Source organism: Erwinia phyllosphaerae, assembly GCF_019132875.1.
Classification (GTDB): Bacteria; Pseudomonadota; Gammaproteobacteria; order Enterobacterales; family Enterobacteriaceae; genus Erwinia; species Erwinia phyllosphaerae.
The window spans coordinates 447,794-505,464 of sequence record NZ_JAHSPF010000003.1 but is presented as its reverse complement, the minus strand read 5'-3'; the positions used below and the strand labels follow the sequence as shown (position 1 = coordinate 505,464).

Below are 57,671 nucleotides of genomic sequence, written 5' to 3'. Positions count from 1 at the left end.
TAACCCTTATCGAAAGACACAGCAGGAAAAGTTAATATAACGTTAAAATTTGGAAATAAATTGCTACGGTTTCATTATTAAATTTGGTATCAATTTATTAAATAAATTAACACCATTAGCAATGATTACTTACAATGGACGCCTGGTTTGTCGCTAGCTTGAGCCACAAAGCCAGTAAATACGGCATCCCTGGCGGAAATCGATAAAAAAGCGTACGATAACAGGCCAAAAAGCAGGGCCATTTTTTATCAGGCAAAAGTAAACGAATAGTTAAAATAAAAGCCATTCCAGGCGAAATGCTTAACGATAGCTAATATAATACGCAGCAAATTTTTCAGCGGTAAAATCCTTTTTTTATGCAAGGTTTCAACTATTAATTAGTTCAGTAGCATTAATGAGTTACCGAACGTATCAACGCCGCTCTTTTTATTAAAAAAAGCAGAAAGAAACGCGCATTTGTAATTAAGATATATCTGTTTTTACCGGCTAGATCTTTTGCGTTTTAAATAGGTCTAAAAACAGCCCGAAGGTTAAAAACCCGCTTAATTGAATAAGAAATATCCCATTAAGAAAGCACCTGCAATCAATTCGAACAGGCGCTAAGGCCTTTCGGACAGAGCCAGTTTTCACCAGACGCCGGATCAGAAACTATATGGAAGAAAGTGAAAGGGAGTTAACCGTGCTGCGCGAATTACGCGATTGGCCCTGGGCCGAAAGCTTTGCAAAGGTTTCAAAGCGGTTCGTTACGGTGAAAAGTAGCCCGACAGTAAGTCGGGCCTGAAGCTTATCTGGCTTTTAGTTTTACCGTCAGGGAACGTCAGAAGGTTTCCCAGTTATCCAGCCCAGCCACCGCTGGTGTACGGGCTGGCAATTTCCTGGCAACCTGCGGACGGGCGTTCTCCGGGCTATGCGAACCAACACGGAATACCGCAACAGCGGCATTGAGCCTGGCGGCCTGCTCCTCCAGCGTGGTTGCAGCGGCCGAAGATTGCTGCACCAGCGCGGCATTCTGCTGCGTCACCTGATCCAGTTCCGATACGGCAAGGCCAACCTGATCGATGCCGCGGCTCTGCTCCTCCGAAGCCGAAGAGATCTCATCCATAATATCGCGAACCTGCTGCACCGAGCTGAGAATGCCCTGCATTGATTCTTCAGCCTGCCCGGCCAGTCGCGATCCGTTTTCCACCCGTGAGGAAGATTCGGCAATCAGCGCGTTAATATCTTTTGCGGCAACGGCGCTGCGCTGCGCCAGGCTGCGCACTTCTCCCGCTACCACGGCAAAGCCACGGCCGTTTTCACCGGCTCGCGCAGCCTCAACCGCTGCGTTCAGCGCCAGGATATTGGTCTGAAAAGCGATGCTCTCGATCACGCCGGTAATTTCAGCGATTTTTTTCGAACTCTCCTGCAGGCCGAAAATGCTTTTAATGACGCCATCGACGATAGTACTGCCCTTCTCTGCCGTCTGCGCGGCCGAAAGCGCCAGCCTGGCCGCCTGATGAGAGTTATCCGCGTTCTGCTTCACGGTAGCGGTAATTTGCTCCATGCTGGCCGCCGTCTGCTCCAGCGAAGCGGCCTGCTCTTCAGTACGGGAAGAGAGGTCGTTATTGCCCGTGGCAATTTCACTGACGCCGGAAAGAATAGTATCCGCGCCATGACGTACGTTACCGACGGTTTTTGCCAGCGACTGCTGCATCACAGCCAGGCCAGAGAGCAGGTGGCCCATTTCATTGCGCGCGCTGCTGTCGACAGCAATTCGCTCAGTTAAATCGCCTTTCTCAATGGTATTAATATGCTCCAGCGCACGATTCAGCGGCTGAATAAGGACGCTTTTAATCACCGACCAGCTCACCAGAATACAGGCGATAACAACCAGCATAATGGTGCCGATGAGCCACAGCATGTTGCCAAATACCCGCTGGCTTTCTGCCGAGGTATCTTTTGCCAGCTGGCTTACCGCCGCGCGCCAGCGATCGTAGTCGCCCTGCATAATTTGTTGATTATTGGCAACGTTAATGGTGAACAGGCCCGGCATATCACGGCGAGAAGCGATATCCATCAGCTGCGTCAGCTGTCCGGCATAGACCTGATAGCTTTTGGCCAGCCGCTCGTTAAGCGCCGGATTAAGACCGGGAATGGTCGGCCCGGACTGATATTTTTTAAAGTCGCGATCGGCTAATGCCAGCTGCTCTTTGCCATGCTGCACCATACTGCCGACAACGCCGCTGGTCGGCCCTTCCTTCTGCAGCCAGATAAGTACACGGTTGACGTCTGCGCGCGCGGCATTGAGCTCATACCAGGCATTGGTCAGCGCGGTAACCTGGTCGCTGGCGGTAGAAGCGCTTTCAAAGCTGTCTTTATTATGACCGAGTGCGTTCAGAAAAAGGATGCCAGCAACAAGCTGTAGCGCGCCAAAGGCGATAATAGTGCTGAGCAAAAACGAGGAGGTTTTGATACGAGTAAAGACGGACATAGCCACACCTGATTATTGATTCAGAAGTGTCTTGTATCGGCAGAGTTACCGGTAACATTAGTAGAATTTGATGGCACTGCGCTTTTGAAGGTGCGTTAAGGATGGAAGGGGCCAGCGCCTGGCGTTAACTGCGCTCTATTTTGCGAGCGGCCTCGTCCAGCGCGTCAATAATATCGTAAAGGGTTTGCTGAGGAAGACTGGCCTGAGAAAGCCGCGTATTCAGCGCCGTACGCATATTGTTAACGGCGCGTTCAACCTCCGGAAGGCTGCGGTTATTGACCAGCACCGCCATCGAACCGAGCCGGCCGATAATGGTTTGCAGATTGGGTTGATATTCAGCCAGCTGGCGCTGGCCTTCTGCCGTCAGGCTATAAGCTTTACGTGACGCCTGCGCATCGCGTATTTCAATGCACTCCATCTCTTCCAGCAGCGTCAGGTTGGGATAGATAATGCCGGGACTTGGCGTATATTCGCCTCGGGAAAGCTCTTCAATTGATTTGATCAGCTCATAACCATGCGCGGCACCCTGCGCAATAAAATGCAGCAGCAGCAGACGGACATCGCTGGCATCCAGCATTTTTTCACGGCGTTTTTTACGCATACCGCACGCGGCCCCGCCAGGAAAGTCACGTTGAGAAGAGTGCTGAGGTTTCATTATTCGTCCGGGCCGCTGTTTTTTGGGAAAAGGATAGTAAGGTAGCGTTAGCGAAAATACAACCTGACTACTTATGGTGCCAGTAGGCTACCGCGCGGACATAGTCTGCATCGCGCTCGCGTTGGGTAATAAAGTAGTCGCTCAGCTCTTTTACCGCCGCGCCCTCGCCCGTTAGCCAGATAAAATAGTCTTCATCAGGCAGGGTAATTTCCTGCAGCTGTGCAATCAGACCAGTAACGCTTTCACGCATTTTGCCACTGCCCAGCCAGTGAACCTCTACGCCCTGTAGATCGTCAAGGTAAGCCTGACCAACGCTTTCATCAACGAAAGCAAAAAGCTTGATATGGCGGTCAGAAAGCGTGGACAGACGGCGCTTAAACGCGGGCAGTCCGGTTTCATCGCAAACGTAAAGCTGAAAAGCATACTCTTCCGGCACAATCAGCGAACCGCGTGGACCGCCGATAGCTAACCTGTCACCGGGGTGCGCGGTGGCGGCCCAGTCGCTGGCGACACCAGCTTCATGTACGTAAAAATCCACCGTCAGGCGCTGTTTTTCAGCGTCAAAACAGAGCGGCGTATAGTCACGCGACAGTGGACGAATACCGTCTTTCCACACGATACCCTCTTCGGTCACTTGCGGCAGGTAAAGCTCACCCGTGGCAGGATCGGGGAAAAAGACTTTGATATGGTCGTCAAAACCTGGCGAGTTAAATCCCACCAGCGCTTCGCCGCCAAATTCGATACGGTAAAAACTTTTGGCGATGCAGGTTTTGGCGATCACTTCCAGCGGGCGAAAACGCAGCTCATTTTTGACGCGATACGGCGCGCGAGCTTTTTTCTCGGTCAAAACAATTCTCCTGACGGGGGATACCCGTAATAGACATCGAAAGCACTTTTAACGACATAAAATATATCTATGATATATTTTCACCGCAAGCGGATTTTGCTGTTAGCGCTAAAACGGCACAAATCGTACACGCCAAAGATTAAGGAAACATAAGGACTCGCAGCAGCGATGGCCTGCAAAACCGACAAAAAAAACCGCCTGGCTTCTGCACAGGCGGTAAAGGCAATGAGGAATGGTGCGGCGAACGACGTTATGGCGCATCCGCACGGGTGACGCGCCAGACTACGTTTGCGCCGTCATCAGCAAACATTAGCCCGCCCTGCTTGTCCTCTGTCAGGCCAACAGGTAAACCGCGTACGCTTTCCTTGTCGTCCGTTAAAAAGCCGGTCACCACAGGGAGCGGTTGTCCCTCCGGCTTGCCGTTGCGAAACGCTACCCAGACAACCTGGTAACCGTTCAGCGGTTCGCGGTTCCAGCTACCATGCTCGCTGATAAAAGCGCCGCCGCGATATTTGTCGGGCAGGCCGTTGCCGGTATAGAACCACAAACCCAGCGGCGCAACGTGCGAACTTAACGCATAGTCAGGGCGAATAGCTTTTTTGACCAAATCTGGCCGCTGCGGCTGCGCGCGTTCGTCCACATGCTGACCGTAATAGCTGTATGGCCAGCCGTAAAAAGCGCCCTCCTGCACCGAGGTCAAATAGTCCGGCACCAGATCTGCGCCAATCTCGTCGCGTTCGTTAACAATCGCCCACAGCTTACCGGTTTGCGGCTCCCACTGCAGGCCAGTTGGGTTACGCAGTCCGCTGGCATAAATGCGGCTGGCGCCCGTTGCCGCGTCAACTTCCAGGATATCGGCCCGGCGATATTCGGCGCCGATGCCGTTTTCGGTAATATTACTGTTGGAACCGACGCCGACGTAGAGCTTGCTACCGTCCTTGCTGGCCAGCAGGGATTTTGTCCAGTGGTGATTAATCGGGCCGCCGGGCAGGTCGGCCAGCTCCGTACCGGGATCGGTAATTTTGGTCGCGCCGCTTTCATAGTGGTATTTCATCAGTGAGTCAGCGTTAGCGACGTAGAGCGTATCGCCCACCAGCTGAACGCCAAACGGCGAACGCAAATGACTTAAGAACGGATATTTTTGCCAGCTTTTACCGTCGCTGCTTCTTAACAACGTAATCCGATTGCCGCCGGGGCTGCTCTTACCGGAGGCGTTTTTAATAAGACCGGTAACCAGTTCTTTGGGCTGGCTGGTGGGGGCTTTCGGGCCGCTGGCCTCCACTACCAGGATATCGCCGTTAGGCAGTGTATAAAGCTGACGCGGATGCAGCAGGCCGTCCGCAACTTTCTCAATCTTCAGCCCTTCGGCTACCCTGGGTTTTTCATTTTCTTTCCACGGCGTACCGCCCGGCACCTTCATCGGCGGTATCAGGAAATTTTTAGCGGCTGGCAGTTCAGGATTAGCGCCAGTTTGCTTTGCGGGATCGATCTTTGCGCCGTCATCACAGCCGCTCAGCAGTAAAGATACCGCAACGGCCAACAGCGACAGCGTTGATGAAGTTTTCATAACTCCTCCTTAAGCGGTGCGGTCGCGCACGGCAAGCTGTACATTAGCGAACAGCATCAAAATCACCGCCAGCGTAGATAAAATGACGCCAGCAGGCACCACGGCGTAAGCATCCCGGCTATGGATAAAGGCATTAAAAATCTCCAGAACCATCGCCAGCAGGTATGCCCAAAAATGCACTTTAACCGCCGAACCCTGCGGATAAGAAACGCCAACCCAAACCTGCACCAGATTGATTAGTCGCGGAAGAATGGCGATAACCAGGCCAATGGAGATTAGCCAGCTGGCAGCGCGCGTCCATAAAATTTCAGTGCTGGAAACGTAGATGAGGTCAAAGATCCAACCGGCGACGAAAAAGCCGAGCGGAACGGGATGGAGTAAAGAGTAAACGGCCACCGCAAAAGTTGAATGGCGGGATGTTACCTGGGATGTCATTGAACGGCTCCTTAAACAGGGTAAACGTACGCGGCACCAGAACACCGTCCACGCAGACTGTAAAAGGTTAGTAAATTTAATAACATCTTGTTTGAAAATATGAAGAAAAATAAACAAGGTGGTCAGCGGGCCACCCTGCTGTGGGTCTTATTGTCTTTGCGGTGGCAGGTTTTTTACGCTTACCTTATTAGCGGTCAGCTTCCTGCTGACGTAACACGCTCAGCGACTGGCGCTGCGTCCCGTGCTCATCAAAGTTACTTTCAGCCAGCCAGCGCACGAAAGCCTGACGCAAAGTAGGCCATTCGCTATCGATAATGGAAAACCATGCCGTGTCGCGAGTGCGGCCTTTATACACAATTGCCTGGCGAAAAAGCCCTTCATAGCTGAACCCCAGACGTTCTGCCGCCCGGCGCGACAGAACATGCAGGCTGTCGCACTTCCATTCGTAACGGCGGTAGCCAAGCTGCTCAAACACATAGCGCATCAGCAAAAAGTGGCTTTCCGTCGCGGCGGCCGTACGTTTTAATGCGGGAGAAAAAGTAACGTGACCCACTTCCAGCACGCCGTGGGCAGGCTCAATACGCATCAGCGCCAGCGTTCCCACCGCCTGGCCGCTTTGCCTGTCGATAACGGCGAAATGTAGCGGATCGCGGCTGGCTTCGGCCTGAGCAAGATAAGCCCGGAACCCCTCGTCTGTAAAAGGCCCGGAAAACAGATAGGTCCAGTCCCGGCCATCTTCCGCTTTACGCCATGCGGTCAGCAGCTCGTCACCGTGCCGCAGGCTCTCCAGCGGTTCCAGTCGACAAAAACGTCCCTGCAATGTAACGCGTTCAGGGTAAGAGCGCGGCGTCCAGTCCGGCAACGGCTCGCCAACCGGCTGTTGATACTCATTCAGTCTGACGGACACAGTTCATCTCCTTTACCAACGTGAACTGACATCCTGAATGAAAAGAGGAGATGAAACCAGCGCTTACTCTCTGTCAATAAACCGTCCCGGATAATCCGCCTGCGGCTTCTGGCAGGCATCAAAGCGGCCGAACAGCCTGTAGCGGTTTTTAGCAATCAGGTTATAACAGCGGTCGCTGATAAATTTTGGGAAAAAACGCAGCACGGAGAACGCCCGCCACGGCCACGGCATCTCTTTCATTACCCTGAAAATCGCTTCGGCGCGCAGGTAAACCTGTCCGCGATCGAGCAGCACAATTGTGTTGATTTCATCCGGCGACATCCCGGCGGCTTCAAGCAGCGCTTTACCTTTGCTGGTCTGCACTGCGGCCAGACGTACGCTGCGGGTTTTGTCGTAGCGGAGAAGAAAATTGACCCAGCCGTTGCAAAGTTTGCAAACGCCATCGTAAAGCACGATACGCTGGTCAGAGGGAATGTTATCAGCCATCGGTCTACCCATATTTGCCACAAGCACCTGCGTCGGTAAAAGGTACGCAGGAAGAGTTAACAGCTTAGCCTGGTTGCACAAAAGCGAGGCCTGCTCCATTCCCGCGCGGTTTACAGGCTGGTCATGGAGATGGATAAAGTGGTGGTCACGCCTGCTCCGTGCACGCACGGTTTATAGCCGATCAGGATAGTCAAATAGCTGCGGGCGCTGGCCTGCTCCGTGCGCGCACGGTTTATAGCTGGCTCATTAACCGGTCATCATCTTTAGCTGGCTGATATATCCGATCGTCGCCCGGTATTATCCTTTTCCCCAGCCCGCAACGATAATCAACATGCCGCAAAAAGCGACGGCCGCACCGATCCAGTCGTAGTGGCTTAACTTCACGCCATCAACAAAACGCAGCCACAGCAGCGCCGTCACCACATACACGCCGCCATAGGCCGCATAGACGCGGCCGCTGGCTGCCGGATGCAACGTCAGCAGCCAGACAAACAGTGCCAGACTGACTGCTGCGGGCAGCAACAGCAGAACCGACGCCCCTTTCTTCAGCCACAGCCAGGGAAGAAAACAGCCGATAATTTCAGCCAGCGCCGTCAGAAAAAAGAGCATCACGGTCTTGAGCAGCATATTTCCTCTCTGCTGGTTAAACGACGCCATAAGTCAGGTAGTTAGCCCACCGGCGCAGATGATATACTAGTTGCTGCGTTCGACGCAGCCATGCGGCTGTAAATGGTTATTTGAGGAGCAAAAGATGAAGAACACCTGGCAACAACAGTTGAGCAAGGCCGCTCTGCCGCTGGTCCTTTTTGGCGCGCTTTTTTCCTTTCAGCATCATGCTCAGGCAAAAACGGACAGGCTGATTATCCAGGATGGCGACAGCGCCCTGACCAACGAGCAGGCGCGTCAGCAAAAAGAGCAGTGGGATGAGAACAGACGTTTGCGCCTTAAAATGAACCAGCGCGACGAGAAAAACTTCGACAAAGGCGATCGTGCAATCGATACGCGCGATGCCTGTGACCAGAGCCTGAACATTAACGCTTACTGGGAACCTAATACGCTGCGCTGCCTTGACCGCCGTACCGGTCGCCCCGTTATGCCGTGATAAAAAATCGCTGCTATAATCAGGATAATTTTCAGGACAAAAGGAAAGGATGATGAAAGCGATGAAGTGGATATTACCTGCACTGATTATTGCCGCGCCTCTGGCGGCACAAGCTTCCTGTGAAACGGTAAAAGCGGATATTAACCAGAAAATTATCAATAACGGCGTGCCTGCTTCCGGCTTTACGCTGGATATCGTGCCTAACGATCAGGCCGATAAGGCTGGCGGTCAGGTTGTTGGACACTGTGACAACGACACGCAGAAGATCGTTTACAAGCGCGGTCAGGCTGACGACAGTGAAACGGTGCCCGCCAGCGCGGGAACGTCACAGGATGCGCCTTCATCCTGATAAAAAAGGGCCGCTTTTGCGGCCCTTTTTGTTATTCCAGCCGGTTATTCCGGCCTTTTCTTTGGCATCATCCAGGCAACCGCCAGGCTGGTAAAAGCCACCCCTACCGAAACGGCAAATACCCAGTGCAGCGAGGCAGCCACTTCATTCAACAGCTGATGTAAGCCTTGTCCGCTTAATGCTTCCCGCTGGTCCTGTGACATAAGCTGCTGTACCGGGTCGCTATGCCCAGGCAGCCGTACCATCAGGTTATAGTTCAGGACGGCACCCATGATGGCGGTTCCCAGAGCGGAACCCAGCAGCCGACTGAACATGACCGAGGCGGTACAAATTCCCCGAACCGAGAATTCCGCGCTGTTTTGCACCGCTATCAAAAAAGTGGTGCTGGTCATTCCCATTCCGCAACCAATGATGAAAGCCGCGCCGCCTGCCTGCCAGATGGGGCTGTCGGTTTGCAGCGTTAACAGCAGCGCGGTCCCTGCCACCAGCAGCAGTGAACCCAGCTGTGCGGTAAAACGGTAAGAAGTGCGCAGCATCAGCCTGCCGCTTAATGTACTGGCCAACGGCCAGCCGATAGACATCATCGCCAGCGCGCTGCCCGCCTGCAGCGGCGTTCCGCCGCTTACCCCCTGGATCCACGTTGGCAGAAACGCGCTGATCCCCATCATTGCCGCGCCAATAATCAGATTGCCCGCGTTACCCGCACTGATTGTCCGGTTCTGCCACAGCACCAGCGGAAACAGCGGCTCTGACGATCGTTTTTCATGTCTTACCAGCGCATAGCCGCTCAGCAGAGCAATAAAGGGCAACACGATAGCCCAGTAACCCAGCGCCTGGGCCTGTAGAAGCGCCGTGAGCAGCGCGCCGAGCGTTAACATCAGCAGGCCGCTGCTGGCAAGATTGAGCTGCTGCCGCTTTTCGCTACGCGATTCCGGGAACCAGCGCGCCAGCAACAACATTGAGATCAGCCCAATGGGTACGTTAACCCAGAAAACCAGCGCCCAGTTAAAATGCGCGACCAGCCAGGCACCGGTTAATGGCCCAACGATGGCCGCCACGCCCCAGACGCTGGAAAGCCAGCCCTGAATAGCGGCGCGCTCTTTTGGCGAATAGACATCGGCAATGATAGTAGAGGTCAGCGGCATAATCGCGCCAGCGCCCAGCCCCTGCAGCGCGCGAAACAGGATCAGCCAGCTCATCTGCCGGGCGAAACCGCAAAGCACGGAGCCAATCAGGAAAAGCAAAGTGCCAATAAAGAATACCCGTTTACGGCCCCATAAGTCCGCCAGCCTGCCGTACAGCGGTACGCTCACCGCCTGGGTCAGCAAATAGACGGAAAAGACCCAGCCAAACTGGGAAAAGCCGCCCAGCTCGGCAATGATGGTTGGCATAGCCGTAGCGACAATTGTTACTTCAATGGCGGCCATAAACATCGCCAGCATTACGGCGATAAGGATCCAGTGGCGATGACTCGCTCCGGTTTGCGCTGTCTCTGTCATAGTGCTCCCTGTTGCAATTCTTCTTATTCTGGCCTGGATTGCGGGCGGAAGTTTCCTGATTGTGCGCTGAAGAGTCAAAAAGTTTCAGAACAGGCTGGCGTAACGAGGAGAATGAGGGAAAAACGAGCGGCAGCATGGGCTTGCCGCCGACAGAAGAATTAGCGCAGCGTACTCAAATCAAGGTAGTGCGCCAGCTCTCTTTGTTCGGGCCTGGGCAGATAGGGAAATTCGCCTAACAGCGGAGCAGGAATTTTCTGGCTCAGCACGTCGATAATTTCCGCATAGTGGGCCAGCCCCGGATTAATACGGTTTGCCACCCATCCCAACAGCGGCAGTCCGTCATTGATGATGGCCTGCGCCGTCAATAGCGCATGGCTGACGCACCCCAGCTTAATGCCCACCACCAGCACTACCGGCAGCTGTTCATCCACGGCCCAGGCCGACAGCGGGCGCAGATCGTTCATCAGGCTCTGCCAGCCGCCGGTTCCCTCTACCACTACGGCATCAACCTGTTCGGAAAGCGTCCGCAGGTGAGCGCTCAATACCGGATAGTCGATCACCACATCACGACTGGTGCTGATCTCGTCATCCACCAGGGTGAGAGGATTGATCGCGGAATAAGGAAGAGTCACCGATGAAGAAGCCTGCAGAACGAGCGCGTCTTTGTTGCGCAGCCCCTCCTCCGTTTGCTGGCTCCCCTTCGCGACAGGCTTAAAGCCGGCAACGCGTTTGCCGCCTTCGGACAGCTTTTGCAAAAGCGCGCGGCTGACCACTGTTTTGCCTACTTCCGTATCGGTACCAGTGACGAATAAACGCTGTAACATAGCCTCTCCACGCTCCAGTTGTTGCGATAATTTATAAACAATAATTAACAATTAAGACGCAACATCTTAGAAGAGCGGCCAGGAATGAGGCTTGCGTTAGCGCAAGGTTTTGGCAATAAGGGCCTGTTCAGCCCTGTAACAGTTTGACCAGCAGCGTACCGTTATACAGCGCATCTTTGACCAGCGCCGCGCCCGGCATAGTGCCCTGGTTATAGAAATGCGTGGAGGCAATCGCCACCTGGTGACCATAAACCGGCAGCGACTGGCGACGTACGCAGTCGGCAATCGCAGGATAAAGAATGTCGCTGGCGCGATTGAGCGGCGAGCCAATCACGATTTTTTCCGGATTAAATAAATTAACCATAATGGCCAGAATACGGCCTACATGATGACCCACGCCGGTAATAATATCTTTAGCTAACGGATCGCCCGCCAGCGCCGCATCACAAAGCGACGAAATCGTCAGGGGCTGTTGATGCAAAAGACAATCCGGCGCGGCCTGCATTTTTTGCGCGGCCAGTTCCAGCACGCTTTCCATGCTGGCAACCGTCTCCAGGCAACCATGGTTGCCGCAGTAGCACTGTTTGCCCCAGGGCTCTACCTGCGTGTGGCCAATCTCCACCAGCGTACTGCCGCCGCCGTGCAGCAGCCTGCCGTCCGTAATCACGCCTGCGCCAACGTTATGGTCAATCACTACCTGGATAACATCATTAAGATCGCGCGAAGCGCCAAACAGGGCCTCGGCCATGGTCCAGGCACAAATATCGTGTTGAATAAATACCGGCAGGCCGGTACGCGCTGAAAGCGCCTCGCTTAACGGCATATCGCTGACGGAATAGAACGGCATCCGATGCACAATGCCCCGTTCAGCGTTCAGAATGCCCGGCAACGTAATGGCAATAGCCGTCAGCCGCTCCAGCTTTTGCTGATGGCGGATGAAAAACTGGTCAACTTCGCTAATAAGACGGGGTAAAAGCGGGTCTGGATGGTCTACGGGCAGCGGGCGCACCTCTTCCACCACCAGATGGCTGCTCAGATCGCGCAGCGCCAGCGTTATCTCGCCGTTGCCAATTCGTGCAGAAAGATAGTGCCAGGCCTTGCTGTCGACAATCAGTCCGACCGCCGGTCTGCCCCGGCTTCCGGCTTCCTGAAATTCAGTTTCCTGAACCAGGTGGGCATCCAGCATTTCACGCACTATTTTAGTAATGCTGGCTGGCGCAAGCTGCGCCTTTTTTGACAACGCAATACGTGATATTGGGCCGTATCTGTCAATCAGGCGATAGACAGCGCCCGCATTCGTCTGTTTAATCTGGTCAATATGGCCAGGCTGGCTCTCCGCTATCACCTTTGTACCTTTATTTTCACGCTGCAAAATAAATCTTTAACCATGGTGAAACAGTTCCGCTGATGCGTCAACGCTTTGATTTTTAGTGTGATTAACTGCACATAACAATCTATATTTTCTTGCTTATTTTTCAGAGTTGGTTCTGAGCATCAATGCCAGCATGTGTTGGGTCAGTGCGCTCAGCTCGCCGCCCTTTTTCCAGACCAGCCAGACCTCGGACCAGGCATCCTCCTCCTCCAGCGCCAGCCAGCTAAGCTGTTCCAGACGCGCTCGCCGAAAGGAGGCAGGCAAAATGGAGACGCCCAGGCCGGTCGCCACCAGCCCCAGAATAGTCATCGCCTCGCCCACTTCCTGGGCAATATCAGGCCGCACGGCATAGCGCTCCAGCAGCGCCAGAATTTCGCTGTACAGCGCGGTCCCCACCTGCGGGTCAAAAAAGACGAAAGGTTCCGACGCCAGTTCGCTAACGGAGATGGTGCCGCGCTGCGCAAGACGATGCGCATGATGAACAACGGCATAAAGCGGTTCACGCAGCATAAGCTGGTGGCTTAACGTTTCCGGGAGAGGTGTATTGCGCATCACGCCAAGATCCAGCCGTCCTTCATTTAAAGGAGCCAACTGCTGGCGGGTATTTATTTCCTGCATCTGAATATGTACGTCAGGATAGCGTTGCCGAAAGGTAAAAAGCGCATCGGATACCGTGGTAATAAAAGGCGCTGACGAGGTAAAGCCAATTCTTAGCGCACCCTCTTCTCCCCGATGAAGCCTTGCCGCTCTGGCTGCTGCCGCTGCCACGTCCTGCATAATCTGCCGCGCATCCTGTAGAAACTGCTTACCCGCAGGCGTTAACTGCACGCTACGGTTAGTCCGGGCGAAAAGCCGTGCGCCAATTTGTTGCTCAAGACTTTGAATTTGCTGGCTAAGCGGTGGCTGAGAAATGGCCAGCCGCTGCGCTGCCCGCCCAAAGTGCAGCTCTTCCGCTACGGCAATAAAATAGCGCAAATGGCGAAGCTCGATATTCATATCTTAAAAGTATCATTCAAGATTATTAATAGATTAGACAACATACTCTTGTTTACATAAAGTTAACAACATGTTTTTCATAGCCGAAAGGATAAGCAGTGAATACCTCTTCGCGGGTTGCCGTACCGGATAAAAGTCTTGAAACCCCTCAGTCTGGCAGCAGCCATATCAAACGCGGCACGCCACAGTTTATGCGCGTTACGCTGGCTCTTTTTTCTGCGGGCCTGGCGACTTTCGCGCTGCTTTACTGTGTGCAGCCTGTTTTACCGGTGTTGTCGCAGGAGTTTGGCGTTTCACCCGCGACCAGTAGCCTTTCGCTTTCCGTCGCCACCGGCATGCTGGCCCTGGGGCTACTGGGGACAGGGCCGCTTTCAGATGCGATTGGCCGCAAAAGAGTGATGGTGACGGCGCTGATGCTGGCATCTTTATTCACGCTACTTTCCGCTACGATGACCAGCTGGCACGGTATTCTGCTGATGCGGGCATTAATTGGCCTGTCGCTAAGCGGCGTAGCCGCCGTAGGCATGACCTATCTGAGCGAGGAGATTCATCCCAGCGTGACCGCGTTTTCGATGGGCCTCTATATCAGCGGTAACTCTATCGGCGGTATGAGCGGTCGTCTACTGAGCGGCGTGATCACTGACTATACCAGCTGGCGCATTGCGGTAACGGCTATCGGCTGTTTTGCCCTGGCATCGGCGCTGATGTTCTGGAAAATATTGCCCCCTTCCCGCAACTTTCGCCCCGCCTCATTAAAGCCGCGTAGCCTGGCGATTAACTTTCGCCTGCACTGGCGCGACAGCGGCCTGCCGTTGCTGTTTGCCGAAGGTTTTCTGCTGATGGGCGCTTTTGTCACCCTGTTTAACTATATTGGCTATCGCCTGCTTTCGCCGCCGTGGTCGCTCAGCCAGGCTGTGGTAGGACTACTTTCTGTGGTCTATCTGACCGGGTCGTGGAGTTCGCCCAAGGCAGGGGCGATGACGGCAAAATATGGCCGCTCCGCCGTGCTGCTATTTTCTACGGCGATAATGATAGTGGGCGTAGTCATTACGCTGTTCAGCTCGCTATGGCTGATTTTTCCCGGAATGATGCTGTTTACCGCCGGTTTTTTTGCCGCGCACGCGGTCGCCAGCGGATGGATTGGCCCACGCGCCAGACGCGCCAAGGGCCAGGCTTCTTCGCTCTATTTATTTAGCTACTATCTGGGATCGAGTCTGGCAGGGACGCTGGGCGGCTTTTTCTGGCATAGCTTCGGCTGGCACGGCATCACCGCCTTTATCGTGATGCTGCTGGCACTGGCGCTGATAGCTGGATGGCGGTTACGTAGTAAAAAGCTGTAAAAGTGGGACGGCGACGCAGAAGCCTCACTGCCTTACATTGCTACGACAGCGCCTTTAAAGCCAAAGTTGCAATCGACAGCGGATAAAAAAAAGCGGGCTCCAGGCCCGCTTTTAAAACCCTACTTATTTAGTCTGGCTGGCGTAGCGCTTACGCAGCTTTTGCAGTTTCGGTGGAATAACCGCCATGCAGTAACGGTTCTCCTGCCCTTCGCCTTCCCAGTAGTTCTGGTGATAATCTTCCGCCGGATACCATTCGCTGGCACCTTCAATTGTCGTTACCACCGGCTCGTTCAGCTCTGCCTGAGCGCGTGCGATTGCCGCTTTCGCTTCTACCGCCTGCGCTTCGTTCAGCGGGAAAATTGCCGAACGGTACTGCGTCCCAATATCGTTGCCCTGACGGTTCAACTGCGTCGGATCGTGCGTGGCAAAGCTGATGTCCAGCAGTTCGCCATAGCTGATTTTTTCCGGATCGAAACCCAGGCGAATCGCTTCCGCATGGCCGGTTTCACCCGTGCAAACCTGCTTATAGGTTGGATGGGCAACATGGCCGCCGATATACCCGCTTTCCACGGACTCCACACCATTAATCTGTTTAAAAACCGCTTCGGTGCACCAAAAGCAGCCGCCGGCGATAATTGCATATTCGGTCATCATTATTCCTCATTCTCGATGCGAGATCCGGTAATCATTGCAGCATAAGTTTTTCATTAATGCTACGCGCTTGCCGCTCTCCCAATTAACTTTTCATGCGCAAATAAATAAACCACAGAAACTGTAAGACTTAATTCCGCAACACCGATGCTACAATTATTTTTAATTGAATGCTCAATCAATAAAAACTATGATGCTAAGCTCATTTTTTAACACAAACGCTACGGAGGCGAGAACATCACTTTTTAAAACTGTAAAATCAGTATGATAAATGACTCCCGGTCTTTTCCCCAGTGTAGTTAGCGGATATGCGGCGGACGTTTCCCAGTATGCGCTAAGGCACGCTTTGCGAAAATCGGGTTTATTTCTGAGCTATTTTTCGGAGAATCTATGCCGACCACTGAAATACCAGCAAAGCCGCAAAAAGACACCATTAATCCGGTGGTCTTTTATACCTCTGCCGCCCTGATCCTGGTTTTTACTGTCACCACGATCTTTTTCACCGACCTGTCCGATCGCTGGATAAACAATACGCTTGAATGGGTTTCTAACACCTTCGGCTGGTATTACCTGCTGGCCGCAACCGTGTATATCGTCTTTGTGGTGCTGATTGCCGCCTCGCGCTTTGGCTCAATCAAACTGGGGCCGGAACAATCTAAACCTGAATTCAGCCTGATGAGCTGGGCCGCCATGTTGTTTGCGGCCGGTATCGGTATCGACCTGATGTTTTTCTCGGTTGCTGAACCCGTCACGCAGTATATGATGCCGCCAGAAGGCCACGGGCAGACCATGGAAGCCGCGCGTCAGGCAATGGTCTGGACGCTGTTCCACTACGGGCTGACCGGCTGGGCCATGTACGCCCTGATGGGTATCGCGCTTGGCTACTTCAGCTATCGTTACGGCCTGCCGCTGACTATTCGCTCCGCGCTCTATCCTATCTTTGGCAAACGTATTAATGGCGCAATTGGCCATTCCGTGGATATCGCTGCCGTTGTCGGAACGATTTTTGGTATCGCCACCACGCTCGGTATTGGCGTGGTGCAGCTTAACTATGGGCTAAAAGTCCTGTTCCACGTGCCGGAAGGCTTAACGGCGCAGGCTGCGCTGATTGCGCTTTCGGTGATTATGGCCACAATTTCGGTGACCTCAGGCGTCAATAAAGGCATCCGTATTCTGTCAGAGCTAAACGTCCTGCTGGCGCTGGGCCTGATTCTGTTCGTTCTGTTTATGGGTAATACCAGCTTCCTGCTTAACGCGCTGGTGCTTAACGTCGGCGACTACATCAATCGCTTTATGGGCATGACGCTGAACAGCTTCGCTTTCGATCGTCCGACCGAATGGATGAACAACTGGACGCTGTTCTTCTGGGCCTGGTGGGTTGCCTGGTCACCGTTTGTTGGACTGTTCCTGGCACGTATCTCACGTGGCCGTACCATTCGCCAGTTTGTCGTAGGAACGCTGACAATTCCGTTTATCTTTACGCTGCTGTGGCTGTCGATCTTTGGTAACAGCGCGCTGTATGAAATCATTCACGGCAATACCGCGCTCGCCCAGGAAACGCTGGCGCATCCGGAACGCGGCTTCTATAGCCTGCTGGCGCAGTACCCGGCCTTTACCTTTAGCGCTTCGGTAGCCACCATTACCGGCCTGTTGTTCTATGTGACCTCGGCGGATTCCGGTTCGCTGGTGCTGGGCAACTTTACTTCAAAGCTGAGCGACATCAATAACGATGCGCCTAACTGGCTGCGTATCTTCTGGTCGTTGGCCATTGGCCTGCTGACCCTGGGTATGTTGATGGTCAATGGCGTCACGGCGCTGCAAAAAACCACGGTAATTATGGGCCTGCCCTTTAGCTTCGTGATTTTCTTCGTGATGGCAGGCCTTTATAAGTCGCTGCGCGTTGAAGATCACCGTCGAGCCAGTACTATTGTCAGCACGCCGCCCGCCCCGGTTTCCCGCGAAGATCGCCTGAACTGGAAACAGCGTATTTCGCGCGTAATGAATTATCCGGGCAGCACGCACACTAAAAAGATGCTGGATAACGTTTGCCGACCGGCAATGGAAGAAGTGGCCCTTGAGCTGGAACGCCGTGGCGCGAAAGTACAGGTTAGCGAACGGCCGCCGCTGGAAGATGAGCGTCTGAACCATCTTGAAATGGTGGTTAACCTGGGTGATGAGCAGAGCTTCCTTTATCAGATCTGGCCGCAGCGTTATTCCGTTCCCGCATTTACCTATCGCGCCCGCAGCGGCAAGTCAGACTATTTCCGTCTGGAGACTTTCCTGCTGGAAGGCACCCAGGGGAACGATTTGATGGATTACACCAAAGAGCAGATCATTAATGACATTCTTGACCAGTACGAACGTCATTTAACATTCCTGCATATCCATCGCGAAGCGCCGGGCAGTACGATGCCATTCCCGGAAGTCTGAACCCTCGAAGCCGGATATTAATCCGGCTTTTTCCCCTCTTCTTTTTGCTCCGCTGTATTATGCACCCGTTTAGCCACCCACTTTGCCAATAGCGGTCCGGTTAATAACACCACGATAAAGCGCCCGGTTTGCATTGACATCACAAATGAGAGATCGACATGGCTTGAGGCGGCGATAATGGCCACGGAGTCGGCACCACCTGGGCTGGTTGCCAGATAAGCCGTTAGTGGATCGACACCGGCAAAGCGCACCAGTAAAAAAGCCAGACCGCAGCAAACGGCTACCAGACTAAATATGGACAGCAGAAGCCGGGGTAACGCTTTAGCCGCATAAGCCAGGATAGCGCGATTAAAACGCAGCCCAATACTCCAGCCGATAATGGCATAGGCGACCATTAACAATGCCTGCGGCAATTCCAGCTTCAGCCAATGCATATTTTGCGCAATAAGTCCGCCAGCCAGCGTTAATAATAGCGCGCCAGCAGGCAGACGCAGTAGCCGGCTTATTCCAACACAGCAAAGAATAAGGGCCAGCGTGAACGCGAAAGAGGGCCAGTCAACCGGCTGCATAATAGCAAAACTGGAAGGCGCAGCAGAGGTGACTGGCGTCCAGATGCGCGCCACCAGCGTGGCCAGCACGGCGACGATAACCACGCGCATATATTGCATAAAGGCGACCAGCCTGACATCAGCACCATAACTTTCGGCCATCAGCGTCATTGCCGTGGCCGCACCGGGCGACGATCCCCAAATAGCGGTAGAGCCGGGTAATACCTGCCAGCGAGTAAGCAGCCAGCCAGAGAGCGTACTGGCAATAATCACTGAGCAAATAGTTGCGGCAAAAAGTAGTCCATTGCTGGCTATTTCAGAAAATACCGTGGGCGGCATAGAGCGGGCAATCATGCACCCTACTACGCCCTGCGCCAGGTAAAATAAAGGGCGAGGAATAACCAGGGGCTTATCACGAGCGGCAAACATTATCGCCACCAGCATCGGGCCCAGCAGCAGTGCGGCGGGCAGGTGAAACTGTTCAAGACCAATAACAACCAGCGCAGAAAACAGAATCAGCCCCGTCCAGCGCAAACCGGCAATTTTCATTATTAACTCCTGGATAATTAGCCCTTCTATTCTGGCACAGCAACAGGTCACTCACAAAAGCGGGTCCTTTAACCTCCTGAAGAAAAAGCATTTTTAGTAGGTTATTACCGCAACCTTCGTGGCTTAATAATGCTCGGGCTAACCGCAATGCTACGCTGGTTTTAATAGTATGTTGTAACTATATACCGACATCTGTAACGCCTTCTTCTTACTGTTATCTTTACCCGGCACGCCTGCCATTAATAAGTTCCCCGGATAACGACAAAAAAAATCCTACAAACGGCTAAAGAAACGCTTAATGATTTTCTTACTTAAACTTTATTGAGTTTGTACATGTCAGGTGTTAATGGATGGAATAGTCTGCTTCGTCATCTGAAAAAATGCGGCAGCGTAAAAAGTGAAGATAAGTTATAACCCGATAGCTTTCGCTGAATTTATCATCGCCATCGACAGAGCAGCATGCATTTGTCAATTTAAAGGTCGCACATTAAGCTAAGATTTTTCTCATTGATAAGAAATATATAGGCTGGTGCCCGGCATTATTTTGCAAAAAAAAAGAAAATGGCTCTCAATAAACAATTTTTTTCAGATTTACTGTTTTGCACTACTGCATTTCTATGTACACTGTTCTACGATACATACACCGATAATTTTTAAACTAACTCAACGCTACGGATTCCTTTATGAGCGAAACTCTGAAAGTATTAAATAACATTCGAACTCTTCGTGCGCAGGCTCGTGAAGTTTCTTTATCTGAACTGGAAGAGATGCTGGAAAAACTCGAAGCGGTGGTTAACGAACGCCGTGACGCCGAAGCCGCTATCGCTTCTGAAATCAAAGAAAAAGAAGAGAAGCTGGCTAAATATCGTCAGATGCTGCTGGACGACGGTATCGATTTAAGCGAGCTGACCGCTGCTGAAAATAACTCTGGCAAATCCCGTGCTAAGCGCGCGCCACGCCCTGCTAAATATCAATACACCGATGAAAACGGCGAAACGAAATCCTGGACTGGCCAGGGTCGTACGCCAGCGGTGATTAAGCAGGCGCTGGATCAGGGTAAAAAACTGGAAGATTTTCTGATCTAAATCTTCAGCCACGCCGAACTCTCGGCGTGGTCGTTTTTTATTTCCCTCTCTTCTTGCCGCTCGTTTTGTTTATTTCCGCTTACTTCTCTCGCGCTTTTTCTTCTGCTACGATTACAGGTATGTTGTAATTAAGGATGATGTATGAGCCGCTACGAAGCCGTTGAAAACCTTCATCGTACCGCCGGAGATCTGCAGGCCGCTCTGAACGAGCTGACTAGCCGACTGGCTGCGCAGCGTCTACTGGCCGCGCGCGTGTTTGAACTTCCGCTTATTCAAAAAGGTCAGGAGCACGATCCGGTAACTGAAATTGCCGTCGTGCAGCATCTTGCTAAACCCGCTCTTGCAATGGCGCTTGCCCACTACGGCCGTCTTTATATGCAGCATCAGTCAGAAACCGTCAGCACTAAAGCTGCGGTACGCCTGCCTGGCGCAATCTGCCTGGAAGCCACGCCGCAGGAAGCCGAAGCGATCCAGCAGCAGGTAAGCCTGGTGAATACGCTTAAGCAACGGCTGGAGCAGATTATTACCGTTGAATCAGGCGTGCCCAGCGAAGAGCGCTTTGAATTTGTTCACAGCCATTTGCGCGGGCTTATTACGCTTAATGCTTACCGTTCCGTAACCTTGCTTGACGCGCCCGACTCCGTACGTTTTGGCTGGGCAAATAAGCACATTATTAAAAATGTCAGCCGTGATGAGATTATCGATAAGCTGAAAAAAAGCCTGCGCGCCGGACGAGCGATGGCTCCCTGGACCCGCGAACAGTGGGGTGAAAAATTGCAGGATGAAATAGCCATGCTTAATTCGCTTCCCGCTACGGCTAAGCTAAAAATTAAGCGGCCCGTTAAGGTTCAGCCGATTGCCCGCGTATGGAATAAGCAGCAGCAAAAACAAACTCAGCTTGCCTGCCCTTCTCCTTTATTGGTGCTTTGCCAGGATGCTTTATCCGTGCCTAAGCTGGGGGAATTATTAAATTACGATGCAGGTAAAGTTGTGCATCGTTTTAAGCCGGAAGCGGCCAGGCTTTTTTCGCTTATTCCCCGCCTGCATCTCTACAGTGACCGACTGGCCTGACGCAGAACAAAAAAAAGAGCGGCCAGAACGCCGCTCTTTTTCTTTTTTGGCAGGATTACGATTTCATACTGCCAACCATATCTTCCGGACGTACCCAGCGGTCAAACTCTTCTTCGTTAAGATAGCCCAGCTTCAGCGCCGAAGCTTTTAGCGTCAAACCTTCCTTATGCGCTTTCTTAGCAATTTCGGCCGCTTTATCGTAGCCGATATGGGTATTTAACGCCGTCACCAGCATCAGTGACTCATTAAGCAGTTGTGAAATACGATCGTGGTTCGGTTCAATACCTACCGCACAATGATGATTAAAACTGTCCATCCCGTCGGCCAGCATACGCACGGACTGCAGGAAATTATGAATAATCATCGGGCGATAAACGTTCAGTTCAAAATTACCGGAAGCGCCACCCATATTGACGGCGACGTCATTGCCCATCACCTGGCAACACAGCATGGTCATTGCTTCACACTGCGTCGGGTTAACTTTACCCGGCATAATTGAGCTACCCGGCTCATTTTCAGGAATAGATATTTCGCCAATACCACAGCGGGGGCCGGAAGAGAGCCAGCGCACGTCGTTAGCAATTTTCATTAATGAAGCCGCCAGGCCTTTTAGTGCCCCGTGAGCATGAACCAGCGCGTCACAGGTCGCCAGCGCTTCAAACTTGTTTGGCGAAGTAACAAAAGGCTGGCTGGTCAGTTCCGCCAGCTCTTTTGCCACGCGTACAGCATATTCAGGATGTGTATTCAGGCCTGTACCTACAGCCGTACCGCCCAGCGCCAGTTCTGCAACGTGCGGAATACTCTGCTCAATATGGATCAGGTTATGCTTCAGCATGGCTACCCAGCCTGAAATTTCCTGGCCCAGCGTCAGCGGCGTCGCATCCTGAAGATGTGTACGGCCAATTTTAACGATGTCCTTAAACGCTTCAGCTTTCTCATCCAGCGTTTTCTGCAGTACCTGCAGCTGTGGGATCAGATGCTCTTTCAGTGCAATGACGGCGGCAACGTGCATGGCGGTAGGAAAAACGTCGTTTGAGCTTTGGCTCTTGTTAACGTCATCATTAGGGTGCACCAGACGCGACATGCCGCGCTCGCCGCCCAGAATTTCGCTGGCGCGGTTAGCCAATACTTCATTCATATTCATATTGGTTTGCGTGCCGGAACCGGTCTGCCAGATTGCCAGCGGGAACTCTGCGGTATGTTTGTTGGCCAGCACTTCATCGGCGGCCTGAATAATCGCCTGAGCGCGCTCGTTCGGCAGCAGCGCCAGATCGCTGTTTACCTTTGCCGCAGCACGCTTGGTCAACGCCAGCGCGTGTACCAGCTCAACAGGCATTTTTTCGCTGGAGATACGGAAATGTTCCAGCGAGCGCTGCGTCTGTGCGCCCCAAAGTTTATCAGCCGGAACGTCGATGGAACCCATTGAATCTTTTTCAATGCGGTTGGCGGCCATATCTTTCTCCTTTAATGGTTAATTAAACCCGCTTGCCCATCCGGGCAGTGATTGTGGGCTACAGTATGACATACAATAATTTAACATTTAACGCGCCGGGCGTCCTTACCCCATTTCACCCTTTCGCGTTACCCGCGTCGTAAATCAGATTACGGCTGACGCCGACAGCCGCAGTTGCTATCATAATTAACCTGTTAAACTTAAAACGCTTTTATAGCCGGATTGGGCTGGATGCTGTTATTGGCATCGCTGACTTACAAAAGGACGACTTTACAGATGAAGAAAACAAAAATAGCCGTGGGCGTCATTGTCGCCCTGGGCGTAATTTGGACCGGAACCGCCTGGTTTACCGGTAAACAGCTGGAAAAGAATATGGATCAGCTGGTGCAAAACGCGAATACGCAAATGAATGCGCTAGCGCCAGACAGCCGGCTTAAGCTGAGCTATCAGGACTGGCATCGCGGCGTGTTCAGCAGCACCGTTCGTCTGGTTCTGCAGTCCAGCTCACAAACGGAAGATAATGCGTTACTGAAGCCAGGCCAGAGCGTGGTCTTTAACGAAAAAATCGACCATGGCCCTTTCCCTTTCGCACAGCTGAAAAAGTTTAATCTGATCCCCTCTCTGGCCTCAGTGCACACCCAGCTGGAAAATACCGATGCGGTACAAAAACTGTTTGCCATGACCAAAGGCCAGTCGGTCATCCAGGCCGATACGCGCGTGGGCTATAGCGGCGCGACCGCTTCCGCCATTGCGCTGCTGCCGATGGATTATAACAACGCGCAGACCGGCGAACGTTTTGCTTCCAATGGCGGCACCGTTCACATCAAAGCGGATAAAAATGGCGATAAGGTCGATTACGACGGCAACCTGGACAGCCTGGTGTTAACGGCTCGCAACCAGCTCAACATCCCGATTATGTTTACCGTTAACGGACTGAAAATCAGCGGCGATACCCACCTGAACGCGCAGGGCCTGCGCATCGGCGATCAGGGCCTTGACCTGCAAAAATTCACCGTCTCCGCCAATGGTCAGCAGGCCGTGGTGATGGAAGGAATCAATGGAAAATCGTCCTTTGACACCGTGAAAGATCTGGTTTCCGGCAATATCGATTACACGCTGAACGCCCTGAAAATTCAGGATCAGAATTTTGGTCAGGTTAAGCTGGGGCTCAAGCTTTCCCAGTTTGATGCCAACGGCATGAAGGCGTTCTCCGACAACTATAATCGTCAGGTTCAGGCGGTGATTAACGAGCCGGGCTTTGCCAGCAACCCACTGCTTTATCAGCAGCGCATCCACGACATATTAAGCGCTAACCTGCCGCTGCTGTTAAAAGGTAATCCGGTTGTTACCATTGCGCCACTGAGCTGGAAAAACGATAAGGGTGAAAGCAGTTTCAACCTTTCCGTTCACTTTAAAGATCCGGCCGCAGGTGCCGCGCAGCCGCAAACCGTGACGCAGGCGGTTGATAACGTGCTGAAGACGCTGGACGGTAAGCTATCTGTTTCTATGCCGATGGCAACAGAGGTCATGACCCGCGTGGCAATGGCGGAAGGCTATAAGCAGGACGTAGGCGCTAAGCTTGCCGATCAGCAGGTGAAAGGCGTGGCCGCGATGGGGCAGATGTTCCGCCTGACTAAGCAGGAGGACAACAATATCGTTACCAGCCTGCAGTACGCTTCTGGCCAGGTGACGATGAACGGCGAAAAAATGACGCTTGAGCAGTTCCTGGGCCGCTATATGCTGGGCGGTGAGGCACAGGCGCCAGCGCCGACTCCAGCTCCTGCTCCAGTTCAGCAGTAAATTTTCCCTCTGCATAAACTGCAACCGGCAGGCGACAAGGTGTTACGTCCCTCGCCGGTGCAGTTTTTTAACCTCTTAAACGCCCTTCTTTCTCTCTTTCAGGATAAATAGTCACCGATTAACCCGCCTGTTGCGCAATTCGCTGGCGGAGTTGCGCAAAATGTTTTTATACTACTCTGCACTTTAACCACGACAGAGTGCACCGACATGATTGATTCCCGCATCCCCCTTACCGATATCCACCGTCATCTCGACGGCAACATTCGTGCACAAACCATTCTTGATTTAGGCCGTGAATTTAACCTGACGCTGCCCGCCACCACGCTGGAAACGCTCAGGCCGCACGTTCAGGTAATGAAAAACGAGCCGGATCTGGTCAGCTTTTTGCAGAAACTCGACTGGGGCGTCAAGGTGCTTGGCTCACTGGACGCCTGCCGCCGCGTGGCGCAGGAAAACGTCGAAGATGCTGCCCGCGCCGGTATTCACTATGCCGAACTGCGCTTCTCGCCGGGCTATATGGCGATGACCCACAACCTGCCGATCGCGGGCGTGGTGGAAGCGGTGATTGATGGCGTCCGCGCCGGTTGCGAAAAGCATAATATTACCGTGCGCCTGATTGGCATTATGAGCCGTACCTTTGGCGAAGAGGCCTGTTTACTGGAGCTGGAAGCGCTGCTGGCACACCGCGAAGGGATCACCGCGCTGGATCTGGCCGGTGACGAGCTGGGCTTTCCCGGCAGCCAGTTCCTGAGCCACTTTACCCGCGCGCGCGATGCCGGTTTGCGCATTACCGTGCACGCTGGCGAAGCCGCAGGCCCGGAAAGCATCTGGCAGGCGATCCACGAGTTGGGCGCAGAACGTATCGGTCACGGCGTCAAGGCGGTGGAAGATGCGAAGCTGATGGATTATCTGGCCGACAAGCAGATTGGTGTTGAATCCTGCCTCACGTCAAATATTCAGACCAGCACCGTCTCTTCACTGCCGCATCATCCGCTGGCAACCTTCCTCAATCACGGCATTCTGGCCACGATCAACACGGACGATCCGGCCGTACAGGGCATTGAGATTGGGCATGAATATAAGATTGCCGCGCCGCAGGCGGGCCTCAGCCAGCAGCAAATCCGCACCGCACAGGAAAACGGTCTGAAAATTGCTTTCTTAAGCGAAGCAGAAAAAGCGGCGATTCGCGCCAGCGTCGCGGCCTGACGGCTATTAACAGCCCATGGCTGAGTTGCCAGGGCTAACGCGCTTCGGGTTTGTCAATCGTCCAGAGTGCCCGACCACGGTCGGGCACTCTTCTATTTCAGTGACAGCGTCTGGCGCTTTTCTGCCGATTGCAGCCCCAGCTCAATCAGTTCCATTACCTGAATCGCCTCCTGCGCCGTGACCGGGTTTCCGCCGTCGCCATTAATCGCATCGCGAATACCGGCGTAATAGGCCGGATAATTGCCTGGCGTAGTCAGCAGCGTCTCTTCCGCCATCATCTCGCCGTTTGCCAGCGTGACCACGCCGTCGCGCATATCGTAGCCCCACTCTTCCTGCGGCGGACGCGCGCCTGCCTTCAGGCTATCCTCCTGCGGATCCAGACCAAATTTCACATAGCTGCCGCGCGTGCCGTGAACCTGATAGCGCGGCGACTCGGCAGCGACCAGCATACTGGCATGCAGCACGACGCGACGTTTTGGATAGGTCAGCACGGCGTGAAAATAGTCAGTGGTTTGCGCGCCGGGACGCAGTTCCGCCATATCCACGTTAATCGCCACTGGCGAGCCGAACAGCTGTAAAGCCTGATCGATTAAATGTGGCGCTAAATCGTACCAGATACCGCTGCCTGCGCCTTTCTGCTCGCGCCAGCGGTTGCGCACTTCAGGACGGAAGCGATCGAAGTGCGATTCAAAATAGCGGATTTCGCCCAGCGTGCCCTCGTTCAGCAGCGCTTTTAAGGTCAGGAAATCGCTGTCCCAGCGGCGGTTGTGGAAGACCGACAGCAGCAGCCCCTTCGCCGTCGCCAGCGCTTCCAGCTCGCGCGCCTGTGACAACGTCACGGTAAACGGCTTGTCTACCACCACGTGTTTGCCCGCGTTTAGGGCGGCTTTCGCCAGTGGAAAATGCGTGTCGTTTGGTGTGGGGATAACAATAAGCTGGATCGAGGGGTCGTCGAACAGCGCCTGCGGATCGGCCACCACGGTAGCAGCAGGCCAGTCGGCGTGTACCTTGCCAGCGTCGCTGCTGGAAATGGCCGTCAGCTCCAGGCCCGGCGTCCCGTTAATCAACGGCGCGTGAAAAGTTTTGCTGGCAAAGCCGTAGCCGATCAGGCCAGTACGAATAGTGTCGTTCATTGCAGCTCCTTTTGTCTTTACCCGATTGATTTAAGACGATCGACCGGGTAAGGACAAGCCGGATTGTGCTGAATGTTAAAAGATAGTTACTGACTGGCGCGCAGCAGATCCCAGCTTTCGCGAGTCACCAGCGTATCGGCATCCAGCGAACGGCGGCGGAAATCACTGGGGCTGACGCCCACGCGCTTGCGGAACACGCGGGAGAAATAGAGCTGATCGTCATAGCCCACAATACGCCCTACGGTCGCGATAGGCTCCTGGGTGGTTTGCAGCAGTAGCCTGGCGCGGATAATGCGCTGGTCTTCACGCCAGCGCAGCAGGTTAATGCCCATCTGCTCGCGAAAAAGATGCGCCAGCCGCGAAGGCGACAAGCAGACGTGGTTCGCCACCTCGTCGATTTTCAGCTCGCCCGCCAGGTTGTTAGTGACGTACTGGCAGGCTTCGATAATGCGCGGATCGCGAATTTGCTGATGCGAGCGCGGATCTTCTTCTACCGCGCGTAGCAGCAGCCTTTCCAGCAGGTTCATCGCCAGCTCCTCGGCAAAACGCTTGCCGGAAGTGTGCGTCTGCTCGATGGTGGTAAACAGCCGCTCAAACTCTCCCCAAAGCCGCTCCGGTAGCCGGAGCCTGCCCACGCCCTGCACTTCGTCCTGCCAGACCAGCCAGCTGCTCCAGTAGGCGCGTGGCCGAAAGTAGATCCAGCGATGGTGCCAGCAGTCGCTCTGCGGTGAACGGCCATAATAGTGTGAGGTTTTTGGCTGAAACAGCAGCAGATCGCCAGGTTCGCATTCAAATGCCGCATCGCCGCTGAAAACCTGGCCGCGCCCGCGAATAGTCAGGTTAATAATGTAGCCTTTCATCCCGCTGGGGCGGTCGATAAAAAAGTCGAGCGGATCGCCAGCGTTGATCGGCGTGAGTCCCGCGACCAGCCAGGCGTTAAACGGATAGCCGGGCAGCAGCGGATTGGGCTGCGCAACGGGCGCCAGACGATGATACATAACGCCTCCTCAGGCCGTTTTGGCTTTTTGTTTGTAGCGGTCGAAAATCACCGCCGCTAACAGTATCAGACCACGTACCACATATTGTGAAAACGGCGAGATATTCAGTAAATTCATGGCGTTTTCTACCGTGCCGAGGATCAGGACGCCCGCGACAACATAGGAAATTTTGCCGATGCCCCCCTTCAGCGAAACGCCGCCCAGCACGCAGGCCGAGATAACGATCAGCTCATAGCCCAGCGAGGTCATCGGCTGACCGCTGGTCATGCGTGAAGCCAGAATAATCCCGGCGGCCGCCGAAACCAGACCGGAAAGAATAAAGATAATAATGCGCGTGCGCACCACCGGCACGCCAGCCAGCCGCGCCGCTTCTTCGTTACCGCCAATAGCCAGCGTGTTGCGGCCAAAGGTGGTTCTGTTCAGCAAAAAGCCAAAGATGAGCATGGTGCCGATGGTCAGCCAGACCGGCGCAGGCACGCCCAGCCAGTTAGCATAGCCCAGCGCGAAAAAGCGCTCGTCCTCAATGCCTACGGCTTTGCCGTCAGAGAAAATATAGGCCAGACCACGCACGATCTGCATGGTTGCCAGCGTGGTGATCAGCGCATTAATCTTAAGCTTCGCAATCACAAAACCGTTGATAAAACCGCAGGCCACACCGAGCAGTAGCCCGGCCGCGATGCCGATCCACAGGCTTTCGGTCATATTGATAACCACGGCGGTAGTGACGCCCGCGCAGGCAATAACCGAAGCCACGGAGAGATCGAAATCCCCGGAGGCCAGGCAAAACAGCATACCGCAGGCGACCATGCCGGACATCGACATCGCCAGGCCCAGCCCTTTCATATTAATCAGCGTGCCAAAGTTTGGCACAAAGAGAGTACAGCCGATAAACAGCACGGCGAACACCACCAGCATGCCGAAGTTATCCCAGATGCGGCCCAGGTTAACGCGCTTTGCTGGCGGCGGAGCGGAAGAGGTCATAGACATGGTTACTCCTTAAATTAAGCGGCAGCGGTATGCTGAGTGGTTTTTGGCATGGCAAGCCCCAGCGTCAGGGCTTCGGTCGCTTCGTCATGGCTGAGCTCGCCGGCAATGGCACCCTCGCGCATCACCAGGATACGGTCGGCCAGCCCCATGACTTCCGGCAGATCGCTGGAGGCGAACAGCACGGCAATGCCCTTCTCCGCCAGCGCATAGATCAACCGGTAAATTTCATTTTTCGCGCCGACGTCGATGCCGCGCGTCGGCTCATCCAGCAGGATCACCTTCATCTCTTCCGACAGCCAGCGTCCCAGGATTGCCTTCTGCTGGTTGCCGCCGGACAGGTTCATAATCAGCTGATCGGCGGAAGGCGTCTTGATATTAAGCGAACGGATATGGCTGGCGGCGTTGTTACTTTCCCACTGGTTATTAATCAGGCACCCTGCCGTCAAATTGTTACGACGGGCGCTGATATTGATATTGTCTCGCACGGAATGCACCGGGATGATGCCGTCCGCTTTACGATCTTCCGGGCAAAGCAGTACTCCGGCGCGAATAGCGTCAGAAGGCTCACGGATAGTCAGCGCCTGGCCATCCAGCCGCACGGTGCCGCCGCTGATGCGCGTGGCGCCAAACAGCCCTTTCAGCAGTTCGCTACGTCCCGCCCCAACCAACCCGAAAAGACCGACGATTTCACCGGCGCGTACTTCCAGCGAAACAGGCGTACGCACGCCTTTCGCCTGCACGTTATCCAGCTCAAGACGCACTTCACCGGTTTTTCTCGGCGCGTAGCCGTAGATATCGCCAATATCGCGTCCGACCATGGCCGCCACCAGCTGGTCATGGCTGGTTGACGCCACGTCCTGGAAAGTACGCACGTAGCGGCCGTCTTTAAATACGGTGATGGCGTCGCTAAGCGCAAAAATCTCTTCCATACGGTGCGAAACGTACAGCACCACCTTTCCTTCATCCCGCAGCTGGCGAATAACGCGAAACAGATGCTCAATTTCGCGGGCGGAGAGCGAACTGGTCGGTTCGTCAAACGCAATAACTTTGGCATTTCTTGCCAGCGCTTTGGCGATCTCAACCATCTGCCACTGGCCCAGCGACAGCGACTTCAGCGGCGTATCGGGGTTGATATCCATCCCTAAATTTTTCAGCTGGAGACCGGCTTCGTAACGCAGCAATGAACGGTTCACAAAGCCCGCGCGCTGCGGCAGCTGCCCGAGATAGATGTTTTCCGCTATCGACATTTCCGGCACCAGATGCAGTTCCTGGTAGATGATAGCGACGCCCGCGTTCAGCGCGTCGAGCGTATTGTTAAAGTTAACCGGCTGGCCTTTCAGGCGGATTTCGCCGCTGGTTGGCTGATAGCTGCCGCTAAGGATTTTCAGCAGCGTCGATTTTCCCGCGCCGTTTTCGCCCATCAGCGCGTGAATTTGTCCGGCCTCACAGTCGAAACTGATATCCGTCAACGCCTTTACGCCGGGAAAGCTTTTGGCAATGCCGTGAAAGCTCAGATACGGAGATGGCATGGTTGTTACTCCGACAAGGGTTGCGTTGGGGCCGCGCACGGCCCCGCTCTGCTACATCAGGCCTTTTTTAGCCAGCTCGGTTTTAAAGTTGTCGCGGGTGATTAACACCACGTCGGTCACTTCGGTGAACTTCGGCGGCTCGGCGTCTTTGGTTACCCAGTTGTAGAGCATCTGGATACTTTTATAACCGTGCACGTCCGGGCTTGGCAGCAATGAACCATAGAAGCCGGTTGCCTGGCCTTTTGACAGTTCGCTAATCGCATCCACACCGTTAATGCCAATGCCGATAACGTCCGGCGCTTTAAAGCCCTGGCCTTCAGTCGCACGCACGCCGCCCAGCACGGTGTTATCGTTCATGCCGACAATCAGCCAGTGTTTTACCTGCGGATGCTGAACCAGCAGCGAGTTACCGGCATCAAAAGCGCCGGGGATGTCGTTTGATTTGGTCGGGACTTTATAGATTTGTGCCGCCGGGAAGCCTGCTGCTTTCAGCGCGTCCATCGAGCCGGAGGTACGGCGACGGGCGGTGTCCAGCTCGTCGGCCGTAATCGCCATTACGCCGGTATCTTTCACTTCCCAGCCGCGCTTTTTCATCTCCTTATAGAGTTCCTGGCCCTGACGCTCGCCGATTTTTGTCGCCGCCATCATCACCAGCGGCACGGTATCCATCGGCTTGCCTTTGGCGGTGACAAACTGATCGTCCACGGCGATAACCTTGAGATCGTAGCTGCGCGCTTTAGCAACGATAGCGGAGCCCAGTTTGGGATCGGGCGTGCAGATAACAAAACCTTTCGCGCCGCTGGCCGCCAGACTATCGATAGCGTTCAGGGTTTTTTCGCCGTCGGGAACAGCAATTTTAATTACCTCAAACCCCATTTCTTTGCCCGCTTTATCGGCAAATTTCCATTCGGTCTGGAACCAGGGTTCTTCCGGCTGCTTTACCAGAAACCCCAGTTTCATCGTGTCGGCAATAGCTGAATGTGACATAACGGCGGCGAGGCCTGCGATGGCTAACGCCTGAGTGATTTTGTGCATGAGGCTCTCCGGCTCAGTGCCCGCTTTTTAGCGGTTTAGTGTAAACGGTATCAGTAACGGCTTACGGCTTAGAAACGCCAGTATGTACAGCGCGACAACATCTTATCTGCGCCGGGTAGCGCTAGTTGTATAGCGAAAAAGAGGGAGAAATAGAGAGCGTTATCACACCCTGAGTTATTAGCAGATTGATCCATATATTTAGCAAATTTAACACAAATCAAACATTTGAAGCCGGTCACAAATCGCCAGCTAACGACAGAAAAGTACATATTTGCAGCGGGCATAGCCTAACCCCCTGGCCAGCCGATTTCTTAGGGTAGTCATAACATTGTTGACCGCCTGGAGAGAAAAATGCAGTTGGAAGCCATCACCATAGGTCTGGACTTTGGCAGTGATTCGGTGCGCGCGCTGGCCGTAGAGTGTGCCAGCGGCAAAGAGCTGCAAACCGGCGTGGTTGCCTACCCGCGCTGGCAGGCCGGACATTATTGCCAGAGCCGTCTTAACCAGTTCCGCCACCATCCGCAGGACTATATTGACGCTTTTGAGCAGGCCATTCGTGACGTTGTCACTAAATTAACTCCCGCACAGCGTGCCAGCGTTGTTGGTATCGGCGTCGATTCCACCGGCTCAACACCCGCGCCGATTGATCGTGACGGCAATGTGCTGGCGCTGCGCCCTGAGTTCAGCGAAAACCCCAACGCCATGTTCGTCTTGTGGAAAGATCACACGGCAATAAAAGAAGCGGAGGAGATAACTGCCCTGTGCCACAGCGGAAAATTTGAGGACTATTCGCGCTTTATCGGCGGCATCTACTCTTCTGAATGGTTTTGGGCAAAAATCCTGCACGTCAGCCGTGAAGATCGTGCGGTACGCGAAGCGGCAGTTTCATGGGTAGAACTTTGTGACTGGGTACCGGCTTTGCTTAGCGGCACCACCAAACCTGAAGCCATTCGCCGGGGCCGCTGCGCCGCCGGTCATAAATCACTGTGGCATCCCGCCTGGGGTGGCCTGCCTGGCGCGGAATTTTTCAACGCGCTGGACCCGGTACTGACGGAACATCTTGATACCCCCATGTTCACGGAAACCTGGACGGCCGAGCAGCCCGTTGGCCAGATTACCGCTGACTGGGCGGCACGCCTTGGCCTGCCGACTACCGTCATGATCTCCGGCGGCGAGTTCGACTGTCATATGGGCGCGGTCGGCGCTGGCGCAACGCCTTATACGCTGGTGAAAGTCATCGGCACTTCTACCTGCGACATCCTGATTGCCGACGTCGAACGCGTTGGCGATCGCGCTATTGAAGGGATCTGCGGTCAGGTTAACGGCAGCGTCGTGCCGGACATGATCGGTCTGGAGGCGGGCCAGTCGGCCTTTGGCGATATGTATGCCTGGTTCAGCCGTCTGCTTAGCTGGCCGCTGGTGCAGGCCGCCGCGCAGCAGCCGCATTTGCAGCAGGAGCTGCAAAACGTGCAGAAAAATTTACTTAACGAGCTGACCAAAGCCTGGGCAGCCGATCCGCAGTTAGACCATTTGCCGGTAGTGCTCGACTGGTTTAACGGTCGCCGCACCCCTTTCGCTAACCAGCGCCTCCAGGGTGTGATTACCGATTTAAATCTGGGTACCGATGCGCCGACGCTGTTTGGCGGCTTTATCGCCGCGACCGCCTTTGGCGCACGCGCCATTATGGAATGTTTTGAGCGTCAGTCTATTCCGGTAGAAAACATCCTGACGCTGGGCGGTATTGCCCGTAAGTCCCCGGCCATCATGCAGGTTTGCTGCGACGTGATGAACCGCCCGCTGGATATCGTCACCTCAGATGAATGCTGTGCGCTTGGCGCCGCCATTTTTGCCGCCGTGGCCGCTGGCGTCTATGCCGACGTACCCGCCGCCCAGCAAAAAATGGCCAGCCCGATTGCCGTTACGCTGCAGCCTGACGCCAGCCGCGTCGAGCGCTATCAGCAGCTCTATCAGCGTTACCTTCAATGGTGCGAAGTGGCCGAACCGCAGTTCGCCCCGCGCCAGCTCAACAGTTAAGGAGAAATTATGGCTCAGCTCAACGCGCTCAGCGTCTGGTTTGTTATTGGTACTCAGCATCTGTACGGCGCGGAAACGCTTCGTCAGGTGGAGCAGCACGCACAGCAGGTAGTGGACGGGCTTAACCAGCAAGGCAATCTGCCTTTCCGGCTACAGCTGAAGCCGCTGGTAAAAAGCCCGGACGAGGCGCTGGCGCTCTGCCGCGAGGCCAATTATGCCGAAGAGTGCCTGGGGATTATTACCTGGCTGCACACCTTTTCGCCCGCCAAAATGTGGATTGGCGGCCTGTCGGTGCTGAACAAGCCGCTGTTGCAGTTCCATACCCAGTTTAACGCGGAGATCCCGTGGGACAGCATGGATATGGACTTTATGAACCTGAACCAGACGGCGCACGGCGGCCGGGAGTTCGGCTTTATCGGCGCGCGGATGCGGCTGCCACACAGCGTCATTACCGGCCACTGGCAGGACAAAACCGCGCAAGAGCGCATAGGTAAATGGATGCGCGCCGCCGCCGCTAAACAGGCCAGCGCACAGCTGAAGGTTGCCCGCTTTGGCGATAACATGCGGGAAGTGGCGGTAACGGAAGGTGATAAGGTAGCGGCGCAGATTCAGTTTGGCTACGCCGTCAACGGCTGGGGCGTGGGCGATCTGGTTGAGGTCATTAACGGCATCAGCGATGGCGACGTCAACGCTCTGGTCGATGAATATGAAAGCCTGTACGACTTCACGCCTGCGGCCGCGGTTAACGGCGATAAGCGGCAGAACGTGCTGGATGCGGCCAAAATTGAGCTGGGCCTGAAAAGCTTTTTACAGGCTGAAGGCTGCATGGCGTTTACGACCAACTTCCAGACCCTGCACGGCATGACGCAGCTGCCGGGCCTGGCGGTACAGCGCCTGATGGGCCAGGGCTACGGCTTTGCCGGTGAAGGCGACTGGAAAACCGCCGCGCTGCTGCATATTTTCAAAGTAATGGCGACCGGCTTACCGGGCGGTACCTCTTTTATGGAGGATTACACCTATCACTTCTCGCCAGGTAACGAGCTGGTGCTGGGATCGCACATGCTGGAGGTTTGCCCTTCTATCGCCCGCGAAGCGCGTCCACTGATTGATGTACAGTATCTGGGCATCGGCGGCAAAGCGGATCCGGCACGCATGATTTTCTCTACGCCAGCCGGCCGCGCGGTAAACGCCAGCGTTATCGACATGGGCGACCGCTTCCGCCTGCTGGTCAACGCGGTGGACGCGGTGGAACAGCCGCAGCCGCTGCCTAAACTGCCGGTTGCCCGTGCACTGTGGCGCGCGCAGCCATCGCTGGCTACCGCCTCAGAAGCCTGGATTTTGGGCGGCGGCGCGCACCATACGGTATTCAGCCAGGCCCTGACGGTGGACGATATGCGCCAGTATGGTGAAATGCACGGTATCGAAGTGGTAGTGATTGATGAAGAAACCACGCTGCACGGCTTCAAAGACGCGCTGCGCTGGAACGAGGCTTATTACCGGCTGAATCAGCGTTAGACGCGGGTTCGAACAGACGGAAGCTGCCGCGGTTAACGCGGCGGCTTAGTTTGCTAAAGAAGTTTGAGCCTCATGCTATAACACCGCAGCCATAGAAATCCCCCCATTACGCTTCTTTCTTTCATTCCCGTATTAAAGATACTGACGAGAATGACCTTCTTCTTATTATCTCGGGCAAGTAAAACTGCCGAAGGCAAAGCCGAATATAAAATTTCGCGCTAGCCCAGACGTCTTACCGGTGCGTTCTGCTGGCGATCCCAGATTACCGTAAAGAGTTTTTGCAGCGCGATAAAGGCGAACAGCAGAATGCCGATGGCAATTTTGGTCCACCAGGAGCTGAGCGTGCCGTCAAAGTTGATCCAGGTCTGGATCAGTCCCTGAATCAATACTCCGAACAGCGTACCGAGTACCGTACCCACCCCGCCGGAAAGCAGCGTGCCGCCGATAACGACCGAAGCGATGGCGTCCAGCTCTACGCCCATGCCCGCCAGCGCGTACCCGGCCGAGGTATAGACAGAAAAAACAATACCCGCCAGCGTTGCCAGCGCCGAGGAAAGCATATAGATGCGTATCGTGGTGCTGCGCGTCGAAATGCCCATCAGCCGTGCAGAAGTCGTATTGCCGCCAATAGCATAAACCTGATTGCCAAAGCGGGTACGGTGTGCCAGAACCATGCCCACGATCACCACCAGCAGCATGATGACAGCCAGCAGGCTAAGCCGCCCCCCGCCGGGAATTTTCCAGGCCAGCGAGGAGAGCGTCCCGTAGAGCGGATGGTCGATCGGCACCGAGCTTTCCGACACCAGATAGCTGCTGCCGCGCAGAAAAAACATTCCGGCCAGGGTGATAATAAAAGCCGGTATTTTCAGCGCGTCAATCAGCCAGCCCATCAGCGCGCCGAAGGCCGATCCCATCACCATCACCAGCGCAAAGGCCAGCCAGGGATCGAGATGAAAATCACCGATAGCGCGTGCCAGAAAGACGCCGGTAAAAGCGATCACCGCGCCTACCGACAGGTCGATGCCGCCGGACAGGATCACAAAAGTCATGCCGACGGCGATAATGCCCAGAAAAGCATTATCGGTCAGGATATTGGCGATAACGCGTGTGGAAGCAAAACCGGCATACTGCGTCAGGCAAAACAGATAGCCCGCTGCAAAAACCAGCAGCGTAATGGTTAACGGCAAATGGCGTTTAATCACGGGCGGCCTCGTTTAAAAAGTTGTAGAAAAGCAGGCGACTGGATCAGCAGCACGGCCATGACCACCACGGCTTTGACTACCTGATTCAGCTCTGGCGGAAAGCCGGAAAGCAAAATGCCGGTATTCATCGCCTGAATAATCAGCGCGCCGAGCAGCGACAGCAGCAGATTAAAGCGGCCGCCCATCAGGGAGGCGCCGCCAATAACCACCGCCAGGATGGCATCCAGCTCCAGCCACAGTCCGGCGTTATTGGCATCCGCGCCGCGAATATCCGCCGCCACTATCAGACCGGCCACCGCCGCACACAGTCCGCTAATCAAATAGGTCGTCATCACGACGGCCCAGCCGTTGACGCCAGCATTGCGGGCAGCGCGCAGGTTGATCCCGACCGCTTCGATAAACAGGCCAAGCGCCGTTTTTCGCACCAGCAGCCAGACCAGCAGCACCATCGCCAGCGTCAGCCACACCGGCACCGGCATCAGCGCAAGCGTGCCGCTGCCCAGCGTGGCCAGCGCCGCATTGTCAAAGGTGACAATCTGTCCCTGGGTAATCAGCTGCGCAATGCCGCGCCCCGCCACCATCAGGATCAGCGTTGCCACAAAAGGCTGGATCTTCAGCAGCGCCACCAGCACGCCGTTCCATAAACCACACAGCAGGCCGCTGCCTAAGGTAGCCAGAATGATAGTCGCCAGGCCGTGGCCGGAAACCGCCAGCGTGGCCGCCGTTGCGCCAGCAATCGCCATTACCGCGCCGACCGAAAGATCGATGCCGCCCGTGGCGATAACCAGCGTCATGCCTATTGACAGCAACGCCACCGGCGCCGCGCGGTTAAGAATATCGATGGGGCTACCGAACAATCTGCCGTCCTGTAAATGCACGGCAAAAAAGTTATGGGCCACCAGGCTGTCGACAATCAGCACCAGAACCAGTGCGGCAATCTGCGGCATTCCCGGTAATCTTTTCCGTCCGGCACTCTTTTTCATTAGCTGCGTCTCAAGCATTTGCGCCTCCCGCCGCTATGGCTTTCACCACGGCCGAAACCGAAAGCGATGCCAGCGGAATTTCCGTTATCTGGCGACGGTCGCGCAGGATAATTACCCTGTCCGCGTAGCCAACCAGCTCTTCCAGTTCGGAAGAGATCACCAGCAGCGCCAGGCCATCGGCGCAGAGCGTTTCAATCAGGCGAATAATTTCGGCATGCGCGCCCACGTCAATGCCGCGGGTTGGCTCGTCGAGGATCAAAAACTGCGGTTTGGTCACCAGCCAGCGCGACAGCAGCACCTTCTGCTGATTGCCGCCGGAAAGCAGTTCAACCGGCTGCCCGGCGTGCGGCGTGCGGATGCCTAAGCTTTTGATATAGCGGTCGGCTATCTGCTGCTGCTCTCGTTTGCTAATCGGCCTCAGCCAGCCGCGCTGCGCCTGAAGCGCCAGAATAATATTTTCCTGTACGGAGGCCGCGCCGATAATGCCGTCGGTTTTACGATCCTCCGGGCAAAAGCCCATACCGGCGCGCGAAGCCTGCGCGGGCGTGCGGATGGCGCGTTTTTTTCCGCGAATAAAAGCGCTGCCGCTGTCGGCGCTCTTAATGCCAAACAGCAGTTCTGCGGTTTCCGTACGGCCAGACCCCAGTAAACCGGCCAGGCCCACGGCTTCCCCCGGACGAACGCTAAGGCTGAAAGGCTCTATCGTCCCTTTTCTGCCGTAGTCTTTGAATTCCACCACCGGCTGGTCACTTTTTAAAGTGCTGCCCGCACGCTGTAGCGCTGTCTCCAGCAGTTCACGTCCCAGCATCAGCTTAATCAGTTCAATTTGCGGCAGATCGTGGGTTTCACGCGTGGCGATAAACTGGCCGTTGCGTAATACGGTAATGCGGTCGCTGATTTTATAAACCTGATCCAGAAAGTGGGTGACAAAAATCAGCCCCATGCCGCGCGCTTTAAGCTGACGCATCAGCGTAAACAGCATTTCTACCTCGCTGGCGTCCAGACTGGCGGTTGGCTCATCCAGGATCAGGATTTGCGCCGACAGGTCGACCGCGCGGCAGATAGCGATAATCTGCTGCATGGCGACCGAATAGTGGCCAAGCGGCCGCGTCACGTCCAGCTCAAAGCCGTAATTGCGCAACAGCTCACGGGCATTTTTAACGAGCGTACGGCGATCGATCATCCCCAGCCGTCGCGGTTCCCGGCCGATAAACAGGTTATCCGCCACCGACATATTGGGCAGTAAGTTCACTTCCTGATAAACGGTGCCGATACCGGCGCGCTGGGCTTCAGCCGTGCTGTGCGGATCGATAGCCTTACCGGCCAGCGAAAGCGTCCCGGCATCGCGTCGGTAAACGCCGGTCAGTACTTTAATTAGCGTTGATTTTCCCGCGCCGTTTTCGCCCAGCAGCGCCATGATTTCGCCGCTTTGCACAGAAAGCGAAACGTTATCAAGCGCCTTAACGCCGGGAAAGCTTTTACTTAAACCGCTGATGCTGAGCAGCGGCGCAGAGAGAGAAGAGATGGTCATGTTGCGGCCTCGCCGAAGAGAAACCGCCCGGCCAGCGGGCGGCAGATGATCAGTAGCCCATGCCCTTTTTCTTATCCAGCTGCGCCTGCGCGTCGGCCGGAAGGAAAAGTCTCGATTCGGTTTTAATGATTTTTGGCGGCATGGTGCCGTCTTTGCGGAATTTATCCAGCGCGTCAAAGGCCGGGCCGGCCATATCTGGCGTCAGCTCAACGTTGGCATTGGCTTCACCGGCCAGCATGGCTTTATAAATATCCGGTACGCCGTCGATAGAGCCGGTAAGAATATCTTTACCCGGTTTTAATCCGGCTTCTTTAATAGCCTGAATCGCGCCGATGGCCATATCGTCATTATGGGCATAAACCATGCAGATATTTTTGCCGTTATTTTCCGCCTTGATAAAGCTTTCCATCACCTCTTTACCTTTGCTGCGGGTAAAATCGCCTGACTGTGAGCGGACAATTTTAATACCGGGCGCATTACTGATAGCTTCGGCAAAACCTTTTTTACGATCTATTGCTACGCTGGCACCCACGGTTCCCTGCAGCTCTACGACGTTACAGGGTTTGCCCGCGCGCTCTTTTACCAGCCAGTCGCCTATCAGCTTGCCTTCCAGCACGTTATCCGCCGTCACCACGGACATATAGAGCGATTTATCTTTGACCACGATGGCGCGGTCCAGCAAAAAGACCGGGATCTTTGCTTCCTTCGCCTCTTCCAGCACCGGCTCCCACCCTGTCTGCACTACTGGCGCAATAAAAATAGCGTCGACCCCCTGAGCAATAAAGGATCGTACAGCTTTAATCTGGTTTTCCTGTTTTTGCTGGCCGTCGGCGATCTTCAACGTAATACCGCGCTTTTGCGCCTCGCTTTTCGCCATGCTGGTTTCCGCCGCGCGCCAGCCCGATTCTGAACCTACCTGAGAAAAGCCCACCGTCAGGCTTTCCGCCAGGGCGGTGCCGCTCAGCGTTGCGCCGATAAGCGTGGTTAAAAGTAAACGTTTCCACATAATGTCTGTTCCTCTGACGGGCGTTATTAACCGGAGTGTGTTTCCGGCTAATCGTGGCTCAGCCGCAAAAAAACATTTTCGACAATGCTCACAAAACTTAGCAAATAAAGGCGCTTATAAAATTCTCATTGCGCGAAGCGTTTGAAGAATATGGATAAAACCTCTGCGGCCGCTGGCCCTTCTTGTTAAATAAATGTAATAAACATAAGCGCTTATCGCTCGGCAATATGAAAGCGATTACAAGCAATGGGTGACTATCTGTCACGGCGGATAAGCGGGGACGGCAGAAAGCAAAATGCTAATTTGTGAGCCGGAACACATTAAATGCAACCAACAATTAACATTGCTTCCATTCGATAACAATTGACGGGTAAATGATATTTAAAGTCGACAAAAGCGGGTATGAAAATACGGAAATACCTTACTCTTTATTCTGAATTTACTGCTATTTTGCATTTTCTACTATAGACAGCATGCCGCCTGGTCATATACTAAAACCTCGTAATTCTTACATAATGGCAACCATGACAGTTCAAGATTATCTGTTGAAATTTCGCAAAGTGAGTTCTCTGGATACGCTGGAGAAACTTTTTGACCATCTCAATTATTCCCTGACGGACAGTAAAGAGATTATGGATATGTATCGCGCCGCCGACCATCGCCGTGCTGAACTGGCATCCGGTGGCCGTCTGTTCGATCTTGGCTGCGTGCCAAAATCCGTCTGGCATTATGTGGTTTAAATTTTTCTCTCCTGACTCTGCTCCAGACAAACCGGTTTTCTGCAACGCCGGGCCGTTCCCTGGCCCTCACGCTTAAAAATCCGCGGTATTTTTTTATTCAGGCGGGCTGCCTGCTGTTGCGGCTCGCCTGGCCGACGTCCCGCCACCCGTTTCGGTTTTCTGCCTGAACCTTCAGTGACTTCTCAATTCATTACCTATCGACAAAACAAAACCTGATGCATGGGATGACCGCTGCACGGCGCTGCTTCCTCGCTTTTAAGGTTTAAAAGTAAACAAAGATTTAATCCCCTGTGCGGTCACTGCCCCGTCAGGGCGCGCTGATGTTGTCCTCAGGCCGCGAATGACCGATAATAAGCGGCTTCTCTTTTTTTCAGGCGTAGACATGACCAACTATCTGCTTCTTTTTATCGGTACAGTGCTGGTGAATAACTTCGTTCTGGTGAAGTTTCTCGGCCTCTGTCCCTTTATGGGCGTTTCCAAAAAACTGGAAACGGCGATTGGCATGGGACTCGCCACCACGTTTGTGATCACCCTGGCCTCGATCTGCGCATGGCTGGTGAATCACCTGATCCTGCTGCCGCTCGACCTGGTTTACCTGCGTACGATGGCCTATATCCTGGTGATTGCTGTTGTCGTGCAGTTCACCGAGATGGTGGTACGTAAAACCAGCCCGGATCTCTATCGCCTGCTGGGAATTTTCCTGCCGCTGATCACCACCAACTGCGCCGTGCTAGGCGTGCCGCTGCTGAGCGTCAACCTGAACCATACCTTTTTGCAGGCCGCGCTTTACGGCTTCAGCGCTTCACTGGGCTTTTCACTGGTGATGGTGCTGTTTGCCGGTATCCGCGAACGGCTGGTGCTGGCCGACGTGCCCGCACCGTTTAAAGGCTCCTCTATCGCGCTGGTAACCGCCGGGCTAATGGCGCTGGCGTTTATGGGCTTTAGCGGTCTGGTGAAATTCTGATGAGCGCCGTCTGGATTGCTATTGCCGTATTAAGCGTGCTGGGCCTGATTTTTGGTGGCCTGCTTGGCTACGCCTCGCGCCGTTTTAAGGTAGAAGAAGACCCCATTGTCGAGCAGATCGACGCCATTTTACCGCAGAGCCAGTGCGGCCAGTGCGGCTATCCGGGCTGCCGTCCCTATGCCGACGCGGTAGGCAACAACGGCGAGCAAATCAACAAGTGCGCGCCGGGTGGCGAACAGACCATGCTGAAGCTGGCCGCGCTGCTGAACGTTGAGCCACAGCCGCTGGGCGACGAAGCCGCGCGCGAGCCGGAGCGCAAGGTCGCCTGGATCGACGAAGAAAACTGTATTGGCTGCACCAAGTGCATCCAGGCCTGTCCTGTGGACGCTATCGTTGGCGCGACCCGCGCTATGCATACCGTGTTAAGCGACGTTTGCACAGGCTGCGATCTGTGCGTTGCGCCCTGCCCGACCGACTGCATTGAGATGCGTCCCGTTGCCGTCACCACGGCCAACTGGAAGTGGGATCTACAGGCCATCCCGGTCAAAGTCATTTCTGTGGAAAGCCATGCGTAATCTGTTCAAGCTGTTTAAAAAAGAGAAGCTGTGGGATTTTCAGGGCGGTATCCATCCGCCTGAGATGAAAACCCAGTCTAACGGCGTGCCGCTGCGCCAGCTGCCGCTGCCTGCCCGGTTTATTATTCCGCTTAAGCAGCATATTGGCCATGAAGGTGAAATCCTGGTTAAGCCGGGCGATAAAGTGCTGCGCGGTCAGCCGCTGACCTTTGGTCGTGGCCGGATGCTACCGGTGCATGCGCCTTCTTCCGGTACCGTTGAAGACATTGCGCCACACATGACGGCGCATCCTTCCGCCCTGTCGGAGATGTGTATTTTTATCTCGCCCGATGGTGAAGATCGCTGGATTGAGAAAAGCCCGCAGGCCGACTACCGCAGTCTTCCTCGTGCGGAAATCGTAGAACGCATTCATCAGGCTGGCGTAGCGGGTCTGGGCGGTGCGGGTTTCCCTACCGCCACCAAACTGAAAGGCGGCCTGCGCGGCGTCAAGACTTTGATTATTAACGCGGCGGAATGTGAACCCTACATCACCGCCGACGATCGCCTGATGCAGGACTGTGCAGAAGAAGTGCTTGAAGGCAGCCGCATCCTTGGCTGGGTTTTGCAGTCCGAGCGCGTATTGATTGGCATTGAAGATAACAAGCCAGAAGCGATCGCCGCGCTGAAGAAAGCATTGGGCAGCGCGCAGGATCTGCAGATTCGCGTGATCCCCACTAAATATCCTTCCGGGGGCGCAAAGCAGCTGACGCAAATCCTTACCGGCCTGGAAGTGCCGCACGGCGGGCGTTCAACGGATATTGGCGTTCTGATGCAGAACGTCGGTACCGCTTACGCCGTAAAGCGCGCCATTATTGATGGCGAGCCGCTTACCGAGCGTGTGGTTACGCTGACCGGCGAGTCCGTGAAAAAGCCCGGCAACGTCTGGGGACGTATCGGCACGCCAATCAGTCACCTGCTGCGCCAGGCCGAGTTTACGCCAGCACAGGGACAGATGGTGGTGATGGGCGGCCCGCTGATGGGCTTTACGCTGCCCACGCTGGATGTCCCGGTGGTGAAAATTACCAACTGCATTCTGGCCCCTTCCGCCAGCGAAATGGGCAATAGCGAAGAAGAGAAATCCTGTATTCGCTGTAGCGCCTGCGCCGATGCCTGCCCGGCCGCACTGCTGCCGCAGCAGCTTTACTGGTATAGCCGCGGCGGCGATCACGATAAGGCGCGCGAGCACAATATCAACGATTGTATTGAGTGCGGTGCCTGTGCTTACGTCTGCCCAAGCAATATTCCGCTGGTACAGTATTACCGGCAGGAAAAAGCGGAGATCCGCGCTATTGACCTGGAAGCGGAGCGTACTGCTCAGGCAAAAGCGCGTTTTGAGGCGCGCCAGGCTCGTCTTGAGCGTGAGAAGCAGGCGCGCGAAGCGCGTCACCAGCAGGCGAAACGCACTGTTGGCCAGCGCGACCAGGGCGAAATTGACGCCGCGCTGGAGCGGGTAAAAGCGAAGCAGACAGCCAGTCCGGCGGCTGACGCTCAGGAAGCCGACAGCGCCGCAGCGGTTGCGCAACGTGAAGCGCGCCACGCGCTGGCCCGAGCGCATCAGGCAGAGACGCAGTCTGAAACCGAACCCGCTACGCGTCAGGCGGAAGATCCGCGCAAAGCGGCTGTGGAAGCCGCCATCGCGCGGGCTAAGGCGAAGAAGGCCGCTGCGCCAGTGGAAGCAGCAGCCGAAGCACAGGCGGCGACACCAGACGCACCGGCCAGCGCGCCTGCTGACCCGCGTAAAGCGGCTGTCGAAGCCGCCATTGCGCGAGCTAAGGCGAAGAAAGCGGCAGCGGCAAACGCTGCGCCAGCTGCGGCCGAAGCGGAAGCGCCAGCCGAAGCACAGGCGGCGGCACCAGACGCATCGGCCAGCGCGTCTGCTGACCCGCGTAAAGCGGCTGTCGAAGCGGCTATCGCGCGGGCTAAGGCGAAGAAAGCGGCGGCGGCAAATGCAGCGCCAGCGGCGACCGAAGCGGAAGCAGCAGCTGAAGCACAGGCGGCGGCACCAGACGCATCGGCCAGCGCGCCTGCTGACCCGCGTAAAGCGGCTGTCGAAGCCGCCATTGCGCGAGCCAAGGCGAAGAAAGCGGCAGCAGCAGCGGCAAACGCTGCGCCAGCGGCGACCGAAGCGGAAGCGCCAGCCGAAGCACAGGCGGCAACACCAGACGCATCGGCCAGCGCGCCTGTCGACCCGCGTAAAGCAGCTGTCGAAGCCGCCATTGCACGGGCTAAGGCGAAGAAAGCGGCGGCGGCGGCAAACGCTGCGCCAGCGGCGACCGAAGCGGAAGCAGCAGCCGAAGTGAAGGCGGCGGCACCAGCCGCACCGGCCAGCGCGCCTGCTGACCCGCGTAAAGCGGCTGTCGAAGCCGCCATCGCGCGGGCTAAGGCGAAGAAAGCGGCAGCAGCAGCGGCAAATGTTGCGCCAGCTGCGGCCGAAGCGGAAGCGCCAGCCGAAGAACAGGCGACGGCATCAGCCGAAGCACAAGCGGCGACAGCAGCCGAAACGGCCAGCCCGGAACATATACCTTCGTCAGAGCATGACGATCCCCGCAAAGCGGCAGTGGCGGCGGCCATCGCTCGCGTTAAAGCGCGCAAGGCGCAGCATTCTACGCAAGAGGATTAAATGGCTTTTCGCATCGCTAGTTCGCCCTACACTCATAACCGCCGCAGCACCAGCACCATCATGCTGCTGGTGCTGGTCGCGGCCATTCCGGGGCTGGCCGCCCAGTGTTACTTTTTTGGCTGGGGCACGCTGATTCAGGTTGCTATTGCCGCCGTCGCGGGCCTCGCTTCCGAAGCGGCCATCCTGAAGCTGCGTAATCTGCCGCTGGGTAAAACGCTGGGCGACAATTCCGCTCTGCTGACCGCGCTGCTGCTGGGTATCAGTATTCCGCCGCTGGCCCCCTGGTGGGTTATCGTTGTCGGTACCGTGTTTGCCGTCGTCATCTCTAAACAGCTTTACGGCGGCCTTGGGCAGAATCCGTTTAATCCGGCCATGGTTGGCTATGTAGTACTGCTGATCTCTTTCCCCGTACAGATGACCAGCTGGCTGCCGCCTGATTCGCTTCAGTCCATCACGCCCAACTTTTTTGACTCGCTGAACATGATCTTCCATGGCATAACGCTCGACGGTCACAGCATGCAGCAGCTGCAAACCGGCATTGATGGCGTCAGCCAGGCCACGCCGCTGGATACCTTTAAAACCGGGCTGCGCGCCGGACACAGCGCGCAGCAGCTGCTGGCCCAGCCAGTCTACAGCGGCGTCATTGCCGGACTGGGCTGGCAGTGGGTCAACGTTGGCTATCTGCTCGGCGGCCTGTTTTTACTGTTTACCCGCAGCATCCGCTGGCATATTCCGGTCAGCATGCTGGCAGCGCTGGCGCTCTTTGCCACCGTGGGCTGGTTCTTTTCACCAGAAAGCCTGGTTTCGCCTGCTATCCATCTGTTTTCCGGCGCAACCATGCTGGGAGCCTTCTTTATCGCGACCGATCCAGTAACGGCCTCTACTACCAATAAAGGCCGCCTGCTTTATGGCGCGCTGATTGGCCTGCTGGTGTGGCTGATCCGCAGCTTTGGCGGCTATCCGGACGGCGTGGCTTTTGCGGTGCTGCTGGCCAATATCACCGTGCCGCTGATCGATTACTACACGCAGCCGCGCGTTTACGGCCATCGTAAGGAGAAGTGATGCTGGATGCGATTCGTAAAAACGGCGTAACGCTGGCGGTGTTTGCTGCCGTGACCACCGGTTTGACGGCGGTCATTAATACCGTTACCAAACCGACTATTGAACATCAAACGGCGGTACAGCAAAAAGTCCTGTTAGATCAGGTTGTGCCGCCAGAGCTGTATAATAATCACATTCAGCAAGAGTGCTACCTGGTGACCAGTCCGGCGTTAGGTAGCGGCGTTCACCACCTTTATCTGGCGCGTAAAGATGATAAGCCAGTGGCGGCAGCGGTTGAGACAACCGCGCCCGACGGCTATTCTGGTGCTATCCAGATGATTGTCGGCGCGGATTTTAGCGGCAAAGTGCTGGGCGTACGCGTGGTTGAACACCATGAAACGCCGGGCCTCGGCGATAAAATTGAGCTGCGTATTTCTGACTGGATTGAAAGCTTCAGCGGCGTAAAGCTGCATGGTAAAGATGATCCGCACTTTGCGGTAAAAAAAGACGGCGGCGATTTCGATCAGTTTACGGGGGCGACCATCACCCCGCGCGCGGTAGTCAACGCTGCAAAACGCGCTACGCTGTTTGCTGAAACCTTGCCGGCGCAGCTCGCCTCGCTGCCAACCTGTGGAGACTCCAATGAGTGAAGCAAAAACCCTGCTAATCGGCGGGCTATGGAAAAATAACTCGGCGCTGGTACAGCTGCTGGGCCTTTGTCCGCTGCTGGCGGTGACCTCGACCGCCACCAACGCGCTGGGCCTGGGCCTGGCGACCACCATGGTGTTGACCTGCACCAACAGCGCCATTTCCGCCTCGCGCCGCTGGGTGCCGGCCGATATCCGTATTCCGATTTACGTGATGATTATCGCTGCCGTGGTGAGCTGTGTGCAGATGCTGATCAACGCCTATGCTTACGGGCTGTACCAGTCGTTAGGCATCTTCATCCCGCTGATTGTGACCAACTGCATCGTGGTAGGCCGCGCCGAGGCGGTAGCCTCGCGCAGCAGCGTGCCTTTGTCCGCGCTGGACGGCCTGGCTATTGGCCTTGGCGCCACCAGCGTGATGGTGGTGCTGGGATCGCTGCGTGAAATCATCGGCAACGGCACCATCTTCAACGGTGCCGATCAGCTGCTTGGCCCGTGGGCAAAAGTGCTGCGTATCCAGGTGGTGCATTTTGATTCACCAATGCTGTTGGCTATGCTGCCGCCGGGCGCGTTTATCGGTCTGGGCATGCTGCTGGCCGCCAAATATATGATCGATAAGAAAATGAAGGCGCGTGCGGCTTCTAAAGCAGCTCAGGAAAGCCTGCCGAAGGGAGAACCGAGTACGCTGTGAACAAGGAAAAGCGCCACGAAATTTTAGTCCGGCTGCGCGATAACAATCCGCATCCCACCACGGAACTGGTCTATACCTCACCTTTTGAACTGCTGATCTCCGTGCTGCTTTCCGCGCAGGCCACGGACGTCAGCGTCAATAAGGCGACGGCGAAGCTCTATCCGGTCGCCAACACGCCCGCCGCTATTTTGCAGCTGGGCGTGGACGGCGTGAAGGAGTACATCAAAACCATCGGCCTGTTTAACAGCAAGGCGGAAAACGTTATCAAAACCTGCCGTATTCTGCTGGAGCAGCACGGCGGCGAGGTGCCGGAAGATCGCGCCGCGCTGGAAGCGCTGCCTGGCGTAGGCCGCAAAACGGCTAATGTGGTGCTGAATACGGCGTTTGGCTGGCCGACTATCGCCGTCGATACCCATATTTTCCGCGTCTGTAATCGGACGAATTTTGCGCCCGGTAAGAATGTCGAGCAGGTTGAAGAGAAGCTCCTGAAAGTGGTGCCGAAAGAGTTCAAGGTCGATTGCCACCACTGGTTTATTCTGCATGGCCGCTACACCTGTATCGCCCGCAAGCCGCGCTGCGGCTCCTGCCTGATTGAAGATCTGTGCGAGTATCGCGAAAAAACGGATTAGGCTGCGCAACGGCTGCCCCGCTTTTTCAGCCATCGGAGATTGCCAATTTCGCTAAAGCGGTTTAGCTTACCGTAACTATTTACGGGAGGCGCAATGAAGAGAGTCTGGGTTTTAGGTGATGCGGTCATTGACTTACTGCCGGAAAGCGACGGCCTGCTGCGGCAGTGTCCCGGCGGTGCACCGGCGAATGTTGCGGTTGGCGTAGCGCGCCTGGGTGGTAACAGCGGTTTTATTGGCCGGGTGGGCGGAGACCCTTTTGGCGCGTTTTTACAACAGCAGCTCCAGGAAGAGCAGGTTGATATCAGTTTTATGCGCCAGCTACCGGCACAGCGTACCTCTACGGTGGTGGTCGGCCTCGATCGGCAAGGCGAACGAACCTTTACCTTTATGGTGCGCCCTTCTGCCGATCTTTTTTTAACGGAGCAAGACCTTCCTGATTTTTCTCACGGCGAAGCCCTGCACTTTTGCTCTATCGCCCTCAGCGCCGAACCTTCACGCAGCGCGGCATTCAGCGCCGTTGAACGCATTCATGCTGCCGGGGGCTGGGTAAGTTTTGACCCTAACCTGCGCGAGGATTTCTGGTCCGATCGGCAAGAAATGCAGCGGATAATGGACAAGGTGCTTAGCGTAGCGGACGTGATCAAGCTTTCTCTGGACGAGTTACAGCTGCTGACCGGCGAACAGCAAACCGACACGGCGCTGGCGGCCTTTAGTTCGCGTTTTCGTCCGGCGCTGCTGCTGATCACGCTGGGTCGCGAAGGCGTTATCGTCTGGCATAAGGGAAAAACCACGCATTTTAGCGCTTCTCCGGTTGAGGTGGTTGATACCACTGGCGCAGGCGATGCCTTTGTCGCCGGATTGCTGACGGGCTTAATGCGTGAGAAAACCCCTCTGCAACCGGAAAACCTCACTGAAGTGATTGGCCTGGCGCAGCAGTGCGGCGCGCTGGCGGTGACGGCAAAAGGGGCGATGACGGCCCTGCCTCGCGTTCAGCAGCTGGAAAAGTGCTAAGCAGTTCACATTTACTTAACAGCAAAGCAGAAACTGATTGAAAGCGCGGAGTCAGTTTCTCTATTCTCCTGATCGAACCGGTTTAGCTAAACGGGCAATCCTCTGGAGAATAACCAATGAAAGTCACCCCCCTTGCGCTGGCCGTCGTGGCGGCGCTGTCGGTTTCCGGGCAAAGTATGGCGGAAACCGACCTCAGCACCATTGAAAAACGGCTAAATCAGCTTGAAGCACGCGTGAAAAAAGCGGAAACGCGGGCAGACCGGGCAGAAAAACGCGCTCGGCTGGCGGAAGAACGGCTGGCACAGGCGCAGCCAGCCGTAGCCGTACCCTCTGCTTCAGCCCCTTCTTCGGCGCAAACCTCAGCTCAGGTAGCGTTGCCCACTGGCCCACAGCCACCGGTTGAGCCTTCAGCAGAAAAACAGCGGGCCACGGCTGCCGCTAAACCGGTTGCAGAAAAGACGCTGGCAGACGGCTTTGAATTTCACGCCTATGCCCGTTCCGGCCTGATTATGAATGATTCCGCTTCCTCAACCCAAAGCGGCCCTTATCTGACGCCAGCGGGCGAAACGGGCGGCGCGGTCGGTCGTCTGGGCAATGAAAACAATACTTACGTCGAAGTTAACCTTGAACATAAAACAGAGCTGGCAAACGGTGCGACCACGCGCTTCAAGGTCATGTTGGCTGATGGACAGAGCGACTATAACGACTGGACGGCAGACAGCAGCGATCTCAACATTCGTCAGGCCTTCGTTGAACTGGGTAATCTGCCCACCTTTACCGGCATGTTTGATAACACCACGCTGTGGGCCGGTAAGCGTTTTGACCGCGACAACTTTGATATTCACTGGCTTGATTCCGACGTTGTGTTTCTGGCCGGAACCGGCGGCGGGATTTATGACCTGCACTGGTCAGAAAACGTCAAAAGCAACTTCTCTGTATATGGCCGTAACTTTGGCGATATCGAAACTATCGATAACACCATTCAGAACTACATCGTTACGGCCAACACCTTTAGCGGCCCTTTGCAGTTCATGCTCAGCGGGCTGCGCGCCAAAGATAATGACCAGCGGATCAACAGCGCGGCACGTAGCGATAACGCGGGCGACAGCGGCGTTCACGCCATGCTTGCCTGGCACGGCGACAGCTTCTACGGCCTGCGTGAAGGCCAGTCGAAAACCGCGCTGCTCTATGGTCATGGCCTGGGCGCGGAAGTAAAAGGTATCGGCTCAGACGGTAACCTGACGGGCAGCGCCAATACGTGGCGGCTGGCTTCCTACGGCATGACGCCGTTGAATAAAACCTGGAGCCTTGCACCCGCGCTGCTCGCCCAACAGAGTAAAGATCGCTATATCCAGGGCGACGACTATCGCTGGGTAACCGCCAACGCCCGCGTTCTGCAACAAATCAACGAGAACTTTATGCTGGCCTACGAGGGCAGCTATCAGTACATGGATCTCAATCCTGAAGGCTTCAAAAGCCGACAAAACGTTAGCGGCGGTTTCTACAAGCTGACCTTCGCGCCCACCTTCAAGCCCGGCGATATCGGCGAATTTTTAAGCCGACCGGAAATCCGCTTCTTTGTCAGCTGGATGGACTGGGATCGCGCGTTAGACCGCTACGCCAGCGATGACGCTTTCGGCACCAGCGGCTTTACCGCCGGCGGCGAATGGAATTTTGGCGTTCAAATGGAAACCTGGTTCTGATCGAGAACCTTTTAACCCGGGGTATAAGATGAATTTTGATAAAATTGCCAGCGCGCTACTGCCGCTGCTTGGCGGTAAAGAAAATATTGCTTCCGCCGCGCACTGCGCCACGCGCCTCAGACTGGTGCTGGTTGACGACAGCCTTGCGGATAAAAAAGCCATCGGCGAGCTGGAAGGCGTAAAAGGCTGTTTCCAGAATGCGGGTCAGATGCAGGTCATTTTTGGCAGCGGCATCGTTAATAAAGTGCATGCTTCTTTTATTCAGATCGCCGGTGCCAGCGAAGCCAGTAAAAGCGAAGCCGCAGCGGTGGCGGCCCGTAAACTGAATCCGGCGCAGCGCATCGCCCGGCTGCTGTCCAATATTTTTGTGCCGATCATTCCCGCCATCGTTGCTTCCGGCGTGCTGATGGGCCTGCTGGGCATGATGAAAACCTATGGCTGGGTAAATGCAGGCAGCGCGCTGTTTGTGATGCTGGATATGTTCAGCTCGGCGGCCTTTATCATTTTACCTGTTCTGATTGGCTTTACCGCCGCGCGTGAATTTGGCGGCAATCCTTATCTGGGAGCAACGCTGGGCGGCATCCTTACCCATCCGGCGTTAACCAATGCCTGGGGCGTGGCGGGTGGCGTAAAAACCATGAGCTTATTCGGGCTGGACATCGCGATGGTCGGCTATCAGGGAACCGTTTTCCCGGTGCTGCTCGCGGTCTGGTTTATGAGCATGCTGGAAAAAAGATTGCGGCGAATGGTGCCGAACGCGCTGGATATTATCGTTACGCCATTTCTAACGGTGATTATTTCCGGCTTTGTGGCGATGCTGATCATCGGCCCGGCCGGGCGCGCGCTGGGCGACGGTATCTCGCTGGTGTTGAGCACGCTGATCGCCCATGCGGGCTGGCTGGCCGGGCTGCTGTTTGGCGGACTCTATTCGGTGATTGTGATTTCCGGCGTTCACCACAGTTTTCATGCTATCGAAGCTGGCCTGCTGGGCAATCCCCATATTGGCGTTAACTTTTTGCTGCCCATCTGGTCGATGGCAAATATCGCTCAGGCCGGTGCCTGCCTGGCCGTGTGGTTTAAAACCCGCGACGTTAAAATTCGCAGCATCGTCCTGCCCTCCGCGCTATCCGGCATGCTGGGCATTACCGAAGCGGCCATTTTTGGCGTAAATCTTCGTTTTATGAAGCCCTTTATCGCCGGTATTGTCGGCGGGTCAGTCGGCGGCGCTTTTGTCGTGCTAATGCACGTGGGCATGACGGCGGTTGGCCTGACCGCCCTGCCCGGCATGGCGATTGTACAGCCCGGCTCGCTGCTCTCCTATATCATCGGCATGGTTCTTGCCTTCAGCGTCGCTTTTACGCTGTCGCTGCTGTTGAAATATAACGTTGAGGAAAAAGCATGACGGAAGCGCAACTGCTTAACCGCGCGCTGCAAGCGGTAATGAACCGCCATACGGGCGAAGATCCGCATCGTCCGGCCTGGCATCTTTCGCCTCAGGTCGGCCTGATGAACGATCCCAACGGCTTTATCCAGCTTGCCGGCGTCTGGCACCTTTTTTATCAGTGGAATCCGCTGGCCTGCGCGCACGGGGCAAAGTTCTGGGGACACTGGCGCTCGGATAACCTGCTCGACTGGAGCCACGGGCCGCTGGCGCTGGCTCCCGCTGAGGCCTATGAAACGCACGGCTGCTATTCCGGCTCGGCAGTATCAGATAACGGCACCCTCTCCCTTATTTATACCGGCAACGTTAAATTTAAGGATGGCCGCACCGCCTGGCAATGTCTGGCAAGGATCAACGCCGCAGGTGAGGTAACGAAAGCCGGTCCGGTAATCAGTCTGCCGGAGGGGTATAGCGGGCACGTTCGCGATCCCAAAGTCTGGCGACATAACGATGTCTGGTACATGGTGCTGGGCGCGCAGAATCTGGCCCGGCAGGGCAAAGTGCTGCTTTATCGCGGGCAGACGCTACAGGAATGGACGCTGCTGGGCGAGATGGCGGGCGCACATCTTAACGGCCTGGCGGATTTTGGCTATATGTGGGAGTGTCCGGATCTTTTTCCGCTGGATAACAAAGAAGTACTGATAGTGTGCCCACAAGGGCTGGCTGCGCAGGAGAAAGCATGGCTGAACACTTACCAGAGCGGCTATTTTATCGGCAAGCTGGACTATGAGGCGGCCAGCTTCAGGCATGGTGACTTTGCGGAACTGGACCACGGCTTTGAGTTTTACGCGCCGCAAACCACGCTAAGCGACGACGGACGCAGGATGCTGGTGGGCTGGATGGGCGTGCCGGATGAGGATGAGTTTTATCAGCCGACTATCAGCCAGGGCTGGATCCATACCATGACCTGCCTGCGTGAGCTGACGCTGGAACAGGGCAGGCTACGACAGCGTCCGGCCAGAGAGCTACAGCAGCTACGCCAGCAGCATGCTGGTTTACAGAACGTGGCCGCTTTGCTGCCTGAGCTGGCGATAGGCCAGGCGGAACTCAAAATCGTCCCGACAGGAAACTGGTCAGCCTGCTTCGGCAACCTGCTCTGGCTACGGTGCAGTGAAGAAGGTCTTCAGCTTAGCCGACGGAACCGGCGCAGCGGCGAGACCGAGCACCGCTACTGGCAGGGTAAGGTTATGGCGTTAGAGATTCTTTGCGATCGTTCGAGTATTGAAATTTTTATTAACGATGGCGAAGGCGTGATGTCGGCGCGCTATTTTCCCGCTGGCCCACCCACGGTGGTCTGGCACGGAGAGGCCACGCTAAGCGTTGATTACTGGCAACTCAGGTCGTGCATGGTAGTATAACGCGCTCAGCCATCACCGTGAAAAGACCGTGAATAAGCCTAAACGCGTAACCATCAACGATATCGCCAGCATGGCCGGCGTCTCTAAGTCCACCGCCAGCCTGGTGCTTAACGGCCGGGGAAAAGAGCTGCGCGTCGCGGAAGCAACTCGCCTGCGGGTAACCGAAATTGCCCGCATGGCGAACTATCAACCCAGCATCCACGCCCGCGCCCTTAATGCCTCCCGCAGTCATACCCTTGGGCTGGTGGTGCCGGAAATGGCGAACCACGGTTTTGCCACTTTTGCCTATGCGCTGGAAACGCTGTGCCGCGACGCGGGCCTGCAGCTGCTGATTGCCTGCACCGATGAGAACAGCAGCCAGGAAACGCTGGCGGTGAATAATCTGATCCAGCGTCAGGTCGACGGGCTGATTGTCGCTTCCAGCCAGCTTAACGACAACGAATATCAGCAGCTCACTAAGCAGCTGCCGGTGCTGCTGTTTGACCGCCATCTGGGCGAATCGGCCCTGCCGTTAGTGATTTCAGAATCCATCGACTCCACGACAAAACTGGTTGAGCCGATAGCCCGTGAAGTGAGCGAATTCTACTTCTTCGGCGGTCAGCCGCGCATTTCCCCTACGCGCGACAGGCTGGCGGGTTTTCGTCAGGGGTTGCGGCAGGCGGGGCTGGAGGAAAAGCCGGAGTGGATAATGCACGGTCACTACAACGCCAGCTCGGGTTATGAGATGTTTGCCGAACTGGTCATGCGGCTGGGTCGCCTGCCGGAAGCGCTCTACTGCGCGGCCTGCGGTCTTCAGGAAGGCGTCTTGCGCTATCTGAGCCAGCATCATTTGCTGGCTGAACCGATCAGGCTATGCAGCTTTGACGATCACTATCTCTATGACGCGCTGTCGGTAAAAATCGATACGGTAATGCAGGATAATCGCCAGCTCGCCTGGTGCTGTTTTGAAACCATGACCGCGCTTATCGACGGCAAACCGCTGGAAAAACCACAAATTTATCTGCCTGCGCAGGTGAAACGACGGGCGAAGTAAGCGTGAACCGTGTCGGCAAGTTTTAGCTATAGTAAATCCATCTCTGTTCCACTGATTCTGGAGTATTACTGCCCATGCCCGACTACGCCGACACGCTGAAGGAAAACGCCACCAGAGAAACGCCTGCCAGGCGTGAGCAAAACGCCACGCGAATTATGTTTTTTGTGGCGGGCTTCGCCACCGCTGGCTGGTCCGCGCTGGTGCCCTTCGCCAAAATGAATACCGGGGTTAACGACGGGACGCTGGGGATGCTGCTGCTCTGCCTGGGGGTCGGCGCGCTGGTAGCGATGCCGCTGACCGGCTATTTGACAACCCGCTTTGGCTGCCGGGCGGTAATGACTCTCGCCACGCTGGCTTTCTGCCTGATGCTGCCTTTGCTGGCGATCCTGCCCAGCCCCGCGCTACTGGCGCTGGCGCTGCTGATTTTTGGCATGGGCGTAGGCACCACCGACTGCGCGATGAACGTGCAGGCGATCCTGGTAGAAAAAGCCGCGCCGGTGCCGATGATGTCTGGCTTTCATGGTTTTTACAGCCTTGGCGGCATTGCGGGCGCGGGTGCGGTCAGCGGCATGATGTCGAGCGGCCTGACGCCGTTCGGGGCCAGCATGGTTGCGGCTATCTTTTCGGTGCTGCTGTTGGCTTACAGCTTTCGTGGTCTGCTTACCTGGGCTAATCCGCCGGAAGGCCCGGCCTTTGCCTTGCCAAAAGGCGCGGTGCTGACCATTGGCGCCATCTGTTTTGCCGTATTCCTGGCGGAAGGCACGGTGCTGGACTGGAGTGCAGTGTTCCTGACTGAACATCGCGCCATGCCGGAAACCCTGGGCGGGCTGGGCTTTGCCTTTTTTGCTACCGCGATGACCGTTGGCCGCCTGACCGGCGACCGCATCGTCGCGCGCTTTGGCCGTGAAAAAGTGGTGTTGCTGGGGGCGCTGACTGCCGCTGCCGGTCTGGCGCTGCCGGTGGTGATCCCTTCCTGGCAGTTCGCGCTGGTCGGCTACCTGCTGATCGGTATCGGCTGCGCCAACATCGTGCCGGTGATGTTTACCGCCATTGGCCGTCAGAAAAGTATGCCGCAGGCCACGGCCGTGCCTGCCATGACCACGCTGGGCTATATCGGCGTGCTGGCTGGCCCCGCCAGTATCGGCTTTATCGCCCACGTCAGCTCGCTGCCCATCGCCTTTCTGATGGTGACCGCGCTGCTGCTGGCGGTGGCGCTGCTGTCACGGCGGGTCAGCATGTAACCCCTTCCGAACCTAACGGCGATTCAGCCTTTTAGAGAGGCGGTCGCCGCAAAACTGCAGCACTGTGACCAGCGCCACCAGCACCACAATCACCGTAACCATTACCTGGGTATCAAAACGCTGATAGCCATAGCGATAAGCCAGGTCGCCCAGCCCACCCGCCCCGATAGCACCCGCCATCGCGGAAGCGTTGATCATGGTAACCAGCGTGATGGTAAACCCGCTGATAATGCCCGGCCGGGCTTCCGGCAGCAGAACGTGCCAGATAATATGCCAGCGGCGAAAGCCCATCGCCTGCGCAGCCTCGACTAACCCTTTGTCCACCTCGCGCAGGCTGACTTCGGCAATGCGCGCAAAAAACGGCGTGGCCGCCATCGTCAGCGGCACCACGGCTGCCCATACGCCATAGCTGGTGCCGACAATCAGTCGGGTAAAGGGGATCAGCGCCACCATCAGGATTAAAAAAGGCACCGAGCGAAACAGGTTCACCCCCCAGCCCAACACGCGGTTGAGCAACGGGCTGGCGAACAAATTTTTCCGGTCGGTGATCACCAGCACCACCGCCAGCGGCAGGCCAAGCAACAGCGCCGCCAGCGACGAAGCGCCGACCATCATCAGCGTCTCCTGCACGCCCTGCCATAAACGTTCAATTTGCAGTGACATAGCCCAATACCTCCACGCGATCGGCCAGCTGTGCCGGAATTTTTTCTACTCTGAACGGGCTGCTGTCAGTCTTGCCCAGCAGCACCAGACGGCCGATTTGCCTGCCCTGAATCCACTCCAGCGTGCTTTCAACCAGCGTCAGCTCGTCGCCCAGCAGCGCGCTTAGCTTTGCCAGCTGCGGCAGTGCACCGCCGCCGCTATAGCCCAGGCTGATTAAAGGTCGCGATTGCCCGGAAAGCGGCTGTGCGGTCAGACGGCCCGGTAGCGCGACCGTTTCCCTGCCCGGATTCAGCAGCTGGCGCGTGGTCTCGTGCTGCGGATCGCCATAAACCTGCCAGACCGGCCCCTGCTCTACAACCTCGCCTTTATCCAGCACCGCAACCTGATGGCAGAGATCGTGGATCACCGCCATTTCATGGGTAATCAGCACGATAGTAATCCCCTTTTGCCGGTTGATTTCGCGCAGCAGCGCCAGCACCGAACGGGTCGTTTCCGGATCCAGCGCCGAGGTCGCCTCGTCGCACAGCAGCAACCGCGGATCGTGCACCAGCGCGCGGGCGATGCCGACGCGCTGCTTCTGGCCGCCGGAAAGCTGCGCGGGCCAGGCCGTCGCTTTTTCAGTCAGCCCGACCAGCGCCAGCAGCTCGTCGGCTTTTTGCCGCCGCTGCGCCTTTGGTACGCCCGCGACCCGCATCGGTAACTCTATATTTTCCCTGACCGTTTTCGCCGACAGCAAATTAAAGTGCTGGAAAATCATGCCGCTACTGCGTCGCCAGTTCACCAGCTCGCTTTCCGTCAGGCTGCCGATATCCACGCCGTCAATCACCACGCTGCCCGCCGTCGGCTCTTCCAGCCGATTAAGGCAGCGGATCAGCGAAGATTTGCCCGCGCCGCTGCGGCCAATGATGCCGAAGATGGTGCCGCGCTCAATTTGCAGCGTAACCTGATGCAGCGCGTCAACCTGCTGGCCCGGATAGCGCTTGCTCAGCGCGGTGACCCTGACATGCTCATCCACCGCCGGCTGCGGCGCTTCCTCCTGCGGCCAGTTTAGCATCGCCATCACTGACGCCAGCCCGGCTGATAAAGCTTGCCGTAGAAGCGGTCAAGGCTGGCGCGAACGACCGGCGAGTGCTGATAAATCGCGACAAATTTTTTCAGGCGCGGATCGTTCTGATGTCCGTCGCGGATGACGAACTGGATAACGTACTCGGGATGCTCAAGGCCATCAAACAGCAGCGCCTTGTTAGGATCGATAACGCCCGAAGCGCGCAGGTAGTGCGGATAGCCCTGCGCCAGATCCACCTCTTCCAGCGAGCGCGACAGCTGCACCGCTTCCACCTCAAGAATTTTCAGATGTTTTGGATTGGCCACAATGTCATCCACCGTCGACTTCAGTCCCGCGCCCGGCCGGAGCTGAATCAGCTTCGCTTTCTGGAGCAACAGCAGGCCGCGCGCGCCGTTAATCGGATCGTTAGCAATGGCAACGGTGCCGCCGTCCGGGATCTGCGTCAGGCTGCTGTGTTTTAGCGAATAAAGCCCCACGTTGTTAATAATGGCTGGCGCATAGCTCACCAGATGAAAACCGCCCTGCTGGTTAGCGTTATCCAGAAACGGCTGGTGCTGGAACAGATTGACGTCGATATCGCCGTTTTCGACGCTGACGTTGGGCGCTGTCCAGTC

At 55.7% G+C, this 57,671-nt stretch carries 51 protein-coding genes (1 of these 51 cut by a window edge); 24 read left to right on the top strand and 27 right to left on the bottom strand.

Annotated features, from left to right (window positions below):
• Positions 1-817: 817 nt before the first annotated feature.
• The 8 genes from KUE00_RS08325 to KUE00_RS08290 form a co-directional block, all read right to left on the bottom strand.
• Positions 818-2,470 (bottom strand): methyl-accepting chemotaxis protein, encoded by a 1,653-nt coding sequence (locus KUE00_RS08325; RefSeq protein ID WP_246759275.1) that lies wholly within the window; start codon positions 2,468-2,470, stop codon positions 818-820.
• Positions 2,471-2,594: 124 nt separating this feature from the next.
• Complete coding sequence (locus KUE00_RS08320) at positions 2,595-3,125, bottom strand: PadR family transcriptional regulator (RefSeq protein WP_246759274.1); 531 nt, start codon at positions 3,123-3,125, stop codon at positions 2,595-2,597.
• A 67-nt stretch (positions 3,126-3,192) separates the two neighbouring features.
• Positions 3,193-3,972, bottom strand: coding sequence for a siderophore-interacting protein (locus KUE00_RS08315; protein ID WP_246759273.1), 780 nt, complete (start codon positions 3,970-3,972; stop codon positions 3,193-3,195).
• Positions 3,973-4,222: 250 nt separating this feature from the next.
• On the bottom strand, positions 4,223-5,539 hold the full coding sequence (locus KUE00_RS08310) for a PQQ-dependent sugar dehydrogenase (RefSeq protein WP_246759272.1): 1,317 nt from the start codon (positions 5,537-5,539) through the stop codon (positions 4,223-4,225).
• 9 nt (positions 5,540-5,548) lie between these two features.
• Positions 5,549-5,974 (bottom strand): DUF2231 domain-containing protein, encoded by a 426-nt coding sequence (locus KUE00_RS08305; protein WP_246759271.1) that lies wholly within the window; start codon positions 5,972-5,974, stop codon positions 5,549-5,551.
• 187 nt (positions 5,975-6,161) lie between these two features.
• Positions 6,162-6,881 carry a GNAT family N-acetyltransferase gene (locus KUE00_RS08300; protein ID WP_246759269.1) on the bottom strand — a complete coding sequence of 240 codons (720 nt, stop codon included), beginning with the start codon at positions 6,879-6,881 and terminating at the stop codon, positions 6,162-6,164.
• A gap of 63 nt (positions 6,882-6,944) precedes the next feature.
• Positions 6,945-7,367, bottom strand: a complete 423-nt coding sequence (locus tag KUE00_RS08295) for a thiol-disulfide oxidoreductase DCC family protein (protein WP_246759268.1) — start codon at positions 7,365-7,367, stop codon at positions 6,945-6,947.
• A gap of 297 nt (positions 7,368-7,664) precedes the next feature.
• Positions 7,665-7,991 (bottom strand): YnfA family protein, encoded by a 327-nt coding sequence (locus KUE00_RS08290; RefSeq protein ID WP_246759309.1) that lies wholly within the window; start codon positions 7,989-7,991, stop codon positions 7,665-7,667.
• A 127-nt stretch (positions 7,992-8,118) separates the two neighbouring features.
• On the opposite strand from KUE00_RS08290, the gene KUE00_RS08285 reads away from it, so the two are divergent.
• Both KUE00_RS08285 and KUE00_RS08280 read left to right on the top strand, forming a co-directional pair.
• Entirely contained in the window at positions 8,119-8,469 is a 351-nt protein-coding gene (locus KUE00_RS08285) for a DUF1283 family protein (protein WP_246759267.1), read from the top strand.
• A gap of 52 nt (positions 8,470-8,521) precedes the next feature.
• Positions 8,522-8,818 carry a DUF1161 domain-containing protein gene (locus KUE00_RS08280; RefSeq protein WP_246759266.1) on the top strand — a complete coding sequence of 99 codons (297 nt, stop codon included), beginning with the start codon at positions 8,522-8,524 and terminating at the stop codon, positions 8,816-8,818.
• 44 nt (positions 8,819-8,862) lie between these two features.
• On the opposite strand, the gene KUE00_RS08275 is transcribed toward KUE00_RS08280, so the two are convergent.
• From KUE00_RS08275 to KUE00_RS08260, 4 genes are all read right to left on the bottom strand, one after another.
• Positions 8,863-10,317, bottom strand: a complete 1,455-nt coding sequence (locus tag KUE00_RS08275) for an MDR family MFS transporter (RefSeq protein WP_246759265.1) — start codon at positions 10,315-10,317, stop codon at positions 8,863-8,865.
• A gap of 158 nt (positions 10,318-10,475) precedes the next feature.
• Positions 10,476-11,141 carry a dethiobiotin synthase gene (gene bioD / locus KUE00_RS08270; RefSeq protein ID WP_246759264.1) on the bottom strand — a complete coding sequence of 222 codons (666 nt, stop codon included), beginning with the start codon at positions 11,139-11,141 and terminating at the stop codon, positions 10,476-10,478.
• 127 nt (positions 11,142-11,268) lie between these two features.
• A complete protein-coding gene (gene mlc / locus KUE00_RS08265) occupies positions 11,269-12,486 on the bottom strand; it encodes a sugar metabolism global transcriptional regulator Mlc (RefSeq protein WP_246759307.1) in 1,218 nt (405 codons plus the stop codon).
• Positions 12,487-12,609: 123 nt separating this feature from the next.
• Complete coding sequence (locus KUE00_RS08260; RefSeq protein WP_246759263.1) at positions 12,610-13,509, bottom strand: LysR family transcriptional regulator; 900 nt, start codon at positions 13,507-13,509, stop codon at positions 12,610-12,612.
• A gap of 98 nt (positions 13,510-13,607) precedes the next feature.
• Here KUE00_RS08260 and KUE00_RS08255 point away from each other — a divergent pair, with 98 nt between their 5' ends.
• Positions 13,608-14,849 carry an MFS transporter gene (locus KUE00_RS08255; RefSeq protein ID WP_246759262.1) on the top strand — a complete coding sequence of 414 codons (1,242 nt, stop codon included), beginning with the start codon at positions 13,608-13,610 and terminating at the stop codon, positions 14,847-14,849.
• 123 nt (positions 14,850-14,972) lie between these two features.
• Here KUE00_RS08255 and msrA read toward each other — a convergent pair whose 3' ends face one another.
• Entirely contained in the window at positions 14,973-15,503 is a 531-nt protein-coding gene (gene msrA / locus KUE00_RS08250) for a peptide-methionine (S)-S-oxide reductase MsrA (protein ID WP_246759261.1), read from the bottom strand.
• Positions 15,504-15,890: 387 nt separating this feature from the next.
• On the opposite strand from msrA, the gene KUE00_RS08245 reads away from it, so the two are divergent.
• On the top strand, positions 15,891-17,930 hold the full coding sequence (locus tag KUE00_RS08245; RefSeq protein WP_246759260.1) for a choline transporter: 2,040 nt from the start codon (positions 15,891-15,893) through the stop codon (positions 17,928-17,930).
• Positions 17,931-17,947: 17 nt separating this feature from the next.
• Here the strand turns inward: KUE00_RS08245 and KUE00_RS08240 are convergent, their stop codons facing one another.
• Positions 17,948-19,027, bottom strand: coding sequence for an AbrB family transcriptional regulator (locus tag KUE00_RS08240; RefSeq protein ID WP_246759259.1), 1,080 nt, complete (start codon positions 19,025-19,027; stop codon positions 17,948-17,950).
• Positions 19,028-19,710: 683 nt separating this feature from the next.
• Between KUE00_RS08240 and KUE00_RS08235 the strand changes: the two genes are divergently transcribed.
• Together KUE00_RS08235 and tus are read left to right on the top strand one after the other, a co-directional pair.
• The gene (locus KUE00_RS08235) at positions 19,711-20,112 is read left to right on the top strand and encodes an H-NS family histone-like protein (RefSeq protein ID WP_246759257.1); all 402 of its coding nucleotides are present in this window, start codon (positions 19,711-19,713) and stop codon (positions 20,110-20,112) included.
• Positions 20,113-20,253: 141 nt separating this feature from the next.
• Positions 20,254-21,183, top strand: coding sequence for a DNA replication terminus site-binding protein (gene tus / locus KUE00_RS08230; RefSeq protein WP_246759255.1), 930 nt, complete (start codon positions 20,254-20,256; stop codon positions 21,181-21,183).
• 55 nt (positions 21,184-21,238) lie between these two features.
• On the opposite strand, the gene fumC is transcribed toward tus, so the two are convergent.
• The gene (fumC, locus tag KUE00_RS08225; RefSeq protein ID WP_246759254.1) at positions 21,239-22,636 is read right to left on the bottom strand and encodes a class II fumarate hydratase; all 1,398 of its coding nucleotides are present in this window, start codon (positions 22,634-22,636) and stop codon (positions 21,239-21,241) included.
• A 276-nt stretch (positions 22,637-22,912) separates the two neighbouring features.
• On the opposite strand from fumC, the gene KUE00_RS08220 reads away from it, so the two are divergent.
• Positions 22,913-24,436, top strand: a complete 1,524-nt coding sequence (locus KUE00_RS08220) for a YdgA family protein (protein WP_246759252.1) — start codon at positions 22,913-22,915, stop codon at positions 24,434-24,436.
• 207 nt (positions 24,437-24,643) lie between these two features.
• Positions 24,644-25,642 carry an adenosine deaminase gene (gene add, locus KUE00_RS08215; RefSeq protein WP_246759250.1) on the top strand — a complete coding sequence of 333 codons (999 nt, stop codon included), beginning with the start codon at positions 24,644-24,646 and terminating at the stop codon, positions 25,640-25,642.
• A gap of 92 nt (positions 25,643-25,734) precedes the next feature.
• On the opposite strand, the gene KUE00_RS08210 is transcribed toward add, so the two are convergent.
• The 5 genes from KUE00_RS08210 to KUE00_RS08190 form a co-directional block, all read right to left on the bottom strand.
• Entirely contained in the window at positions 25,735-26,775 is a 1,041-nt protein-coding gene (locus KUE00_RS08210) for an oxidoreductase (RefSeq protein ID WP_246759249.1), read from the bottom strand.
• A gap of 86 nt (positions 26,776-26,861) precedes the next feature.
• Positions 26,862-27,773: an arabinose operon transcriptional regulator AraC gene (gene araC, locus KUE00_RS08205; RefSeq protein WP_246759246.1), complete on the bottom strand. Its 912-nt coding sequence runs from the start codon at positions 27,771-27,773 to the stop codon at positions 26,862-26,864.
• 9 nt (positions 27,774-27,782) lie between these two features.
• Positions 27,783-28,760, bottom strand: coding sequence for an L-arabinose ABC transporter permease AraH (gene araH / locus KUE00_RS08200; RefSeq protein WP_246759245.1), 978 nt, complete (start codon positions 28,758-28,760; stop codon positions 27,783-27,785).
• Positions 28,761-28,774: 14 nt separating this feature from the next.
• The gene (gene araG, locus KUE00_RS08195; RefSeq protein ID WP_246759244.1) at positions 28,775-30,289 is read right to left on the bottom strand and encodes an L-arabinose ABC transporter ATP-binding protein AraG; all 1,515 of its coding nucleotides are present in this window, start codon (positions 30,287-30,289) and stop codon (positions 28,775-28,777) included.
• Between the two features lie 51 nt (positions 30,290-30,340).
• Positions 30,341-31,324 carry an arabinose ABC transporter substrate-binding protein gene (locus tag KUE00_RS08190; RefSeq protein WP_246759242.1) on the bottom strand — a complete coding sequence of 328 codons (984 nt, stop codon included), beginning with the start codon at positions 31,322-31,324 and terminating at the stop codon, positions 30,341-30,343.
• Positions 31,325-31,675: 351 nt separating this feature from the next.
• On the opposite strand from KUE00_RS08190, the gene KUE00_RS08185 reads away from it, so the two are divergent.
• The gene (locus KUE00_RS08185) at positions 31,676-33,358 is read left to right on the top strand and encodes a ribulokinase (protein WP_246759241.1); all 1,683 of its coding nucleotides are present in this window, start codon (positions 31,676-31,678) and stop codon (positions 33,356-33,358) included.
• Positions 33,359-33,367: 9 nt separating this feature from the next.
• Entirely contained in the window at positions 33,368-34,873 is a 1,506-nt protein-coding gene (gene araA, locus KUE00_RS08180; protein WP_246759240.1) for an L-arabinose isomerase, read from the top strand.
• 218 nt (positions 34,874-35,091) lie between these two features.
• On the opposite strand, the gene yjfF is transcribed toward araA, so the two are convergent.
• From yjfF to ytfQ, 4 genes are read right to left on the bottom strand one after another with little or no spacing between them, the layout of a single operon-like run.
• Complete coding sequence (gene yjfF / locus KUE00_RS08175) at positions 35,092-36,075, bottom strand: galactofuranose ABC transporter, permease protein YjfF (protein ID WP_246759239.1); 984 nt, start codon at positions 36,073-36,075, stop codon at positions 35,092-35,094.
• Positions 36,072-37,076: a galactofuranose ABC transporter, ATP-binding protein YtfT gene (ytfT, locus tag KUE00_RS08170; RefSeq protein WP_246759238.1), complete on the bottom strand. Its 1,005-nt coding sequence runs from the start codon at positions 37,074-37,076 to the stop codon at positions 36,072-36,074. Before ytfT ends, yjfF begins: the two co-directional genes overlap by 4 nt.
• Complete coding sequence (locus KUE00_RS08165; protein WP_246759237.1) at positions 37,069-38,589, bottom strand: sugar ABC transporter ATP-binding protein; 1,521 nt, start codon at positions 38,587-38,589, stop codon at positions 37,069-37,071. Before KUE00_RS08165 ends, ytfT begins: the two co-directional genes overlap by 8 nt.
• A 49-nt stretch (positions 38,590-38,638) precedes the next feature.
• A complete protein-coding gene (ytfQ, locus tag KUE00_RS08160; protein ID WP_246759236.1) occupies positions 38,639-39,595 on the bottom strand; it encodes a galactofuranose ABC transporter, galactofuranose-binding protein YtfQ in 957 nt (318 codons plus the stop codon).
• A 524-nt stretch (positions 39,596-40,119) separates the two neighbouring features.
• Here ytfQ and ydgT point away from each other — a divergent pair.
• From ydgT to KUE00_RS08090, 14 genes are all read left to right on the top strand, one after another.
• A complete protein-coding gene (ydgT, locus tag KUE00_RS08155) occupies positions 40,120-40,335 on the top strand; it encodes a transcription modulator YdgT (protein ID WP_246759234.1) in 216 nt (71 codons plus the stop codon).
• A 382-nt stretch (positions 40,336-40,717) separates the two neighbouring features.
• Positions 40,718-41,299 (top strand): electron transport complex subunit RsxA, encoded by a 582-nt coding sequence (gene rsxA / locus KUE00_RS08150; RefSeq protein WP_246759233.1) that lies wholly within the window; start codon positions 40,718-40,720, stop codon positions 41,297-41,299.
• On the top strand, positions 41,299-41,874 hold the full coding sequence (gene rsxB, locus KUE00_RS08145) for an electron transport complex subunit RsxB (protein WP_246759232.1): 576 nt from the start codon (positions 41,299-41,301) through the stop codon (positions 41,872-41,874). Before rsxA ends, rsxB begins: the two co-directional genes overlap by 1 nt.
• On the top strand, positions 41,867-44,533 hold the full coding sequence (rsxC, locus tag KUE00_RS08140; protein WP_246759231.1) for an electron transport complex subunit RsxC: 2,667 nt from the start codon (positions 41,867-41,869) through the stop codon (positions 44,531-44,533). Before rsxB ends, rsxC begins: the two co-directional genes overlap by 8 nt.
• Entirely contained in the window at positions 44,534-45,595 is a 1,062-nt protein-coding gene (rsxD, locus tag KUE00_RS08135; RefSeq protein WP_246759229.1) for an electron transport complex subunit RsxD, read from the top strand. It begins immediately after the preceding gene.
• Positions 45,595-46,224, top strand: coding sequence for an electron transport complex subunit RsxG (gene rsxG, locus KUE00_RS08130; protein ID WP_246759228.1), 630 nt, complete (start codon positions 45,595-45,597; stop codon positions 46,222-46,224). Before rsxD ends, rsxG begins: the two co-directional genes overlap by 1 nt.
• Positions 46,217-46,912, top strand: a complete 696-nt coding sequence (locus KUE00_RS08125; RefSeq protein ID WP_246759227.1) for an electron transport complex subunit E — start codon at positions 46,217-46,219, stop codon at positions 46,910-46,912. Before rsxG ends, KUE00_RS08125 begins: the two co-directional genes overlap by 8 nt.
• A complete protein-coding gene (gene nth / locus KUE00_RS08120; protein ID WP_246759226.1) occupies positions 46,909-47,541 on the top strand; it encodes an endonuclease III in 633 nt (210 codons plus the stop codon). Before KUE00_RS08125 ends, nth begins: the two co-directional genes overlap by 4 nt.
• Before the next feature lie 93 nt (positions 47,542-47,634).
• Positions 47,635-48,552, top strand: coding sequence for an aminoimidazole riboside kinase (locus KUE00_RS08115; protein WP_246759225.1), 918 nt, complete (start codon positions 47,635-47,637; stop codon positions 48,550-48,552).
• A 116-nt stretch (positions 48,553-48,668) separates the two neighbouring features.
• A complete protein-coding gene (locus tag KUE00_RS08110) occupies positions 48,669-50,255 on the top strand; it encodes a carbohydrate porin (protein WP_246759224.1) in 1,587 nt (528 codons plus the stop codon).
• Positions 50,256-50,283: 28 nt separating this feature from the next.
• On the top strand, positions 50,284-51,657 hold the full coding sequence (locus KUE00_RS08105; protein WP_246759223.1) for a sucrose-specific PTS transporter subunit IIBC: 1,374 nt from the start codon (positions 50,284-50,286) through the stop codon (positions 51,655-51,657).
• Positions 51,654-53,054 (top strand): sucrose-6-phosphate hydrolase, encoded by a 1,401-nt coding sequence (locus KUE00_RS08100; protein ID WP_246759222.1) that lies wholly within the window; start codon positions 51,654-51,656, stop codon positions 53,052-53,054. The genes KUE00_RS08105 and KUE00_RS08100 overlap by 4 nt, the downstream gene beginning before the upstream one ends.
• 28 nt (positions 53,055-53,082) lie before the next feature.
• A complete protein-coding gene (locus KUE00_RS08095) occupies positions 53,083-54,087 on the top strand; it encodes a LacI family DNA-binding transcriptional regulator (protein ID WP_246759221.1) in 1,005 nt (334 codons plus the stop codon).
• Positions 54,088-54,161: 74 nt separating this feature from the next.
• Entirely contained in the window at positions 54,162-55,328 is a 1,167-nt protein-coding gene (locus KUE00_RS08090; RefSeq protein WP_246759220.1) for an MFS transporter, read from the top strand.
• 12 nt (positions 55,329-55,340) lie between these two features.
• Here KUE00_RS08090 and KUE00_RS08085 read toward each other — a convergent pair whose 3' ends face one another.
• The 3 genes in view from KUE00_RS08085 to KUE00_RS08075 are tightly spaced (each overlapping or abutting the next) and all read right to left on the bottom strand, a layout consistent with a single transcriptional unit that may run on beyond the window.
• Entirely contained in the window at positions 55,341-55,991 is a 651-nt protein-coding gene (locus tag KUE00_RS08085) for a methionine ABC transporter permease (protein ID WP_246759219.1), read from the bottom strand.
• Positions 55,975-57,051 (bottom strand): methionine ABC transporter ATP-binding protein, encoded by a 1,077-nt coding sequence (locus tag KUE00_RS08080; RefSeq protein WP_246759218.1) that lies wholly within the window; start codon positions 57,049-57,051, stop codon positions 55,975-55,977. The genes KUE00_RS08085 and KUE00_RS08080 overlap by 17 nt, the downstream gene beginning before the upstream one ends.
• Positions 57,051-57,671: the 3' portion of a MetQ/NlpA family ABC transporter substrate-binding protein gene (locus KUE00_RS08075; RefSeq protein WP_246759217.1), read on the bottom strand. It continues 171 nt past the right edge of the window; 621 of the gene's 792 nt are visible here — the last part of the coding sequence; the start codon falls outside the window, past its right edge; the stop codon is at positions 57,051-57,053. The genes KUE00_RS08080 and KUE00_RS08075 overlap by 1 nt, the downstream gene beginning before the upstream one ends.

What these genes read in the sequence shown, in the direction of transcription:
- KUE00_RS08165 (WP_246759237.1), bottom strand. Translation starts at nt 38,589, where the DNA reads ATGACCATCTCTTCTCTCTCTGCGCCGCTGCTCAGCATCAGCGGTTTA.
- KUE00_RS08110 (WP_246759224.1), top strand. Translation starts at nt 48,669, where the DNA reads ATGAAAGTCACCCCCCTTGCGCTGGCCGTCGTGGCGGCGCTGTCGGTT.
- add (WP_246759250.1), top strand. Translation starts at nt 24,644, where the DNA reads ATGATTGATTCCCGCATCCCCCTTACCGATATCCACCGTCATCTCGAC.
- KUE00_RS08245 (WP_246759260.1), top strand. Translation starts at nt 15,891, where the DNA reads ATGCCGACCACTGAAATACCAGCAAAGCCGCAAAAAGACACCATTAAT.
- araH (WP_246759245.1), bottom strand. Translation starts at nt 28,760, where the DNA reads ATGTCTATGACCTCTTCCGCTCCGCCGCCAGCAAAGCGCGTTAACCTG.
- KUE00_RS08080 (WP_246759218.1), bottom strand. Translation starts at nt 57,051, where the DNA reads ATGGCGATGCTAAACTGGCCGCAGGAGGAAGCGCCGCAGCCGGCGGTG.
- rsxD (WP_246759229.1), top strand. Translation starts at nt 44,534, where the DNA reads ATGGCTTTTCGCATCGCTAGTTCGCCCTACACTCATAACCGCCGCAGC.
- ydgT (WP_246759234.1), top strand. Translation starts at nt 40,120, where the DNA reads ATGACAGTTCAAGATTATCTGTTGAAATTTCGCAAAGTGAGTTCTCTG.
- KUE00_RS08310 (WP_246759272.1), bottom strand. Translation starts at nt 5,539, where the DNA reads ATGAAAACTTCATCAACGCTGTCGCTGTTGGCCGTTGCGGTATCTTTA.
- rsxA (WP_246759233.1), top strand. Translation starts at nt 40,718, where the DNA reads ATGACCAACTATCTGCTTCTTTTTATCGGTACAGTGCTGGTGAATAAC.
- KUE00_RS08090 (WP_246759220.1), top strand. Translation starts at nt 54,162, where the DNA reads ATGCCCGACTACGCCGACACGCTGAAGGAAAACGCCACCAGAGAAACG.
- araG (WP_246759244.1), bottom strand. Translation starts at nt 30,289, where the DNA reads ATGCCATCTCCGTATCTGAGCTTTCACGGCATTGCCAAAAGCTTTCCC.
- rsxG (WP_246759228.1), top strand. Translation starts at nt 45,595, where the DNA reads ATGCTGGATGCGATTCGTAAAAACGGCGTAACGCTGGCGGTGTTTGCT.
- KUE00_RS08280 (WP_246759266.1), top strand. Translation starts at nt 8,522, where the DNA reads ATGAAAGCGATGAAGTGGATATTACCTGCACTGATTATTGCCGCGCCT.
- KUE00_RS08125 (WP_246759227.1), top strand. Translation starts at nt 46,217, where the DNA reads ATGAGTGAAGCAAAAACCCTGCTAATCGGCGGGCTATGGAAAAATAAC.
- KUE00_RS08260 (WP_246759263.1), bottom strand. Translation starts at nt 13,509, where the DNA reads ATGAATATCGAGCTTCGCCATTTGCGCTATTTTATTGCCGTAGCGGAA.
- KUE00_RS08085 (WP_246759219.1), bottom strand. Translation starts at nt 55,991, where the DNA reads ATGTCACTGCAAATTGAACGTTTATGGCAGGGCGTGCAGGAGACGCTG.
- KUE00_RS08235 (WP_246759257.1), top strand. Translation starts at nt 19,711, where the DNA reads ATGAGCGAAACTCTGAAAGTATTAAATAACATTCGAACTCTTCGTGCG.
- ytfT (WP_246759238.1), bottom strand. Translation starts at nt 37,076, where the DNA reads ATGCTTGAGACGCAGCTAATGAAAAAGAGTGCCGGACGGAAAAGATTA.
- rsxC (WP_246759231.1), top strand. Translation starts at nt 41,867, where the DNA reads ATGCGTAATCTGTTCAAGCTGTTTAAAAAAGAGAAGCTGTGGGATTTT.
- KUE00_RS08305 (WP_246759271.1), bottom strand. Translation starts at nt 5,974, where the DNA reads ATGACATCCCAGGTAACATCCCGCCATTCAACTTTTGCGGTGGCCGTT.
- KUE00_RS08285 (WP_246759267.1), top strand. Translation starts at nt 8,119, where the DNA reads ATGAAGAACACCTGGCAACAACAGTTGAGCAAGGCCGCTCTGCCGCTG.
- KUE00_RS08275 (WP_246759265.1), bottom strand. Translation starts at nt 10,317, where the DNA reads ATGACAGAGACAGCGCAAACCGGAGCGAGTCATCGCCACTGGATCCTT.
- KUE00_RS08220 (WP_246759252.1), top strand. Translation starts at nt 22,913, where the DNA reads ATGAAGAAAACAAAAATAGCCGTGGGCGTCATTGTCGCCCTGGGCGTA.
- KUE00_RS08115 (WP_246759225.1), top strand. Translation starts at nt 47,635, where the DNA reads ATGAAGAGAGTCTGGGTTTTAGGTGATGCGGTCATTGACTTACTGCCG.
- KUE00_RS08295 (WP_246759268.1), bottom strand. Translation starts at nt 7,367, where the DNA reads ATGGCTGATAACATTCCCTCTGACCAGCGTATCGTGCTTTACGATGGC.
- msrA (WP_246759261.1), bottom strand. Translation starts at nt 15,503, where the DNA reads ATGATGACCGAATATGCAATTATCGCCGGCGGCTGCTTTTGGTGCACC.
- KUE00_RS08100 (WP_246759222.1), top strand. Translation starts at nt 51,654, where the DNA reads ATGACGGAAGCGCAACTGCTTAACCGCGCGCTGCAAGCGGTAATGAAC.
- KUE00_RS08320 (WP_246759274.1), bottom strand. Translation starts at nt 3,125, where the DNA reads ATGAAACCTCAGCACTCTTCTCAACGTGACTTTCCTGGCGGGGCCGCG.
- araA (WP_246759240.1), top strand. Translation starts at nt 33,368, where the DNA reads ATGGCTCAGCTCAACGCGCTCAGCGTCTGGTTTGTTATTGGTACTCAG.
- bioD (WP_246759264.1), bottom strand. Translation starts at nt 11,141, where the DNA reads ATGTTACAGCGTTTATTCGTCACTGGTACCGATACGGAAGTAGGCAAA.
- KUE00_RS08240 (WP_246759259.1), bottom strand. Translation starts at nt 19,027, where the DNA reads ATGAAAATTGCCGGTTTGCGCTGGACGGGGCTGATTCTGTTTTCTGCG.
- KUE00_RS08190 (WP_246759242.1), bottom strand. Translation starts at nt 31,324, where the DNA reads ATGCACAAAATCACTCAGGCGTTAGCCATCGCAGGCCTCGCCGCCGTT.
- rsxB (WP_246759232.1), top strand. Translation starts at nt 41,299, where the DNA reads ATGAGCGCCGTCTGGATTGCTATTGCCGTATTAAGCGTGCTGGGCCTG.
- KUE00_RS08325 (WP_246759275.1), bottom strand. Translation starts at nt 2,470, where the DNA reads ATGTCCGTCTTTACTCGTATCAAAACCTCCTCGTTTTTGCTCAGCACT.
- ytfQ (WP_246759236.1), bottom strand. Translation starts at nt 39,595, where the DNA reads ATGTGGAAACGTTTACTTTTAACCACGCTTATCGGCGCAACGCTGAGC.
- tus (WP_246759255.1), top strand. Translation starts at nt 20,254, where the DNA reads ATGAGCCGCTACGAAGCCGTTGAAAACCTTCATCGTACCGCCGGAGAT.
- KUE00_RS08105 (WP_246759223.1), top strand. Translation starts at nt 50,284, where the DNA reads ATGAATTTTGATAAAATTGCCAGCGCGCTACTGCCGCTGCTTGGCGGT.
- araC (WP_246759246.1), bottom strand. Translation starts at nt 27,773, where the DNA reads ATGTATCATCGTCTGGCGCCCGTTGCGCAGCCCAATCCGCTGCTGCCC.
- KUE00_RS08185 (WP_246759241.1), top strand. Translation starts at nt 31,676, where the DNA reads ATGCAGTTGGAAGCCATCACCATAGGTCTGGACTTTGGCAGTGATTCG.
- KUE00_RS08210 (WP_246759249.1), bottom strand. Translation starts at nt 26,775, where the DNA reads ATGAACGACACTATTCGTACTGGCCTGATCGGCTACGGCTTTGCCAGC.
- fumC (WP_246759254.1), bottom strand. Translation starts at nt 22,636, where the DNA reads ATGGCCGCCAACCGCATTGAAAAAGATTCAATGGGTTCCATCGACGTT.